This is a genomic window from Edwardsiella piscicida, assembly GCF_021733145.1.
Classification (GTDB): Bacteria; Pseudomonadota; Gammaproteobacteria; order Enterobacterales; family Enterobacteriaceae; genus Edwardsiella; species Edwardsiella piscicida.
Genome location: NZ_CP090968.1, coordinates 1948592 through 2006141 on the forward strand (window position 1 = coordinate 1948592; position 57550 = coordinate 2006141).

Annotated in this window: 51 protein-coding genes and 1 riboswitch (2 of these 52 cut by a window edge); of the genes, 27 read left to right on the forward strand and 24 right to left on the reverse strand. The window is 62.3% G+C overall.

Annotated elements, in window-relative coordinates:
- The 3 genes from pabB to L1P05_RS08890 form a co-directional block, all read left to right on the forward strand.
- Positions 1-1360 carry the 3' portion of an aminodeoxychorismate synthase component 1 gene (gene pabB / locus L1P05_RS08880; RefSeq protein WP_012848678.1) on the forward strand. It extends 29 nt beyond the left edge of the window, so the window shows 1360 of its 1389 coding nt (coding positions 30-1389); its start codon lies off the left edge, out of view; it ends in the stop codon at positions 1358-1360.
- Positions 1351-1923 (forward strand): CoA pyrophosphatase, encoded by a 573-nt coding sequence (locus L1P05_RS08885; RefSeq protein WP_012848679.1) that lies wholly within the window; start codon positions 1351-1353, stop codon positions 1921-1923. The genes pabB and L1P05_RS08885 overlap by 10 nt, the downstream gene beginning before the upstream one ends.
- A gap of 477 nt (positions 1924-2400) precedes the next feature.
- Positions 2401-3768, forward strand: a complete 1368-nt coding sequence (locus L1P05_RS08890; RefSeq protein WP_012848680.1) for an L-serine ammonia-lyase — start codon at positions 2401-2403, stop codon at positions 3766-3768.
- A gap of 70 nt (positions 3769-3838) precedes the next feature.
- Here the strand turns inward: L1P05_RS08890 and phsC are convergent, their stop codons facing one another.
- The 5 genes from phsC to L1P05_RS08915 form a co-directional block, all read right to left on the reverse strand.
- Positions 3839-4606, reverse strand: a complete 768-nt coding sequence (phsC, locus tag L1P05_RS08895; protein ID WP_012848681.1) for a thiosulfate reductase cytochrome B subunit — start codon at positions 4604-4606, stop codon at positions 3839-3841.
- Positions 4603-5175, reverse strand: coding sequence for a 4Fe-4S dicluster domain-containing protein (locus L1P05_RS08900; RefSeq protein ID WP_012848682.1), 573 nt, complete (start codon positions 5173-5175; stop codon positions 4603-4605). Before L1P05_RS08900 ends, phsC begins: the two co-directional genes overlap by 4 nt.
- A gap of 11 nt (positions 5176-5186) precedes the next feature.
- Positions 5187-7466 (reverse strand): thiosulfate reductase PhsA, encoded by a 2280-nt coding sequence (phsA, locus tag L1P05_RS08905; protein WP_012848683.1) that lies wholly within the window; start codon positions 7464-7466, stop codon positions 5187-5189.
- Between the two features lie 688 nt (positions 7467-8154).
- Positions 8155-9213 (reverse strand): nicotinate-nucleotide--dimethylbenzimidazole phosphoribosyltransferase, encoded by a 1059-nt coding sequence (gene cobT / locus L1P05_RS08910; protein ID WP_012848685.1) that lies wholly within the window; start codon positions 9211-9213, stop codon positions 8155-8157.
- A gap of 55 nt (positions 9214-9268) precedes the next feature.
- Positions 9269-10810 carry a cobyric acid synthase gene (locus tag L1P05_RS08915; protein ID WP_012848686.1) on the reverse strand — a complete coding sequence of 514 codons (1542 nt, stop codon included), beginning with the start codon at positions 10808-10810 and terminating at the stop codon, positions 9269-9271.
- 188 nt (positions 10811-10998) lie between these two features.
- A riboswitch (cobalamin riboswitch) is annotated at positions 10999-11178 on the reverse strand.
- Between the two features lie 203 nt (positions 11179-11381).
- Here L1P05_RS08915 and cobD point away from each other — a divergent pair.
- From cobD to L1P05_RS08930, 3 genes are all read left to right on the forward strand, one after another.
- Positions 11382-12458 carry a threonine-phosphate decarboxylase CobD gene (gene cobD, locus L1P05_RS08920; protein ID WP_012848687.1) on the forward strand — a complete coding sequence of 359 codons (1077 nt, stop codon included), beginning with the start codon at positions 11382-11384 and terminating at the stop codon, positions 12456-12458.
- A 464-nt stretch (positions 12459-12922) separates the two neighbouring features.
- Entirely contained in the window at positions 12923-14335 is a 1413-nt protein-coding gene (gene pykF, locus L1P05_RS08925; RefSeq protein WP_012848688.1) for a pyruvate kinase PykF, read from the forward strand.
- Between the two features lie 300 nt (positions 14336-14635).
- Positions 14636-14872: a major outer membrane lipoprotein gene (locus L1P05_RS08930; RefSeq protein ID WP_005285548.1), complete on the forward strand. Its 237-nt coding sequence runs from the start codon at positions 14636-14638 to the stop codon at positions 14870-14872.
- A gap of 203 nt (positions 14873-15075) precedes the next feature.
- Here L1P05_RS08930 and L1P05_RS08935 read toward each other — a convergent pair whose 3' ends face one another.
- Both L1P05_RS08935 and L1P05_RS08940 read right to left on the reverse strand, forming a co-directional pair.
- On the reverse strand, positions 15076-16200 hold the full coding sequence (locus L1P05_RS08935) for a L,D-transpeptidase family protein (protein ID WP_012848691.1): 1125 nt from the start codon (positions 16198-16200) through the stop codon (positions 15076-15078).
- 544 nt (positions 16201-16744) lie between these two features.
- A complete protein-coding gene (locus tag L1P05_RS08940; RefSeq protein WP_012848695.1) occupies positions 16745-18361 on the reverse strand; it encodes a peptide ABC transporter substrate-binding protein in 1617 nt (538 codons plus the stop codon).
- A gap of 217 nt (positions 18362-18578) precedes the next feature.
- On the opposite strand from L1P05_RS08940, the gene tpx reads away from it, so the two are divergent.
- A complete protein-coding gene (gene tpx, locus L1P05_RS08945) occupies positions 18579-19082 on the forward strand; it encodes a thiol peroxidase (protein ID WP_012848696.1) in 504 nt (167 codons plus the stop codon).
- 49 nt (positions 19083-19131) lie between these two features.
- Here the strand turns inward: tpx and tyrR are convergent, their stop codons facing one another.
- Positions 19132-20718 carry a transcriptional regulator TyrR gene (gene tyrR, locus L1P05_RS08950; protein ID WP_012848697.1) on the reverse strand — a complete coding sequence of 529 codons (1587 nt, stop codon included), beginning with the start codon at positions 20716-20718 and terminating at the stop codon, positions 19132-19134.
- A gap of 391 nt (positions 20719-21109) precedes the next feature.
- On the opposite strand from tyrR, the gene sseA reads away from it, so the two are divergent.
- Positions 21110-21949, forward strand: coding sequence for a 3-mercaptopyruvate sulfurtransferase (gene sseA, locus L1P05_RS08955; protein ID WP_012848698.1), 840 nt, complete (start codon positions 21110-21112; stop codon positions 21947-21949).
- A gap of 37 nt (positions 21950-21986) precedes the next feature.
- On the opposite strand, the gene L1P05_RS08960 is transcribed toward sseA, so the two are convergent.
- The 6 genes from L1P05_RS08960 to pspA are packed head-to-tail and all read right to left on the reverse strand — an operon-like array spanning position 21987 to position 26039.
- On the reverse strand, positions 21987-23054 hold the full coding sequence (locus tag L1P05_RS08960; RefSeq protein WP_012848699.1) for a TIGR01620 family protein: 1068 nt from the start codon (positions 23052-23054) through the stop codon (positions 21987-21989).
- On the reverse strand, positions 23051-24451 hold the full coding sequence (locus tag L1P05_RS08965) for a YcjX family GTP-binding protein (RefSeq protein ID WP_012848700.1): 1401 nt from the start codon (positions 24449-24451) through the stop codon (positions 23051-23053). The genes L1P05_RS08960 and L1P05_RS08965 overlap by 4 nt, the downstream gene beginning before the upstream one ends.
- Positions 24448-24711: a hypothetical protein gene (locus L1P05_RS08970; RefSeq protein WP_012848701.1), complete on the reverse strand. Its 264-nt coding sequence runs from the start codon at positions 24709-24711 to the stop codon at positions 24448-24450. The genes L1P05_RS08965 and L1P05_RS08970 overlap by 4 nt, the downstream gene beginning before the upstream one ends.
- 36 nt (positions 24712-24747) lie before the next feature.
- Positions 24748-25101 (reverse strand): envelope stress response membrane protein PspC, encoded by a 354-nt coding sequence (pspC, locus tag L1P05_RS08975; RefSeq protein ID WP_012848703.1) that lies wholly within the window; start codon positions 25099-25101, stop codon positions 24748-24750.
- A complete protein-coding gene (pspB, locus tag L1P05_RS08980) occupies positions 25101-25328 on the reverse strand; it encodes an envelope stress response membrane protein PspB (RefSeq protein ID WP_012848702.1) in 228 nt (75 codons plus the stop codon). Before pspB ends, pspC begins: the two co-directional genes overlap by 1 nt.
- Before the next feature lie 45 nt (positions 25329-25373).
- A complete protein-coding gene (gene pspA, locus L1P05_RS08985; protein WP_012848704.1) occupies positions 25374-26039 on the reverse strand; it encodes a phage shock protein PspA in 666 nt (221 codons plus the stop codon).
- 216 nt (positions 26040-26255) lie between these two features.
- Between pspA and pspF the strand changes: the two genes are divergently transcribed.
- The 7 genes from pspF (at position 26256) to L1P05_RS09020 (ending at position 34058) form a co-directional block, all read left to right on the forward strand.
- Entirely contained in the window at positions 26256-27281 is a 1026-nt protein-coding gene (gene pspF / locus L1P05_RS08990) for a phage shock protein operon transcriptional activator (RefSeq protein WP_012848705.1), read from the forward strand.
- A gap of 385 nt (positions 27282-27666) precedes the next feature.
- Positions 27667-29346 carry an ABC transporter substrate-binding protein SapA gene (gene sapA / locus L1P05_RS08995; protein WP_041692520.1) on the forward strand — a complete coding sequence of 560 codons (1680 nt, stop codon included), beginning with the start codon at positions 27667-27669 and terminating at the stop codon, positions 29344-29346.
- On the forward strand, positions 29343-30308 hold the full coding sequence (gene sapB, locus L1P05_RS09000; RefSeq protein WP_012848708.1) for a putrescine export ABC transporter permease SapB: 966 nt from the start codon (positions 29343-29345) through the stop codon (positions 30306-30308). The genes sapA and sapB overlap by 4 nt, the downstream gene beginning before the upstream one ends.
- Positions 30295-31185, forward strand: coding sequence for a putrescine export ABC transporter permease SapC (sapC, locus tag L1P05_RS09005; RefSeq protein WP_012848709.1), 891 nt, complete (start codon positions 30295-30297; stop codon positions 31183-31185). Before sapB ends, sapC begins: the two co-directional genes overlap by 14 nt.
- A complete protein-coding gene (sapD, locus tag L1P05_RS09010; protein ID WP_012848710.1) occupies positions 31185-32180 on the forward strand; it encodes a putrescine export ABC transporter ATP-binding protein SapD in 996 nt (331 codons plus the stop codon). Before sapC ends, sapD begins: the two co-directional genes overlap by 1 nt.
- On the forward strand, positions 32177-32992 hold the full coding sequence (sapF, locus tag L1P05_RS09015) for a putrescine export ABC transporter ATP-binding protein SapF (protein ID WP_109579648.1): 816 nt from the start codon (positions 32177-32179) through the stop codon (positions 32990-32992). Before sapD ends, sapF begins: the two co-directional genes overlap by 4 nt.
- Before the next feature lie 94 nt (positions 32993-33086).
- Positions 33087-34058 carry a mechanosensitive ion channel family protein gene (locus tag L1P05_RS09020; protein ID WP_012848712.1) on the forward strand — a complete coding sequence of 324 codons (972 nt, stop codon included), beginning with the start codon at positions 33087-33089 and terminating at the stop codon, positions 34056-34058.
- 78 nt (positions 34059-34136) lie between these two features.
- On the opposite strand, the gene fabV is transcribed toward L1P05_RS09020, so the two are convergent.
- Positions 34137-35330 carry an enoyl-ACP reductase FabV gene (gene fabV, locus L1P05_RS09025; RefSeq protein ID WP_012848713.1) on the reverse strand — a complete coding sequence of 398 codons (1194 nt, stop codon included), beginning with the start codon at positions 35328-35330 and terminating at the stop codon, positions 34137-34139.
- A 197-nt stretch (positions 35331-35527) separates the two neighbouring features.
- On the opposite strand from fabV, the gene L1P05_RS09030 reads away from it, so the two are divergent.
- From L1P05_RS09030 to L1P05_RS09040, 3 genes are all read left to right on the forward strand, one after another.
- On the forward strand, positions 35528-36988 hold the full coding sequence (locus L1P05_RS09030) for an AMP nucleosidase (RefSeq protein WP_012848714.1): 1461 nt from the start codon (positions 35528-35530) through the stop codon (positions 36986-36988).
- Positions 36989-37122: 134 nt separating this feature from the next.
- Entirely contained in the window at positions 37123-39066 is a 1944-nt protein-coding gene (locus L1P05_RS09035) for an exoribonuclease II (protein ID WP_041692521.1), read from the forward strand.
- 181 nt (positions 39067-39247) lie between these two features.
- A complete protein-coding gene (locus L1P05_RS09040) occupies positions 39248-39841 on the forward strand; it encodes an NAD(P)H-dependent oxidoreductase (protein ID WP_012848716.1) in 594 nt (197 codons plus the stop codon).
- 87 nt (positions 39842-39928) lie between these two features.
- Here L1P05_RS09040 and pepT read toward each other — a convergent pair whose 3' ends face one another.
- A complete protein-coding gene (gene pepT, locus L1P05_RS09045) occupies positions 39929-41167 on the reverse strand; it encodes a peptidase T (protein ID WP_012848717.1) in 1239 nt (412 codons plus the stop codon).
- Between the two features lie 363 nt (positions 41168-41530).
- Between pepT and potA the strand changes: the two genes are divergently transcribed.
- From potA to potD, 5 genes are all read left to right on the forward strand, one after another.
- Positions 41531-42664, forward strand: coding sequence for a spermidine/putrescine ABC transporter ATP-binding protein PotA (potA, locus tag L1P05_RS09050; RefSeq protein WP_012848718.1), 1134 nt, complete (start codon positions 41531-41533; stop codon positions 42662-42664).
- A complete protein-coding gene (potB, locus tag L1P05_RS09055; RefSeq protein ID WP_012848719.1) occupies positions 42648-43514 on the forward strand; it encodes a spermidine/putrescine ABC transporter permease PotB in 867 nt (288 codons plus the stop codon). Before potA ends, potB begins: the two co-directional genes overlap by 17 nt.
- Before the next feature lie 161 nt (positions 43515-43675).
- Positions 43676-44452, forward strand: a complete 777-nt coding sequence (potC, locus tag L1P05_RS09060) for a spermidine/putrescine ABC transporter permease PotC (protein ID WP_012848720.1) — start codon at positions 43676-43678, stop codon at positions 44450-44452.
- A 406-nt stretch (positions 44453-44858) separates the two neighbouring features.
- A complete protein-coding gene (gene cadB / locus L1P05_RS09065; protein WP_012848721.1) occupies positions 44859-46193 on the forward strand; it encodes a cadaverine/lysine antiporter in 1335 nt (444 codons plus the stop codon).
- A gap of 192 nt (positions 46194-46385) precedes the next feature.
- Positions 46386-47444 carry a spermidine/putrescine ABC transporter substrate-binding protein PotD gene (gene potD, locus L1P05_RS09070; RefSeq protein WP_012848723.1) on the forward strand — a complete coding sequence of 353 codons (1059 nt, stop codon included), beginning with the start codon at positions 46386-46388 and terminating at the stop codon, positions 47442-47444.
- A 42-nt stretch (positions 47445-47486) separates the two neighbouring features.
- On the opposite strand, the gene ycfP is transcribed toward potD, so the two are convergent.
- The 8 genes from ycfP to L1P05_RS09110 all read right to left on the reverse strand — a co-directional run bounded on the left by ycfP (position 47487) and on the right by L1P05_RS09110 (position 54102).
- Positions 47487-48029: an alpha/beta hydrolase YcfP gene (ycfP, locus tag L1P05_RS09075; RefSeq protein WP_012848724.1), complete on the reverse strand. Its 543-nt coding sequence runs from the start codon at positions 48027-48029 to the stop codon at positions 47487-47489.
- A 97-nt stretch (positions 48030-48126) separates the two neighbouring features.
- A complete protein-coding gene (gene nagZ, locus L1P05_RS09080) occupies positions 48127-49149 on the reverse strand; it encodes a beta-N-acetylhexosaminidase (protein WP_012848725.1) in 1023 nt (340 codons plus the stop codon).
- 39 nt (positions 49150-49188) lie between these two features.
- The gene (locus L1P05_RS09085) at positions 49189-50031 is read right to left on the reverse strand and encodes a phosphotransferase (protein WP_012848726.1); all 843 of its coding nucleotides are present in this window, start codon (positions 50029-50031) and stop codon (positions 49189-49191) included.
- Entirely contained in the window at positions 50021-50611 is a 591-nt protein-coding gene (lpoB, locus tag L1P05_RS09090) for a penicillin-binding protein activator LpoB (protein ID WP_034168332.1), read from the reverse strand. Before lpoB ends, L1P05_RS09085 begins: the two co-directional genes overlap by 11 nt.
- A 25-nt stretch (positions 50612-50636) precedes the next feature.
- The gene (locus L1P05_RS09095; protein WP_078057731.1) at positions 50637-51029 is read right to left on the reverse strand and encodes a YcfL family putative periplasmic lipoprotein; all 393 of its coding nucleotides are present in this window, start codon (positions 51027-51029) and stop codon (positions 50637-50639) included.
- A 30-nt stretch (positions 51030-51059) separates the two neighbouring features.
- Entirely contained in the window at positions 51060-51410 is a 351-nt protein-coding gene (gene hinT, locus L1P05_RS09100; protein ID WP_012848729.1) for a purine nucleoside phosphoramidase, read from the reverse strand.
- Positions 51411-52646: 1236 nt separating this feature from the next.
- Entirely contained in the window at positions 52647-53165 is a 519-nt protein-coding gene (locus L1P05_RS09105; protein WP_012848732.1) for a Spy/CpxP family protein refolding chaperone, read from the reverse strand.
- Between the two features lie 421 nt (positions 53166-53586).
- Complete coding sequence (locus tag L1P05_RS09110) at positions 53587-54102, reverse strand: Spy/CpxP family protein refolding chaperone (protein WP_012848734.1); 516 nt, start codon at positions 54100-54102, stop codon at positions 53587-53589.
- A gap of 416 nt (positions 54103-54518) precedes the next feature.
- Between L1P05_RS09110 and kduI the strand changes: the two genes are divergently transcribed.
- The 4 genes from kduI to L1P05_RS09130 all read left to right on the forward strand — a co-directional run.
- Positions 54519-55355: a 5-dehydro-4-deoxy-D-glucuronate isomerase gene (gene kduI / locus L1P05_RS09115; RefSeq protein WP_012848735.1), complete on the forward strand. Its 837-nt coding sequence runs from the start codon at positions 54519-54521 to the stop codon at positions 55353-55355.
- A 65-nt stretch (positions 55356-55420) separates the two neighbouring features.
- Positions 55421-56182, forward strand: coding sequence for a 2-dehydro-3-deoxy-D-gluconate 5-dehydrogenase KduD (kduD, locus tag L1P05_RS09120; protein ID WP_012848736.1), 762 nt, complete (start codon positions 55421-55423; stop codon positions 56180-56182).
- Between the two features lie 406 nt (positions 56183-56588).
- Positions 56589-56840 carry a hypothetical protein gene (locus tag L1P05_RS09125; protein WP_012848737.1) on the forward strand — a complete coding sequence of 84 codons (252 nt, stop codon included), beginning with the start codon at positions 56589-56591 and terminating at the stop codon, positions 56838-56840.
- A gap of 707 nt (positions 56841-57547) precedes the next feature.
- Positions 57548-57550 carry the 5' end (the start) of a YadA-like family protein gene (locus L1P05_RS09130; RefSeq protein ID WP_012848739.1) on the forward strand. 1203 nt of this gene lie beyond the right edge of the window, so 3 of the gene's 1206 nt are visible here — the first part of the coding sequence; its start codon is at positions 57548-57550; its stop codon lies off the right edge, out of view.

A 57550-nucleotide genomic window follows, 5' to 3' on the forward strand; every position in this document is an offset into this window, starting at 1 on the left:
TGACCTTCCCTACCAGCCCGATGCGGCGCTGCGCTACTTTGCCCCGCTGGCGCACCATCCCTGGGCCATGCTGCTCAGCTCCGCCGCCGCCGACCACGCCCACAACCGCTATGATATTGTCGTGGCCGACCCCTGCGCCACGCTGCAGACCCGCGGCGAGCGGACGCGGATCGCCACGCGGGACGGCGCCTGCCGGGAGGACGACGGCGATCCGCTGACCCTGCTGCGCGCGGAGATAGCGCGCTATCTTCCCCGCTGCTCGCCGCCGCCGGATCTGCCGTTTTGCGGCGGGGCGCTCGGGCTGTGGGGCTACGATCTTGGGCGACGATTCGAACGTCTGCCCAGCCTGGCCTGCGCCGATCTGCAGACCCCGGACATGGCGCAGGGGATCTACGACTGGGCGCTGATCGTCGATCATCATCGGCGCCGGGTGATGCTGCTCAGCTGGCGGGACGCCGGAGCGCGGCTGGCCTGGCTGCTGGCGCAGACGCCCGCCCCCGTCGCCCCCTTCAGCCTGACGTCTGGCTGGCAGGCTAACCTGAGCCGAGAGGCCTATCGCCAAGCCTTCCAGCGGATACAGGCGCACTTACAGGCCGGCGACTGCTACCAAATCAACCTGACCCAGCGCTTCAGCGCCGACTACCGCGGCGATGAGTGGCAGGCCTTCCTGCGCCTGACGCAGGCCAACCGGGCGCCGTTTTCCGCCTTCCTGCGTCTGCCGCGCAGCGCCGTGCTCAGCGTCTCGCCGGAGCGTTTCCTGCAGCTCACCCAGGGCGATATCGTTACCCGCCCGATCAAAGGTACTCTGCCCCGGTGTCCGGCGCCCCATGACGATGCCCAGCAGCGCCTGCGCCTGGCCGCCTCGGCCAAAGATCGCGCGGAGAACCTGATGATTGTCGATCTGATGCGTAACGACGTTGGCCGGATCGCCGCGCCGGGCAGCGTCAGCGTGCCCGAACTGTTCGCGGTGGAAACCTTCCCCGCCGTTCACCATCTGGTCAGCACCGTCTGCGCCCGTCTGGCCGAGGGGCTGGACGCCTGCGATCTGCTGCGCGCCTGCTTCCCGGGCGGCTCGATTACCGGTGCGCCCAAGATCCGCGCCATGGAGATCATCGATGCGCTAGAGCCGCAGCGGCGTAACCTCTACTGCGGCGCCATCGGCTATATCAGCGCCTGCGGCAACATGGATACCAGCATCACGATCCGTACCCTGCTGGCGGAGCATGGACGCCTGCACTGCTGGGCGGGCGGCGGTATCGTCGCCGACAGTGAGGCGGAGGCCGAGTACCAGGAGACGCTGGATAAAGTCAGTCGGATCCTGCCGCTGCTGGCGAACGGAGCGCCCCCGCGATGCGACTAAGCCCGGCGCTGGCCCGCTTTGTGGCCCATTTTCAGCTGAATCGCCCGCTGCCGGAGCGCCCGCCGCGCCACACGCGCCAGGCGGCGGTGCTGATCCCCATCGTCAACCGCCCACAGCCGACCCTGCTGCTGACCCGACGCGCGGCCGACCTGCGCAAGCACCCCGGCCAGGTCGCCTTTCCCGGCGGAGCGCACGATCAGCAGGATGCCTCTCTGTATGCCACCGCCCTGCGCGAAGCGCAGGAGGAGATCGGGCTGGATCCCACCCGGGTCAAGATCCTCGGCCATCTGCCGCCGCAGGACAGCAGCAGCGGCTTCTGCGTTACGCCGGTGGTCGCCATTCTTTCCACGCCGCTGCGCCTGCACCCCAACCGCGACGAGGTCGCGCAGATCTTTGAGCTGCCCCTGACGCAGGCGCTGGAGCCGGGCCGCTATCATCCGCTGGATGTGACCCGCGCCGGCGCGGCGCACCGCCTTTACCTGTCCCGCTACCGGGAGTTTCTGATCTGGGGACTGACGGCGGCGATGATCCGCCGCCTGGCCCTGCAGACCCGCGCGCCCTGAGTCGGCGCCGATCCCCTACCTCAGTTTATCCGAGCCGCGCGGCGCCACGGCGCGGCGGCCGCGCGCATTTTTGCTAGCCACCCGACAAAAACGGACCGTCGCCGTCCCCCAGCGGGCAACAATGTGAATATGTCTTGATTTTCACTCTTCACAGGGTCATATGATAGAAAAGTGGAAATTGGCAGCATATTCCCATGGTTATTTTGCGCAGTTCGCCGTACCGCCGATCGCCGCGTTCCCGCGCGAGAGAGCACGCCAGTGGCACAATTACGCGTGCGCCGACGCCGCAGTTCGGTTATTGTTGGCGCCCCATTAAAGGGGCCTGTGCAGCATTAAATTATTTAATGCGAATCGGCGATAACAACTCCACCCGCCGCCGCCGTGACGGCGACCCCGGGTGACACGTGACCCGCGATTGCGCCGGTCGACGACTTTACACCAGCAGCACAAGACATAGCCTCTTTAAGGAGCTTTAGCGTGATTAGCGTTTTCGACATGTTCAAGATCGGCATTGGCCCCTCCAGCTCCCATACGGTCGGCCCGATGAAAGCCGGGAAACAGTTTGTCGATGATCTGGCGGCGCAGGGTCTGTTGCCGTCGGTCACGCGCGTTGCCGTTGACGTTTACGGCTCGCTCTCACTGACCGGTAAAGGCCATCACACCGATATCGCCATCATTATGGGGCTGGCGGGAAACCTGCCGGACAGCGTCGACATCGACGCCATTCCCGAGTTTATCCGTACCGTGGAGAGCAGCGAACGGCTGCCCCTGGGCCGCGAAGGCCACCCGGTCATCTTCCCTCGCGACGGCAGTATGGTCTTCCGCAGCGATAACCTGCCGCTGCATGAAAACGGGATGACCATCCGCGCCTACGGCGCCGGCGACGCCCCACTGTACAGCAAAACCTACTACTCCATCGGCGGCGGCTTTATCGTTGATGAGGAGCACTTTGGCCAGGACAGCGGCGACGACGTCAAGGTTCCCTATCCGTTCCACTCCGCGCAGGCGCTGCTGGACTATTGTGAAGAAACCGGGCTCTCCATCAGCGGGCTGGTAATGAAAAATGAGCTGGCGCTGCACGGCAAAGAGGAGATTTACGCCTACTTCACCGCCATCTGGGACACCATGCAGGCCTGCATTGAGCGCGGACTGAACACCGAAGGCATTCTGCCGGGGCCGCTGCGGGTGCCGCGCCGCGCCGCCGCGCTGCGTCGGATGCTGGTCACCAGCGACAAATACTCACGCGATCCGATGAACGTGATCGACTGGGTCAACATGTTTGCCCTGGCGGTCAATGAAGAAAACGCCGCCGGCGGACGCGTCGTCACCGCGCCGACCAACGGCGCCTGCGGCATCGTACCGGCCGTGCTGGCCTACTACGACCACTTTATCGAACCCGTGACCCCGGATGTCTTCGTGCGCTACTTCTTGGCCAGCGGCGCTATCGGCGCCCTGTATAAGATGAACGCCTCGATCTCCGGCGCCGAAGTCGGCTGTCAGGGCGAGGTGGGCGTCGCCTGCTCCATGGCCGCCGCCGGGCTGGCGGAGCTGCTGGGCGGCAGCCCGGTGCAGGTGTGCATCGCCGCAGAGATCGGCATGGAGCACAACCTGGGGCTGACCTGCGATCCGGTCGCCGGTCAGGTACAGGTACCATGCATCGAGCGTAACGCCATCGCCTCGGTGAAAGCGATCAACGCGGCCCGCATGGCGCTGCAGCGCACCTCCGCGCCGCGCGTCTCCCTGGACAAGGTAATTGAGACCATGTACGAGACCGGCAAAGACATCAACGCCAAGTACCGAGAAACCTCGCGCGGCGGCCTGGCTATCAAGGTTCAGTGCGGCTGAGGCACAGCCGCTGCGATAGCACAGCGGGGGCTTTCGCCCCCGCTGTCTTACCCACTCCCCCGCCATGGTGCTACGGGCGCGCGTCCGGTGCGCTCTCGTGCGCGCGGTGGCGATGATAGCCATCCAGCATGCTACGGAAGATCTGCCCCGGCGTATCCCCCAGCGTACACAGATAGAGATGGGCGCACAGGAACATCAGTGCGACCACCGCCAGCACCATATGCAGCGTCAGCATCAGCGGCGCCTGTCCGGCGCTAAACTGCGGATAAAGGCACAGCAGACCGCTGACCATCAGCAGCGGCACCAGCGCATACATAATCGCCAGATAGGCCAGCTGCTGCAGCGGGTTAAATTTGCCCCGCGCATCCGCGACGAAGGGGTGCACCTCGCCCTTCATTATGCCGAACAGATAGAAGCGCGCCTGGCGCAGGCAGCGCGAGATCAGCCCCCGCCAGCGGACGCGGTAATGGCGTCCATTGCCGCTCAGCAGGTTGATCAGTACAAAGCCGACCCAGGCGACGATCAGCACATAGCCGCACAGCGTATGCAGAGCGACCCACTGCGCCACCGGCCCCAGCGAAAAGTGGCCGCACAGCCCGCTCAGCAGCAGCAGAACAAACAGCAGCGCGTTGCTCCAGTGCCAGCAGCGCACCGCCGCCGAGTAGAGATACAGCCTCACCGGTACCCCCGGGGCATTCTTCGGCGCCAGGGCGTAGCGCAGCGCCCCGTGCAGCGCCAGCCCGACCAGCAGCGCGACGACCAGCGCCGCCGCCAGCGCCAGCCACTGTGGCCAGTAGTCCGGCGTGTAGTGTAACTCCGCACCCCAAATGCTATTCATGCTTGCTCCTCCCGGTGGATCTCTTTACGACGATACAGGCTGACATCTCCGCTGCGCGCATCCCGCTGGCGATAGACCTCCTCTTGGCCAATCCAACTCTGCACCTCCGCCGACTCCAGACGACCAAAGTGCAGCGCATCGGTCGGGCAGACCGAGACACAGGCGGGCGCCAGCCCCTCCGACAGGCGACTATCGCTGCAGAAGTTGCACTTATCCGCGACGCCGCTGCGCGGATCCAGATAGCGCACGTGGAAAGGACAGGCGGCGACGCAGTAGTCGCAGCCGATGCAGCGGGACTTATCGACCTGCACGATCCCGTTATCATCCCGGAAAGAGGCGCCGGTAGGACACACGCTGACGCAGGGTGCATCGGCGCAGTGCTGGCACGAGACCCGAACAAAGCGGAAGCGGCCATCCGTCTCCTGCTCCGGCAGATGGATCTGCACCTGCAGCCGACTGTATGCCGCAGGCACATCGTTCAGCACCCGGCAGGCGACGGTACAGGCCTGGCAGCCGATGCAGCGTTTTTCGTCATGCAGCATGACATAGTGGTTATCGTTCTGATTCATCGACGGCTCCTTCAGGCGCGGCTCAGGGTAACGCCAGCGGTGTGTACCACGGTGCCGGACACCGGGCTGGTTTCATGGGGCAGCAGATTGCCGCAGTGGATCCCGTGGCGGGTGGCCTCCGTACGGGCACCGGCCTTCGCGCCAAAGCCCATATAGACAAACAGGGTATCGGGGCGGATCGCCGGGGTCACCAGCGCCCGGCCCTTTTCCCGGCCGATCGCGTTTTCCAGCCACACCATATCGCCGCTGCGAATACCGCGCGCCTGCGCCGTTTGGGGATGTACCCACACCGCGTTATCCCACATCAGCTCGCTCAATAGCGGCACATACTGCGTCGCACCGTTGGTGTGCACCGCTACCTTGCCCTGAATAAAATAGAGCTGATCCGGCTGCTTAAGGGCCAGATTCCGAAAGCGCGGGGCGCCATAGCCCGGCAGTAGCGCCTCCAGCGCCGCCGAATAGAGCTCGATACGTCCACTGGGCGACTTAAAGCGCAGAGCCCCGCCCAGCGTGCCGTCGCTATCGCACTGCGCCGCCGCCTGAGGATAGCGCTCGATAAACCGCGCAACCGAGGCCGGCTCGCGCAGCAGCAGCGGCACCCCCCAGCTGAGATATCCCTTTTCGCGCAGCGCACCGTACAGCGCCCGATCGCCCCCCAGCTGAAACAGCTGGCGCGTCGCCATCGTCTCCCAGGGGTAGTACTGGCCCAACCCCAGCGCCTCCCCCAGCTCCTTCCAGATCTGCCAGCTGGGCCGCGCGTCGCCGATGGTCTCCACCACCTGCTGACGCAGCGCATAGGCCGGGTTGAGGCCGGACACATCGCTGACCTCCTCATCGCGCTCCAGATAGGTACACTCCGGCAGCAGATAGTCGGCATAGGCGGCGCTTTCGCTCAGATACACATCGCAGCTCACCACCAGATCCAAGCTCTCGACGGTCTTCACCAGATCGGGGCGACAGGTGACGGTCTGAAACGGATTATGGCGCGACATAATCCACCCCTTCAGCGGATAAGGCGTCTGCTTCAGTGCGGCATCGATAATGCTTTGCACCACGCCGCCGCTGGCGGTGATATAGGTAAACTGCGGCGCCGTCGCGTCAATACGCGGCGCCTGGATGGATGGCATCCCCTTCACACCGGGTTTGGCCAGCGTCGGCGCCACCGTCTCGCCGGCCAGCTTGTTATACACGGAGGCCCCCTTCTTCTGATACAGGCCGCCCTGACGCTCCACGTTACCCAGCAGGGCATTCAGGGTGAAGATCATCCGCCGCATGTCGATCTCTTCCTGCGAATAGGTCGCGCGGTGGCCCGGGTTGACCATCGCGTGGGGCGCGCAGGCGGCCAGCTCACGGGTCACCCGTACGATGACCTGCGCCGGGATATCCGAATGCTGCTGCGCCCAGGCCGGCGTGGTCTCACTGACCGCCGCCGCCAGCCGATCGAATCCCAGAGTATAGCGATCGACAAAGGCCGCATCGTACAGACGCTCGGCGATCATCACGTGACACATGGCCATCAGCACCGGCAGATCGCCGCCGGGGCGGATCGCATGCCATTCATCGGCCTTGCTGGAGAAGACCGACAGCCGCGGATCGAAGCTGACCACCTTGGCGCCCCGCTCCTGCGCCATCATCATTTCATGCGTATCGGCGACCTCAATTCCCTCATACAGATTGTGACCGAAGGCCACCATATAGCGGGTGTTGACGATGTCCATCGCCAGATCGCCGCCCATCATCACCTTGGCGGCGATAGACTTACCCGCCGGACAGGTCGAGGCGTGGGTAAAGGTATTCGGGGAGCCATAGGCGGAGGCCAAATGGAACAGGTGCCCCGAGAGGGAGCCGGACTTGGAGGAGAACGCCAGGCTCTGCGCGCCGTGCTGCGCCTTGATGGCATTCATTTTTTCAGCGATCTCACGGTAGGCCTGCTGCCAACTGATCGTCTGCCACTCCCCGGCGCCGCGCGGGCCGCTGCGCTTCATCGGCCTGACGATACGCTGCGGATCGTTGACCAGACTCACCCCGCTGCCGCCGCGGGCGCAGATCCGCGTGCCCTGATGCGCCGCCTGCGGATTTCCTTGGATAAACACCGTTTTATTGTTCACCACCTGCGCCTGTATCGGGCAGCGGAAAGAGCACATCTCGCACAGACTGGGCGTCAGCCTAGCCTTACCTTTTATTTCATCGGGTCGATTCAACGCCAGCGCCCCGGGCGGAAAACTGCTTAGGGCACATCCACTACAGCCAATTCCAATGCCTTTAAGAAAAGAACGACGACTGATGCTCATATAGTCTCCTTTTTATTATATAAAATGATTATAGGGAGAAATGAGATTTATTATTTGAGCTCATCAGCAAATAAGCAGCCTATGGGAAATTATTTCCCCACCACTGACGCCGTCATGATAAATAAATGTGAACAGATGTTGCGTCAATATATACCGGGAAAACGGGTAAATTAAAAATAGCATAACCAGATAAAGCAATAATACCTCGTCAACGCCAATAATAGTATAGCGCATCATTGCTTTATTCCATTATTAGGGCGCCCCACCGCCCTGCGCGGCGCGCCACGCGCGCGATGCGCTGCAACATCCGCCCTCTGTCATCGGGCATATCTCCTCTCACCGCGCCAGCAACGGGGATCACTACAGATTAGCCCGGCTAACATGAACCGGTTTTTAATGGCATATTCAATGAATCACCACCATTAATCCAGAGCGAGAATAGCGCGGCGCAATATATTTATGGCATATCCAATAAACTTTTTCGCAACATTTCAGCAAGACACAGCACAAATAAGCGCGGGGCGTTTGTGGCATATTCAACAAATAATGATATGGAATCTCATCATCATATTCATGACAAGGTCATGACCGCCCGCCGATTATTCCCCACCCCGTACCGCGACGATCTCGATATCTACGCACCTCGATCGCCGCGGGTCAATACCGGGGACACTCCGTTCGCGCGCGGCTACGGCAGCACAATATTGCTCTGGCTCAGCAGCCCCATGCGCTGATGAACGGCGCAGGCCGCTTCCACGATCGGCATCATCAACGCCGCGCCGCTTCCCTCCCCGAGGCGCATCTCCATATGCAGGTACGGCGTCAGCCCCAGCGCCGCCAGCGCCAGCGCCGCCCCCTTCTCCGCCGAATGGTGCGACGGGATCAGATAGGGATGTACCCCCGGTGCGATCCGGCAGGCGGCCAACGCCGCGGCATAGGAGAGAAAGCCATCCAGCACCAGCGGAACCCGCGCCGCCGCGGCCCCGATCATCACGCCGGCCATGCCGACCAGATCGAACCCGCCCAGCGCCGCCAGCGTCGCCACGCCGTCTTGGGGGTCGGGCGCGTTGATACGGATAGCCTGCTCCACCACCGCCACCTTATGCCGTAGACGATCGGCCGGCAGGTTGGCGCCCAGCCCCACCGTCTGCGCCGGCGCGCTGCCGGTCAGCACGCTGACCAGCGCCGCCGCCGGCGTAGTATTGGCGATGCCCAGTTCGCCGATCCCCATCAGATCGACCCCCGCCTTGGCCTGCGCCATCGCCAGCCTGGCGCAGCGCACCAGCAGCTCTTCGGCCTGCGCTCGGCTCATCGCCGGGCCGTGCGCAATATTGCCACAGCCCCGCCCCATGCGCATATTGACCGCCTGCGGCAGGGGATCGGCGTCGATGCCGGCATCCACCAGCGTGACGGCGGCGCCGGCCTGCTGCGCCAGCACACACACGCCGGTGATCCCCAGCGCCATATTGTGCGCCTGGATGGCGGTCACCGCCTGCGGCGAAATGGCGACCCCTTCCTGGTATACTCCGTGATCGGCGGCGATAACGAAGATCTGTTTCTTCGTCACGGTCGGCGGCTGTGGCGCAGTGATCCCGGCCAGCTGAACGGCGAGCTGCTCCAGCCGTCCTAGACTGCCGGGGGGCTTCAGTAAACTGTCTTGGCGCTGGCGCGCCTGCGCCTGTGCCGCGTCGTCCAGCGGACGAATGGCGGCGACGATCTCCGCCAGCGCCTGTGCATAATGGGTCATCGTTGCGTATCTCTTAAGGTTAATGTCATGCGCTCCGCGGAGCGTGTTCGCGTCATCATGATGACGAGGCACCGCGCGCGTGGTCGCGCATCAGCTGATAGATGCGCGCGATATCCACATGCTCGCGCAGCGCCGCCGCCAGCCCGTCAAACTGTTGCTCACGCCAGGCAGCGTAGTTGAGGCGCGGACCACCGTCCGGCGCCAGCCCCTTACGCTCGCGCAGCGCATCGAGCAGCGCTCGCGTTAGCGCCGGAGTATCAAACAGCCCGTGCAGGTAGGTGCCCATCACCAGACCATCGGCGCTGATGGCGCCCTCCTCCCGATCGTCCGCCGCCCCGTTGACCGACAGCAGGCGGCAGAACGGGGAACATCCGGCGCCGCGCTGAGTCACCCCCATATGGATCTCATAGCCCGCCAGCGGAATCGCGCTGCACCCCGCCCACGGACCGGGCAACCCGCCCAGCGACGCGCCCCGCACCTGCGCGGTGGTTTTCTCCCGGGCAAAACGGGTTTCGCAGTCCAATAGCCCCAGACCGCTCATGGCCGCCTGCGTCGACTCAACCCCATCGACGATCCGCCGCCCCAGCATCTGGTAGCCGCCGCAGATGCCCAGAATCGGCGTACCGGCCTGGTGGGCGCAGAGGATCTGATGGGCCAGGCCGCTGTCGCGCAGATAGCGCAGATCGGCCAGCGTGCTTTTGCTACCCGGCAGGATCAACAGATCCGGCTGGCCAATCTCATCGTGCTCCGTGACATAGCGCAGGGTGACGTCCGGCTGGGCGTTCAGCGGCGAGAAATCGGTAAAATTGGCGATATAGGGGAGCTGCAGCACCGCGATCTCCAGCGCCCTCTCCCCCGCGTGCCGGTATTTGCCGCGCTGCAGCGCCACGCCGTCTTCGTCATCCAAATCGAGCGTCAGCCACGGTACGACGCCCAGCACCGGTACGCCGGTAAGGGACGCTATCTGGCGCAGGCCCGGGGTCAGCAGCGTCACGTCACCGCGGAACTTGTTGATGATGACCCCTTTGACCCGCGCGCGCTCCGGCGGCGTCAACAGCGCCAGGGTGCCATAGATGGAGGCGAATACGCCGCCGCGATCGATATCGGCCACCAGCAGCACCGGCGCGTCGATCGCCTCCGCCATTCCCATATTGACGATATCGCCATCGCGCAGATTGATCTCCGCCGGACTGCCTGCCCCCTCCAACACCATGATGTCGACCTGACGGGCCAACTCGCGGTACACCCGCGCCACCTGCGCGAGTAGCTGAGGCTTATGGCGGTGATAGTGGACGGCATCCATATCCTGCAGCACCCGTCCCATCAGCACCACCTGGGCGTGACAGTCGCTGGTAGGCTTAAGCAGGATCGGGTTCATCCGCACGTCCGGGGCTATCTTGGCGGCCTCGGCCTGCATCATCTGCGCGCGTCCCATCTCGCCGCCGTCGGCGGTGATCCCGGAGTTCAGCGCCATATTCTGTGACTTAAACGGCGCCACCCGGTAGCCATCCTGGGAGAACACCCGGCACAGCCCGGCGCACAGAACGCTTTTCCCCGCGTCCGAGGCGGTGCCCTGTATCATGATCGAGAGGGTCATGCTCCCTCCCCCAGGACGCGCGGCGGCCAACCGATAAAGGCGCGGTGACCGCTGGCGCCAAACCGTCGCATTCTCATCGTCATTTACCCCATAAAAAAAACCGCCGAAGCGGGTTGGTCATGCGCCAGCGCGAACGGCGCCCTGCGGCGACGTCCGACCCAGCCCATCCCCTCCCACCGAGGGCATTGCTACGTTATGGCATGACGGCCGGTATTCTGGCTTAGCCTCACTCTCGCCCGCGCCTTCCCAATCTTGGCGATCAGTGGCATTCTGCGGGGTCGTCGGCATCACAGCAGCGGGGGCTGCGGAGGAGTCACACCTCCTTCCCGAACGCATCGCGTCGGTAAACCGTCGTGCACCTGCGGGTGCTTGCAGAAAAGCGCCCATAGCGCATAAATTACAGCAAAATCATCAAAAGAGTAGCCTTACCCCTATCGACGGGGGCTGATGGACAGACTCAAGACGCCCCGTGCGCAGATTTCACCCGATCAGGGGCCACTCATTAATCGAGGGGGCAGACGCCCGCCGTGACGACGGTGCGCTGAGCCGGCCTCCCTTTTGGAGCACCGCAATGTTACACAGCCAGCACGGCGGCGACGTTCTCGGCGTCGCAGAGCGCCTGGGCGTCAGCGCACTTAGCCTCACCGACTTTAGCGCCAACATTAATCCCCTGGGCATGCCCGACAGCCTGCGCCAGGCCCTGCACGACCACCTGGCGTTGGCCCAGCCCTATCCCGACATTGAGTACCGCGCGCTGCACCGCGCCCTCGCCGCCCATCACGACGTCGACGCCGCCTGGATCGTCGCCGGCAACGGCGAGACAGAGCTGATTTTTGCCCTGGCCGATGCCCTGCGTCCGCGGCGCGCCCTGCTGCTGACGCCCGGCTTCGCCGAATACCGTCGGGCGCTGCAGCGGGTGGGCTGCGCCATTCAGACCCACGCGCTCAAGGCCGAGAACGGATTTCAGGTGGATGAGGATCTGCTGGCGGCGCTGACGGCCGATCTGGACTGCCTCTTCATCTGTACGCCCAATAACCCGACCGGACTCACCCCCGATCCCGCGCTGCTGCTGGCGCTGGCGGAGCGCTGCCAGCGCCTGGGCATCCGCCTGATCGTCGATGAGGCCTTTTGGGACTTTATCACCGAGCGGGTGGGGATGATCCCGCAGCTGGCGCGCTTCCCCTGCCTCTGCGTGCTGCGCTCCCTGACCAAGTTTTACGCCATCGCCGGACTGCGCCTGGGCTACCTGCTGAGCGCCGATGCGTCATTGACCGCGCGGCTGCGGGCGCGACAGATGCCCTGGAGCATCAATGCCTTTGCGGCGCTGGCCGGCGAGGTCGTGCTGCGCGACCGCGCCTATCAGCAGGCCACCCACCGCTGGCTGGCGCAGGAGCGCCCTTTTCTGCACTCGGCGCTGTCGGCGCTGCCGTCGCTTCAGGTGTGGCCGGGTCGCGCCAACTATCTGTTCCTGCGCTGCGACCGCCCGCAGATATGCCTGCAGCAGGCCCTGCTGCCCCACGGCCTGCTGATCCGCCGCTGCGCCGACTACCCGGGGCTGGACTCGCGCTATTACCGGGTTTGCGTGCGCCTGCGTCCAGACAACCTGCGGCTGATCGCCGCTATGCGCGCCTGCCTCAGCGAAGGCTAACGCACGCCGGCGCGCGGTGACCGGGGGGCTGAGCGGGGGCTGCCCACGCCCCGCACCCGGCGGCCTCATCCGGGGCGCGCCGATCGCGGCAGAGTGTGACCTTACGCACTTAACAGCGCGTGGTTGCGCAACGAAAGCAGCCTTTGCGCACGCTTTTTTCATCATTGCGCGCTCGCTATCCAAATTCGTTGTCTTTCTTGCGTTTAAATACGTATAATACCCGGCGTCAATTTTGTTGAATGGTTTCAGCCCTTGATTCGTCGCAGCGCCTACTACATAACAACGCGGCCTTTGCACTGGTCACCTCCCCACGGGCACGCATTTTTTGCCCCGGCACGTCGGCTGTCGCCTATTCTTCTTAGTAGTTCTATTTTCGCATCACCTGTTTTACCCCCTGTCCTCCCAGCCATTGGCGGTGGGAGTAAGCTTTTTCCAATCCATCACAACTTGCAGAAATGAATGTCATGAAAAAGACCAAAATCGTATGCACCATCGGTCCGAAGACCGAATCCGAAGAGATGCTGGGTAAACTGCTGAACGCAGGCATGAACGTAATGCGTCTGAACTTCTCCCACGGTGACTATGAAGAACACGGCCAGCGCATCAAAAACCTGCGCGCTGTCATGGAGAAGACCGGCCAGAAAGCCGCTATCCTGCTGGACACCAAGGGCCCGGAAATCCGCACCATGAAGCTGGAAGGCGGCAATGACGTCTCCCTGACCGCCGGCCAGACCTTCACCTTCACCACCGACCAGAGCGTCATCGGCAATAGCGACCGCGTCGCCGTCACCTACCCGGGCTTCGCCGCTGACCTGCGCATCGGCAACACCGTGCTGGTGGACGATGGCCTGATCGGCATGGAAGTGACCGATGTCACCGAAAGCACCGTGGTGTGCAAGGTTCTGAACAACGGCGACCTGGGCGAGAACAAAGGCGTTAACCTGCCGGGCGTGTCTATCCAGCTGCCGGCGCTGGCCGAAAAAGACAAGCGCGACCTGGTCTTTGGCTGCGAGCAGGGCGTTGACTTCGTCGCCGCCTCTTTCATCCGTAAGCGCGCCGACGTACTGGAAATCCGTGAGCACCTGAAGGCCCACGGCGGCGAGCAGATCCAGATCATCTCCAAGATCGAAAACCAGGAAGGCCTGAACAACTTCGACGAAATCCTGGAAGCCTCCGACGGCATCATGGTTGCCCGTGGCGATCTGGGCGTGGAAATCCCGGTAGAAGAAGTTATCTTCGCGCAGAAGATGATGATCGAAAAATGCAATCGCGCCCGCAAAGTGGTCATCACCGCGACCCAGATGCTGGACTCCATGATCAAAAACCCGCGTCCGACCCGTGCGGAAGCCGGTGACGTTGCCAACGCCATCCTCGACGGCACCGACGCCGTCATGCTGTCCGGCGAAAGCGCCAAGGGTAAATACCCGCTGGAAGCCGTCGGCATCATGGCGACCATCTGTGAGCGTACCGATCGCGTCATGCAGAGCCGTATCGACACCCTGCACGACTCACGTAAGCTGCGCATCACCGAAGCGGTATGCCGCGGCGCGGTAGAGACCGCCGAGAAGCTGGATGCCCCGCTGATCGTCGTTGCCACCGCCGGCGGCAAATCCGCCAAGGCCGTCCGTAAGTACTTCCCGGATGCGATGATCCTGGCCCTGACCACCAACCCGGTCACCGCCCGTCAGCTGATCCTGAGCAAAGGCGTCATCCCGATGATGGTCAAAGAGATCGCCTCTACCGACGATTTCTATCGCATCGGTAAAGACGCTGCCCTGGAAAGTGGTCTGGCGCAGAAAGGCGACGTTGTCGTCATGGTCTCCGGCGCACTGGTACCGAGCGGCACCACCAACACCGCCTCAGTACACGTGCTCTGATAGCACAAAAATAATTAAATTCAAGCGCCGCTCTGCGGCGCTTTTTTTATCCTGGTACAACATTTTTATCTCTTGAATTGATATTATTAATAGAATTAACTGAATAGCGAAATAAGAAGATTCCAATAGAAGCGACCTGTTTTGTCTCTCTTTTTTAACCTTCCCGCAAAACAAGGTGGTTCTTTGAGCGAACGATCAAAATAAACCGCTTTAGCATGAAAAATTTATTCTCTTTAGAAAATGGTTTGTGTAATACTTGTAACGCTACATGGAGATTAACTCAATCTAGAGGGTTTTATAATGAATCGTACTAAACTGGTACTGGGCGCTGTTATCCTGGGTTCTACTCTGCTGGCTGGCTGCTCTTCCAACGCTAAAATCGACCAGCTGTCTTCTGACGTTCAGACTCTGAACACCAAAGTTGACCAGCTGTCTTCTGACGTGAACGCAATGCGCGCTGACGTTCAGGCTGCTAAAGACGACGCAGCTCGCGCTAACCAGCGTCTGGACAACATGGCTCACGCTTACAAGAAATAAGATTTCTTGAGCTGAGCGAAAAAGGCGCACTTCGGTGCGCCTTTTTTATTTCTATCGCGCCCTCTCACCGCTCACCTCTAGCACGTCGCTACCGTTCAACGCCGCCCTCACCCACACAGCGCGCTCTGCGCCGCGCTATGATACGTAGAAAAAAAGGGAGGTAAAACCCTCCCCTTAGGATACGCCGAGTGCTCCTAGCCCCCTTAGCGGCCGTTTAATACCGCCTCGGGGATCGCGGCGTCGATCGGCGCCGGCGCGGTGGCGGAGGCTGCGTTGCTGGCCGGTGCATTAGCCGGGGTCGCGGCGCTGACCGGCGCGATGGCGGAGGCTGCGTTGCTGACCGGTGCATTAGCCGGGGTCGCGGCGCTGACCGGCGCGGTGGCGGAGGCTGCGCTGCTGGCCGGTGCAGCATGGCTCACCAGCACCGGCATACCGGAGCGTCGCGCCATCGCCTCGTCAAACGCCGCGCGATCCGTCAGCGGACTGGTGGCGAAGGCGGATACCCGACCGTTTAACGCGATCGGCATCGTCTGCGGATCGTCGCGCTCGGTGCGCGACAGCGGCTGGTGCACCTCGACATAGCGCTTACCGTCCGGCTCTACCGACGTCTTCACTGGCTGATTGACGATCTGCACCCGGGTGCCGCCCGGTACGCTGCGAAACAGCGCTTCGATATCCCCCGGACGCAGGCGGATACAGCCGGAGCTGACCCGCATGCCGATGCCAAAGTCAGCGTTGGTGCCGTGGATCAGGTAGACCCCGCCCTGGGCGGCCAGACGCAGCGCAAAGCGCCCCATCGGGTTATCCGGCCCGGCGGGCATCACCGCCGGCAGGCTGATCCCCTGCGCCTGATAGTGGCGGCGGATATTGGCGGTCGGCGTCCAGGTCGGGTCCTTGATATGCTGAGAGACCCGGGTCACCATCTCCGGCGTATTGCGCCCCAGCTGACCGATGCCGATCGGATACACCTCCACCCGATTCTCTCCCGGCGGATAGTAGAACAGGCGTAGCTCGGCAAGGTTGATAACGATCCCCTCACGCGGCGTGTCCGGCAGCAGCATCTGGGCGGGGATGATCAGCTCGCTGCCCGGTCGAGGCAGGAAGGGATCCACGCCGGGATTGGCCTCCAGCATCCCCAACAGCCCTATCTGAAAGCGTGCAGCGGTCGCCTCCAGCGGCTTGCCGTCGCGGGGAACGGTGTAGGTGAAGTTTTCGCCGATAAGGCGGCTGTCCGGCGCCGGCAATGGATAGTCCGCCGCGTGGGCGCCGCTCCCTGCCGCCATCCATAGCGACAGCACAAGGCTTACTGCAGTCAATGCACGTTTCATGCTGGGTTCCCGATCTGTTCTGTGTCCACCGACGCCGCCGCGCCGGATACCGGCCTGGGGCGACAGCCGCAGGCGCTCAACACAAATATTAATATTTACTTACGTAATGGCAATTTATTCTGCCAGCATTGCTCTAAATAATTCTGCAATTTACACTTGTTTTCAAATGATTACCAAAGTATAGCCGGCAACATCTTCGCGGACCTTCGCGCTGGGCGAACGACGGGAGAAAATGCGCCGGCGCATCGCCTGCCACCTGCGCGCCGAGGGCACGGCGCAGCCCAAAGCGTCAGTTTTGGCCATCTAAGATGAAATGATGCGTCAGAGGGGAAATGAGGCCTATTTTTATCGCCATTGCAGATACAGAATGAAATAAAACATTATTTTTTGCTTTATTCTGAGCGCCTATTTGCACGGCACCCTCCGGGAAAATACGTTAAATATGCTTTTTACTTAAATAAGCATAATAGAATGGCCATGGCGCGCTTATTTTAGCGCCACGGCCCGACGCGGAAAATATCACCCTCCCGCGGAATAATACCGGCTAGTGCTGTAGGATATACAGCTGGTGGCTGTAGGCGACATCCTCTGGATTATTGATGGGATACCCCTTTACCCAGGGCTTAATCAGACGGGCATTGGTGTATTGGTACAGCGGAGCGATCGGCGCCTCCTCCGCCAGCATGCGCTCTGCCTGCTGGTAGATGGCGCTACGCGTCTGCCCATTGCCCTCCCGCGCGGCCTGCTGCAGCAGCGCATCGTATGCCGGCTGGCTAAAGCCGCTCAGATTGCCGCTGTGGCGGCTCCCCAGCAGCCCCAGAAAGCTGGAGGACTCGTTATAGTCGGCAATCCACGACGCACGCACCACGTCAAACTGGCCGCTGTTACGGCTATCGACGTAGGTTTTCCACTCCTGATTGGTCAGCTTGACCTGAACCCCCAGGCTCTTTTTCCACATCGATGCCACGGCGATGGCAATTTTCTGGTGATTCTCCGCCGTGTTATACAGCAGCGTCAGCCGGAGCGGGCGCGATGGCCCGTAGCCCGCCTCGCGCAGCCAGGCCCGCGCCTGACGGTTACGCTCCGCCTGGCTCATCCGCTGCATCGGCAGCGGCTGCGGCACCACGCCATCGGTCACATCCGGCGTCAGCCGGTAGGCTGGCTTCTCCCCGCTGCCCACCACCTTGCCGGCGATGATCTCGCGATCGATGGCATAGGAGAGCGCGCGTCGCACCCGCGCATCGTTCAGCGGCGCCCGGCGGGTATTGAACGCATAGTAGTAGGTGCCCAGCTGAACCGGCGTAAACACCTCGTCGGGAATGCGCTTTTTCAGCGCCTGATACATGTTTTTTGGAAAAGACTCGGTAATATCCAGATCCCCGGCCAGATAGCGTTTGGTCGCCGCGCTCTCCTGGTTTATCGGAACAAAGGTCACCCTGGTCAGCCGGGTCTGGGCGTGATCCCAGTAATAGGGGTTCGGCGTCAGCACGATATGTTCGTTGACCACCCGCTGCGCCAGCTGGAACGCGCCGTTGCCCACCAGGTTACCCGGGCGCGTCCACGCCTGGCCGTAGCGCTCGACCACCTTCTGCGGCTGCGGGAACAGGCTGAAATGGGCGCACAGCTGTGGGAAATAGGGCAGCGGGCGATTCAACTGTACCACCAGCGTACGGGCATCCGGGGCCGTTACACCCAGCCGATCGGGGGGCAGCTGACCGCTGACGATCTCCGCGGCGTTGGCGATCCCCGCCGTCTCGGCAAACCAGGCAAAGGGGGAGTGGGTCTGCGGATCGACCAAACGTCGCCAGGCATAAACAAAGTCATAGGCGGTGACGGCATCGCCGTTAGACCAGCGCGCCGTATCGCGCAGCTGAAAGACATAGCGCTGCTGATCCTTACTTTGCCAGGCGGAGGCGACGCCGGGCTGGACGCTGCCGTCCGGCCCCTGATTAACCAGCCCCTCAAACAGATCGCGCAGCACCTGCGCCTCCGTCAATCCGACGGCGGCGACGGGATCCAGCGATACTGGCTCATCCTTCAGATGGCGTACCACGCTCTGCGTCTCCGCCAGAACGGTGCCCGGCGGCACCTGCGCCGCCAGGGCGCCGTTACTGACGACGACCCCAATGGCCGCCGCGGCGGCCAGACGAAAAAGCTGCATCGTTCACTATCCTGTGTTGGTCACTCAGCCCCAAGGGCGCCCGGTTGGCGCTATGCCCCTACTCTGCCTGAAGCGCGCATTCATCACCACTTTTAATTATTGCCGGGCGGGACCACCACGCCGAGAAACAAAAATTTAACACAAATCACCTATTCACGGCGCCGCAATTGGCATACACTGCCCCATTGTTAACAATCCAGAAACAAGAGGGAGCATTATGACGCAGACTGTTTTATTCCGTGGCACACCGGTCACGCTCGACGGTCACTTTCCACGCCCCGGCGAAGCGGCGCAGCCGTTCTCCCTGGTGTCGAAAGATCTGGCAGATCTGACCCTGGCCAGCTTCGGTCAGCAGCGTAAAATTCTCAATATTTTCCCCAGCATTGACACCGGGGTCTGCGCCACCTCGGTGCGGCGCTTCAACCAGCTGGCCGCCGAGGCCACTAACGCCGTGGTGCTGTGCATCTCCGCCGACCTGCCTTTCGCCCAGGCACGCTTCTGCGGCGCCGAAGGGTTGAATAACGTGATTACCCTCTCCACCCTGCGCGGCGGCGAGTTCAAGCAGGCGTATGGCGTGGCGATTGCGGAGGGACCGCTGGCCGGACTGACGGCGCGGGCGGTGGTGATATTGGATGGTGAGAATCGGGTGATTTACAGCCAGCTGGTGGCGGAGATCGCCGACGAGCCAGACTACGAGGCCGCCCTGGCCGCGCTGAAGTAACGTCTTAATCGGCGCCGTAGCGCGGGCTGCGCTACGGCGTCACACGCCTTTACTCCCCCTCGTGATGGGGATCGGCATCCTGATGACGGCGGCTACTCAGTCCGTATTCACGCAGCTTATTGGCGATGGCGGTATGGGAAACGCCCAGCCGTTTAGCCAGCTTACGGGTGCTCGGGTAGTTACGGTACAGGCGGGTCAGCACAGAACGCTCAAAGCGTTTGCAAATCTCATCCAGCGAACCGTCCAGCACCTCGTCACCCAGCGCCATCTCGGCCTCAAACTCCGGTAGCACGATATCCTGCGGGCGCAGCTCGTAGCCCTGCAGCTGCGTCAGGGCGCGGTACACGGCGTTCTTCAGCTGACGCACGTTGCCCGGCCAGCCATACTGGCTGAGAAACGCGCTCAGCTCCGGCGCCAGCTTAGGCCGCGCCATCCCCTGCTCGTCGGCAAAGCGCGCGACAAACAGCTCCGTCAGCGGCATGATATCCTGCGTGCGTTCGCGCAGCGGCGGCAGATTGAGGGTTAAGACGTTGAGACGATAGTAGAGATCCTCGCGGAACAGCCCCCGCTGCACCAGATCGATCAGGTTCTTCTGGGTCGCGCAGATCACCCGCACGTCGACGCGTACCTCGTGCTCCTCGCCGACGCGGCGGAAGGTTCCATCATTAAGAAAGCGCAGCAGCTTGGCCTGCATGCGCGGCGACATCTCGCCGATCTCATCCAGCAGCACGGTGCCGCCGTTAGCCTGTTCAAAGAAGCCCTTCTTGCCTTCCAGCGCATTGGGATAGGCGCCCGGTGCATGGCCGAACAGTTCGCTCTCCGCCACTTCGTCGGGCAGCGCGGCGCAGTTCAGGGCCAAGAACGGCTTTTTACCGCGCGGACTGCGCAGATGGCAGGCGCGGGCCAGCACATCTTTGCCGGTGCCGGTCTCGCCGACCAGCAGCAGCGGCGCATCCAGCATCGCCAGCTTACGCGCCTGCTCCAGCAGCTGACGCATCTTGGGGCTGACGCCGATGATATGGTCGAACTCGCTGTTGTCGTTCACCGCCAGATTCTGCAGCTGACGCCCCATGCGTACCGCCGACTTCAGCACCACCACCGCGCCAACCGGGGTGCGGTGCGTCTGTTTGCTGTCGTCCAGATAGATGGGCATGATATCCATCAGGTAATCCTGGCCGCGGATCACCACCTTCTCGCTGTGCGGCGCGACGTCATCGTCCTCCAGCCAGCGCATAAAGTTGTAGCCGCCGATCAGCGTCGCCGCGGTCTGGTGGCAGATTTTCTCCTCGCTGGTGGCAAACAGGGACAGCGCCGCCTGGTTGGCCAGCTCGACCTTGCCCTTCATGTCGATGGAGAAGACCGGCTCCGGCAGCGACTCCAGCAGCGCCCACATGGCCCGGTGCTCGCGCTCGGAGGGCATAAACGGCACGGTCCGGACATCGGTTACCCCGCTGATGCGGCGAATCTCCGCCATCAGCTGACGGAATACCTCAAAATCCAGCTCATTAAAGTTCAGATAAATTCGCCCGATGGTATCAATCTCAATGCCGCGCAGATCAATATTACGGGCGGCGAGAAGATCCAGCAGTTCACGCGTTAGACCGATACGATCTTCACAAAAAACTTCCAGACGCATTAGTTTTGACCTTACTCTGCTTATGCTGCGTGTGTACGCGAAAAACAGCCGTTGTTTGCCCAAACCACCAGCACAGCGGCTGAAGCTATTACCTGTCACCCAAAGTTGACAGATTTTTCTGTTATATGCCAGTCATCTTCCCCGATTTTCATCGGTTGATGAGCGCCGTTGACCTACGTCGAGCGCCCCATCGCCGGCGCGGGCGCCGCGGAGCTCGGGATGCCATGGGCGTAAGCCAACGCGTACAGTATCTTACCATACATTTATCATACATTTTAGCCGAAGATCGCGGAAGGCTGGCATAGCTCATGCATCCATGCGCGCGGCCATACCCTGCGCCAAGGTTGCGGTATACAATCGGAATCCCCTTTGCCTCGCACCCGGAGCTACCATGTCATCCTCTCTGTTTGTCACCCCGCAGTGGCTGGCCGCCCACCTGGCGGATCAGGATATCCAACTGCTTGACGCCCGCCTGGCCCCCCCGGGGTCGCGCGCCGATCCCGCCGTCCGTGCCGAGTCGGTGCGCCTCCCCGGCGCCCTGCGCTTTGATATCGATGCGCTGTCCGACCACGCTAGCCCGCTGCCCCACATGATGCCGTCCGCCGCCGATTTCGGCACCGCCATGCGGGCGCTGGGCGTCGACAGCCGGCGCCATCTGGTGATCTACGATGACGGTACGCTGTTCAGCGCTCCGCGCGCCTGGTGGATGCTGCGGACCTTTGGCGCGCCGCGCGTCTCGCTGCTCGCCGGGGGGCTCGCTGCCTGGCAACGCCTGGGACTTCCTCTGCATCAGGGGGCTCCGACGATCGCCTCGCCGGGACACTTCCCGGCTCAGCTGGATACGCGCCGCCTGCGCAGCGCCGCGCAGGTGCTGACGGCGCTGGAGGATAACCATACCCAAATCGTTGATGCCCGGGCGGCCGCCCGCTTCCGTGGAGAGGCGCCGGAGCCACGCCCCGGCCTGCGCAGCGGCCATATTCCCGGCAGCTATAACCTGCCGTGGGACAGCGTCGTGCGGGACGGCGTCCTCAAGACGCCGGAGGAGTTGCAGGCGCTGTTCACGCAGGCCGGTATTGATCTGCAGCGCCCGATTATCGCCAGCTGTGGCTCCGGCGTCACCGCCGCGGTGCTGCTGCTGGCGCTGGCGGCGCTGGGCGTTGAGGAGACGGCGCTGTACGACGGCGCCTGGAGCGAATGGGGGGCAGAGGATTCGCTGCCCATTGCGCGGTAAACCGGGGGCTCCGCCGAAGCGCAGCCCCGCGGCGGCGCTAGGTTCGGCGCTCTGCCTTTGCCGCAGGCAGCGTCCGCCGCAGCTGGGCTATCAGCTCACGGCGAAAATCCCCCAGACGCGGGCGATCGTCGCCGATCCACGGCAGCGGGCGGCACAGCTCCATCGCCTTGATCCCCAGCCGCGCGGTCAACAGCCCGGCGCCGATCCCCTGCGCCGCCCGCGCCGACAGGCGGGCCGCCAGATCCTGGGAGACCCAGTCCATACCCACCTCGCGCACCAGCTCCGAGGCGCCGGCAAAGGCGATGTTCAGCAGTACCAGGCGGAACAGACGCAGGCGGCTGTAGTAGCCCAGCTCAATGCCGTACAGCGCGGCGATACGATTGATCAGGCGCAGATTGCGCCAAGCGATAAAGGCCATATCCACCAGCGCCAGCGGGCTGACGGCGATCATCAGGGTCGACTCGGCGGCGTAGCGGCTGATCTCTCGCCGCGCCTGGCTGTCGAGCACCGGCTGTACCAGCGTGGCGTACAGGGAGACCACCTCGCGATCGCTGTGGGTCTCGTGCAGCGCCGCCTGCCAGCGCTGCACCGCCGGGTGGCTGCCATCCAGCCCGGCCTGGCGCAGCAGGCGTTCGCAGAATGCCCGCCCGCCGCCGACGGCGTGGCTGTGCAGCAGATCGGCGGCCAGCTCACGCTCTTCGGCGCGCTGGCGCAGCCGGTAGAGATGACGCCATTCGGTGGCCAGGGCGCCGACGCCGGCCAGGACGATCATGCCTCCGGCCACGCAGCCGCCCAGCGCGATCCAGTCCTGGCTGATCCAAGCCTGATGCAGCCAGGCCGCCCCCTGCGCCAGCACGCTGAGGCCAAACAATGCCACCCCGCCCAGCGCGATACGCCGCCACAGGCTGCGGCGCGGACGCAGGGCCAAGCTGACCATCCCTTCCAGCCGCCCCTCCTCCTGCTCCGCCTCGACCTCTGACGGCGCCGACGGCGTAAACGCCTCGGCCTGATGCGCGTCGAATGCCATGCTCGGCTGCAGCGGCGGCGTCGGCTCCGCGCTCAGCGACGCATCGAAATCGATGCGCGGTTTAATCGGATCGTTCACCGTAATTTATCTCCCAGCAAAAATTCCATCACGCTGTCCATACGGATATGCGGCAGCGGCGTGTCCACCGCCATGCGCTGCGGCCGGAACTGTTCAAAATGAAACCCCTGCTGCTGCCAGAATGCGGCCTGCGGCAGGCGCGCCGGCACCTCGCCCGGATACACCGTCAGCGCCGCGCCGTCGCTCATCCGCTCTCCGCGCAGGGCCGGGATCGCCTGCCCCTGGTGATCCACCACCCCGCTCTGGGTCGCCTGGATCGCCGCGATGCCGGCGCAGTCCATGCTGATCCCCTCAAAGGCGGCGTTTTGCCAGGCATCCTGCACCAGCTGCTGCAGCAGCGAGACCAGATTGGCATGCTGATCGGCGGTCACATGGTCGGCCTTGCTGGCGGCAAACATCAGCCGATCGATACAGGGGGAGAACAGGCGACGGTACAGCGTGCGCTTACCGTAGTTAAAGCTCTGCATCAGTTGGCTGAGGGCCAACCGCATATCATTAAACGTCTGCGGCCCGCTGTTGAGGGGCTGCAGGCAGTCCACCAGGACAATCTGACGGTCGAAGCGCGCGAAGTGTCGACGGTAAAACCCCTTCACCACTTCGCGGCAGTAATAGTCGTAGCGCTGACGCAGCATGCCGATATTGCTGTGCCGATCGGCGCTGGCCAAGCGGGCTTCACCCGCCTCATCCAGCCCCGGCCAGGGGAAAAACTGCAGCGCCGGCGCGCCGGCCATATCCCCCGGCAGCACAAAGCGGCCCGGCTGAATAAAGTGCAGGCCGCGCTGTTTGCACTGCAGCAGATAGTCGGTGTAGGCCTGCGCAATGGCCGCCAGCTGGCGCTCGTCCGCCGCCGCCAGCGGATCGCAGGCCGCGCACAGGCGCAGAAACGGCTCGGCCAGCGTCCGCCGCTCGCCCTGCAGCAGGCCATTCATCTGGCGCGACCACGCCAGATAGCGCTGATCGAGCATCGGCAGATCCAGCAGCCATTCGCCGGGGTAATCCACGATCTCCAGATACAGCGTCGAGGTCTCTTTGAAGTGGCGCAGCAGCGACTCCCTACTGCGGTAGCGCAGCGCCAAACGGATTTCGCTGACGCCGCGGGTCGGCGTGGGCCAGTCGGGCGGCTCGCCGTACAGCTGGGCCATGCCTTCGTCATAGGTGAAGCGGGCCACCCCCAGCTCACGCTGCGGCACCCGCTTTACCCCCAGGATCCGCTCCTCGCGCACCGCGGAAAACAGCGGCAGGCGCGCGCCGCTGTGGAGATGCAGCAGCTGATTGACCAGCGACGTAATGAACGCCGTCTTGCCGCTGCGGCTCAGGCCGGTGACCGCCAGACACAGATGGCGATCCAGACCGCGGTTAACCAACGCGTTGATATCGTGCTGTAGCCTCTTCTTCATATCTCTCCTTGCCGTTGTCCGGCCGACGCGTCACGCCGGACACCCTGCTGAAAATGGCGCGCCGTCGCATAGCGTACGCCGCGTCGCAGCGCGGGCGCCAGCGTCCAGCGCAGAATCACGCGCAGCGGACGCCAGGCGACATAGCGAGTGACGCCGGCGGCGATGCCCGCCGGTGCGGCGCACAGCAGCAACGGCACAGCGTGACGCAGCAGCGCGGCACACAGCGGCCCGGCGCAGCGCGCCTGACGAAAGGGGGTCATACGCCTCTCCTCGAGTATACGGCAGCGGTGATACCGCTATAGCTGACGGAAACGCCGGTTCAGGCTAAACGCCGGCGAGGTCACGTAGCGCTCCAAGCGGCGCAGCCGCTGTTCGCACGCCGCCAGCTCCCCGGCGGTGCGCGCCAGCTGCGCCCGCGCGCTCGGCGCCTCGGGCGGCCGTTCGCCCTGCGCCACCGGCAGCGTAAAGGCCAGGATCAGGTACGCCGCCAGCGTGATGACAAACAGGCCGCAGAAGATCGACAGTACCGCCATCGCCCGCACCAGGGCAACCGGGACATCAAAGTAGTCGGCGATCCCGGCGCAGACGCCCTTGATCACCCCGCGCTGAGGCAGGCGGTACAGACGACGCGAAGGCAACGACGGGCTCATCAGGCGTCCCTCCAGCTGGGATGCTCCGCATCCAGAATCGCCTCCAAGGCGCCGATACGCTGGCGCATCCGCTGCGCTTCCTCGCTCAGCTGAGTCAGGCGCTGCTGCTCCTGCGCCTGCAGTACGCTGTCGCTGCGCTGGCGGTTGCCGTAGTGCAGCCACAGCCAGATAGGCAGGACAAACAGCACGAACAGGGTCAATGGAATGGCGAGAAACAGATAGCCCATATACGCTCCTTGGATAGATGGTCAGTGCGCCGAACCGCGACGCGCTTATTCGCCGCGCTGCAGACGGGCCTTCATTTCATTCAGCTGACGACTGATTTCGTCATCAGCCTTTAATTCAGAAAACGCCTGATCCAGGCTCTTCTTTTTGCCCAGCCCCACGCTCTCAGCCTCGGCCTCCATCTGATCGATGCGACGCTCAAACTGCTCGAAGCGCGCCATCGCCTCATCCAGCTTGCCGCTGTCCAACTGACGGCGAACATCGCGCGAGGAGGCGGCGGCCTGCTGGCGCAGCGCCAGCGCCTGCTGGCGGGCGCGGGTTTCGCTCAGTTTACTCTCCAGCTCGCTGATTTCACGCTTCATTCGCTCAAGGGTCTCATCAACGCTCTCCACCTCGTGCCGCAGCGTCAGCAGCAGGTCGGCGACGCGCTGTTTTTCGATCAGCGCCGCCCGCGCCAGATCCTCTTTCTCTTTACGCAGGGCCAGCTCCGCCTTCTCCTGCCACTCGTGACACTGTAACGATGCCTGCTCGATGCGGCGCAGCAGCTGTTTCTTCTCCGCCAGTGCCCGGGCGGAGGTGGAGCGCACCTCGACCAGCGTATCCTCCATCTCCTGGATCATCAGGCGCACCAGCTTCTGCGGATCTTCGGCCTTGTCCAGCAGCGTATTGATATTGGCATTCACGATATCGGCAAAACGAGAAAAAATACCCATGATGTTATCCTCGGCTCAGTCAGTATTGCGGCCGCCTTGCTGTACCAGCGGGCGCCACGGTGTACGTTGATATATACAAGAGCCATGCCAAGTCTACGTTATGGCTAATAATCATTATAATTCAAAACGTTAATTATATTCCCGCGGGAGGATTGCAGAAACAGGAGTGATGAGTTTTACTAAAAGATAGTGAAAATAACCACATTAAGGTGAGAGATGGCCGATCGCGATACCCTGCTGGGCGAAGACAACGCGTTTCTGGAAGTGCTAGAGCAGACCTCACGCCTGGCTCAATTGAACAAGCCGCTGCTGATCCTCGGCGAACGCGGCACCGGTAAGGAGCTGATCGCCCAGCGCCTGCACTACCTTTCGCCGCGCTGGCAGGGGCCGTTTATCTCCCTTAACTGCGCCGCGCTCAGCGAGAGCCTGCTGGACTCCGAGCTGTTCGGCCATGAGGCCGGCGCCTTCACCGGCGCTCAGCGCCGTCATCTGGGGCGCTTTGAGCGCGCCGACGGCGGCACCCTGTTTCTCGACGAGCTGGCCACCGCGCCGATGCTGATCCAGGAGAAGCTGCTGCGGGTTATCGAGTATGGCCATCTGGAGCGCGTCGGCGGCAGCCAGTCGCTGCAGGTGGACGTACGTCTGGTCTGTGCGACCAACGCCGATCTGCCGGCGCTGGCCGCCGCGGGCCAGTTTCGCGCCGATCTGCTGGATCGTCTGGCGTTTGAGGTCATCGCCCTGCCGCCGCTGCGCCAGCGCCGGGCGGACATCCTGCCGCTGGCGGAGCACTTCGCTATGCAGATGTGTCGGGAGCTGGGGCGAGCGCTGTTCGGTGGCTTCAGCGCCCGCGCGCAGCGTACGCTGCTCGACTACCGCTGGCCCGGCAACATCCGCGAGCTGAAAAACGTGGTGGAGCGCTCCGTATTTCGCCACGGCGACGACGAGGGCGCGCTGGAGAACATCGTGCTTAATCCCTTCCCCATCCCCGACGCCGCCGCAAGCGAGGCGAGCCCCGTCGAGTGGCCGACGCTGCCGCTGGATCTGCGCGCCTGGCAGAGCGAGCAGGAGTGCCGCCTGCTGCGCCACGCGCTGCGGCAGGCGCACTATAACCAGCGTCGCGCCGCTGACCTGCTCGGCATTACCTACCATCAGCTGCGCGGCATTATGAAAAAGCAGGGGATCGCGGCAATATCGCCGCAGACGGTCGATGACGCCGCGCGAATGGGGCCGACGGCGGAATAAAAAAAAGCCAGCACCCGCGCTGGCATTAAAATGAAACTGTAAGCAATGTGAGCAATGTCGTGCTCCCCGCAGGCGCCTATCAGACAGACCATTGAGGTGCGATTTGAATGATAATGTTTATCAATATCGTTTGCAAAGCTTTTTTGTCTCCGCCGATAAAACCCGCGGCCAACCGACGTCGTACGGGACGAATTGTTTAATCACAGAGCAAATAAACCGCGTCGGCGGCGCCAGCGATTGGGCCGACCGGCAATGTACGTTACACTAGGCTATCGTTCAATGAACTGCCGCTGTTCCGTCGTGTCATGGATCCGACGCCGGCAGCGTGCCGGGCGGCGCTGCCGGCGTCGCTCAGCAGCACAGCCAACAACCTGTTGAAGCCTCTATGCGCGCTCTGAAAACACTGTTTATTCCGCTGCTGCTCCTGTCGGCAGCGGCCACGGCGGCCGAGAAACCGGCGCCACAGCCCGCCCCCGCTGTGCCGGATATCCGCCAGAGCGGGTTTATCTATTGCGTCAACGGGATCGTCAATACGTTCAACCCACAGATGGCCAGCAGCGGCGTGACGGTGGATACCCTGGCGGCCCAGCTCTACGACCGGCTGCTGGATGTCGACCCCTATACCTATCGGCTGATCCCCGAGCTGGCGCAAAGCTGGGAGGTGCTCGACGGCGGCGCGACCTATATTCTGCATCTGCGCCGCGATGTGCCGTTCCAGAAAACCGCCTGGTTTACCCCGACCCGCAACATGAACGCCGACGATGTGCTGTTCAGCTTCGAGCGCATGTTCGACCCCAAGCACCCCTATCACGACGTCAACGGCGGTCACTACCCCTACTTCGATAGTCTGCAGTTCAGCAATGCGGTGCAGAGCATCCGCCGGCTGGACGATTACAGCGTCGAGATCCGCTTGAAGCAGCCTGACGCCTCTTTCCTCTGGCACCTGGCGACCCACTATGCGCCGGTGCTCTCGGCCCAGTACGCCGATGCGCTGGCCAAGCGCGGCCACCAGGCGCAGATAGACCGGCTGCCGGTCGGCACCGGCCCCTTTATGCTGGATGAGTATCGCGCCGGGCAGTTTATCCGCCTGGCGCGTAACCCCCAGTACTGGAAAGGAACGCCGCGCATGGCGCAGGTGGTCATCGACCTGGGCGCCGGCGGCACCGGACGGATCTCCAAGCTGCTGACCGGCGAGTGCGATGTGCTGGCCTACCCCGCAGCCAGCCAGCTGGGCATCCTGCGCGACGATCCGCGCCTGCGCCTCACCCTGCGCCCGGGGATGAACGTCGCCTATCTGGCGTTTAACACCCGCAAGCCGCCGCTGGACAACGTCGACGTCCGCCGCGCCATCGCCTATTCGATCAATAACCAGCGTCTGATGCAGTCGATTTACTATGGCACGGCGGAGACGGCGGCCTCCCTGCTGCCGCGCGCCTCCTGGGCCTACGACAACGACGCGCGCGTTACCGACTACAACCCGGAGAAAGCGCGCGCCATGCTCAAGGCCGCCGGGATCAGCAACCTGCGCCTGCAGCTGTGGGTGCCGACCGCCTCCCAGGCCTATAACCCCAGTCCGCTGAAAACCGCCGAGCTGATCCAGGCCGATATGGCCCAGGTCGGGATCAAGGTCACCATTGTGCCGGTAGAGGGGCGCTTTCAGGAGGCCCGGCTGAACGATATGAGCCATGATATGACCCTGTCCGGCTGGGCGACCGACAGCAACGATCCGGACAGCTTCTTCCGTCCGCTGCTCAGCTGCGCCGCCATTCAGTCCCAGACCAACCTGGCCCACTGGTGCGATCCGGCGTTCGATACCCTCCTGCACCAGGCGCTGCAGTCCCAGCAGCTCTCCCAGCGGATTGACGACTATCAGGCGGCGCAAAAAATCTTGGAGCAGCAGCTGCCGATCCTGCCGCTGGCCTCCTCGCTGCGCCTGCAGGCCTATCGCCATGACATCAAAGGACTGGTGCTCAGCCCGTTCGGCAACGCCTCGTTCGCCGGGGTCTATCGCGAAATGTCGCCCCCGGCGCCCGCGCCTGCGCCGCCGGACAAGGAGAAACCATGATTATTTTTACCCTGCGGCGTCTGCTGCTGCTGCTGGTCACGCTGTTCTTCCTGACCCTCGTCAGCTTCAGCCTGCTCTACTTCACGCCCCATGCCCCGCTCTCCGGGGCGTCGCTCACCGACGCCTATCGCTTTTACCTGCACAGCCTGCTGCAGGGCGACTTCGGCGTCTCCAGCATCAACGGTCAGACCATCGTCGGACAGCTGCGTGAGGTGGTCCCCGCGACCCTGGAGCTGTGTATCCTGGGCTTTCTGCTGGCGCTGTTTTGCGGGATCCCCATGGGCATTGCCGCCGGGATGATGCGCGGGCGCTGGCCGGACGGCGCCATCAGCACCCTGGCCCTGCTCGGCTACTCCATGCCGGTATTCTGGCTGGCGCTGCTGCTGATGCTGTTTTTCGCCCTGCACCTGGGCTGGCTGCCGGTCTCCGGGCGCTATGACCTGCTCTACCCGGTGCCCAATATCAGCGGCTTTGCCCTGGTGGATGCCTGGCTCTCCGACTCCCCCTACCGCCGACAGATGCTGCTCAGCGTGCTGCGCCACCTGGTGCTGCCGGTCAGCGTGCTGGCGCTGGTGCCGATGACCGAAGTCATCCGCCTGATGCGCCTCAGCACCGACGGCGTGGTCGGCCAGAACTATATCAAGGCGGCGGCGACCCGCGGCCTGTCGCGGCTGACCATCATCCGCCGCCACGTACTGCACAACGCCCTGCCGCCGATCATTCCCCAGCTGGGCCTCCAGTTCTCCACCATGCTGACCCTGGCGATGATCACCGAGGTGGTGTTCAGCTGGCCGGGGCTGGGACGCTGGCTGATCACCGCCATCCGCCAGCAGGACTTCGCCGCCATCTCTGCCGGTGTCATGGTGGTCGGCACGCTGGTTCTGGTGGTCAACGTTCTGTGCGATATCATCGGCGCCGTCACCAGTCCGCTGAAACATAAGGAGTGGTATGCACTTCGATAACGTCTACCGCGAGAAAAAGGTCCCCAGCCCGCTGCGGCAGACCTGGTATCACTTTCACGCCGACTCGCTGGCCATGATCGGCCTGTACGGCGTCGCCGCGCTGCTGCTGCTGTGCCTGTTTGGCAGCCTGCTGGCGCCCTATGGGCTGGATCAGCAGTTTCTCGGCTACCAGCTGCTGCCCCCCTCCTGGTCGCGCTATGGCAACGTCTCCTTCTTCCTCGGCACCGACGATCTCGGGCGCGATCTGCTCAGCCGCCTGCTGTGCGGCGCGGCGCCGACCTTTGGCGCCGCGCTGACCGTCACCATCGCCGCCAGCCTGTGCGGCGTGCTGATCGGGGTGCTGGCCGGCATCACGCACGGGCTACGCTCGGCGATCCTGAACCATATTCTCGATACCCTGCTGGCGATTCCCTCGCTGCTGCTGGCGATCATCGTGGTGGCCTTTATCGGCCCGCGTCTGGAGCACGCCATGCTGGCGGTGTGGCTGGCGCTGCTGCCGCGCATCGTACGCGCGGTCTACAGCGCGGTGCATGAGGAGCTGGAGAAGGAGTACGTGGTCGCCGCGCGCCTGGACGGCGCCTCGACCTGGTTTATTCTGTGGGACGCCGTGATGCCCAATATCGCCGGAGTACTGGTGTCTGAATTCACCCGCGCACTCTCCATGGCGATCATCGATATTGCCGCGCTCGGCTTTCTCGATCTCGGCGCCCAGCTGCCGTCGCCGGAGTGGGGCGCCATGCTAGGCGACTCGCTGGAGCTGCTGTACGTGGCCCCCTGGAGCGTCATGCTGCCGGGCGGCGCCATTATGATCAGCGTGCTGTTGGTCAACCTGCTGGGCGACGGGCTGCGTCGCGCCGTCAACGCCGGGGTAAAATAATGCCGCTACTCGATATCCGCAACCTGACCATTGAGTTCATGACCCCGGAGGGCCCGGTCAAGGCCGTCGACCGCGTCAGCCTGACCCTCAGCGAAGGTGAAATCCGCGGCCTGGTCGGTGAGTCTGGCTCAGGTAAGAGCCTGATCGCCAAAGCCATCTGCGGGGTGACCAAGGACAACTGGCGGGTGACCGCCGACCGTATGCGCTTTGACGACATCGACCTGCTGCGCCTGTCGCCGCGTCAGCGACGCCGCCTGGTCGGCCATAACGTCTCGATGATCTTCCAGGAGCCGCAGTCCTGTCTCGACCCCTCCGAACGCATTGGCCGCCAGCTGACCCAGGCGATCCCCGGCTGGACCTATAAAGGCCGCTGGTGGCAGCGCTTTCGCTGGCGTCGCCGCCGCGCCATTGAGCTGCTGCACCGCGTCGGCATCAAAGATCACCGCGATGCCATGCGCAGCCTGCCCTACGAGCTGACCGAAGGCGAGTGTCAGAAGGTGATGATCGCCATCGCGCTGGCCAACCAGCCGCGTCTGCTGATCGCCGATGAGCCGACCAACGCCATGGAGCCGACCACCCAGGCGCAGATCTTCCGCCTGCTGGCGCGCATGAACCAGAACAACAACACCACCATTCTGCTGATCAGCCACGATCTGCAGATGATGAGTAAGTGGGCCGACCGCATTAACGTCATGTACTGCGGGCAGACGGTGGAGAGCGCCAGCTGTGAAGAGATCCTCAGCGCGCCGCACCATCCCTATACCCAGGCGTTGATCCGCGCGATGCCCGACTTTGGCCGGGCGCTGCCGCCCAAGAGCCGCCTGAACACCCTGCCCGGCGCCATACCGTCGCTGGAGCATCTGCCGATCGGCTGCCGCCTGGGGCCACGCTGCCCCTACGCCCAGAAAAAGTGTATTCAGACCCCTACCCTGCGCAGCGTGAAAAACCACAGTTTTGCCTGCCATTTCCCGCTGAACATGGAGGAGGCCCAGTGATGAAAACGCTGCTGGAGGTCCACGGCCTGGAAAAAACCTTTCGCTACCGCACCGGCTGGTTTCGCCGCCAGCGGGTCGATGCGGTCAAACCCCTCAGCTTTACCCTGCGAGAGGGGCAGACGCTGGCGATCATCGGTGAGAACGGCTCGGGGAAATCGACCCTGGCCAAGATGATCGCCGGCATGGTCGAACCGAGCGGCGGCGAGATCGTCATCGACGATCATCCGCTGCGCTACGGCGACTACCGCTACCGCAGTCAGTGTATCCGCATGATTTTTCAGGATCCCGCCACCTCGCTCAACCCGCGTCAGCGCATCGGCCAAATCCTGGACGTGCCGCTGCGGCTGAATACCGATCTGGACGCCCCGGCGCGCGAGGCGCGGATCAATCAGACGCTGCGTCAGGTCGGGCTGCGCAGCGATCACGCCTACTACTATCCGCATATGCTGGCCGCCGGCCAGCTGCAGCGCATCGCCCTGGCGCGCGCGCTGATCCTGCAGCCCAAGGTCATCGTCGCCGATGAGGCTCTGGCCGCTCTGGACATGTCCATGCGCTCGCAGATCATCAACCTGATGCTGGAGCTGCAGCAAACGCACGGCATCGCCTATATCTACGTCACTCAGCACCTCGGCATGATGAAGCACATCAGCGATCAGGTTCTGGTGATGCAGGCGGGCGAGGTCGTCGAGCGCGGTAGCACCGCCGAGGTGCTCGCCGCTCCGCTGCACGATCTAACCAAGCGTCTGATCACCAGCCACTTTGGTGAGGCTCTGACCGCCGACGCCTGGCGCCGCGACGGCGGCGGCTTTTAACGCGCGCCGGGCGCCGCCGCCCGGCCCCCCCTTAGCGATGGAGACGGACGCCCGCGACCCGGGGCGTTCATGAATGTGTTTGAGGTAAACTGCTGTGACGCTGATTGTCGAAAAACTGCATGCGCATCTGATACTGGCCGCCGTCCTGCTGCTGCTCAGCGCGATGGTATATGGCCTGCGCAAGTGCCGGGGAAACCGCGGCACCGCCCTGCTTCAGGTGGCGCAGACCCTGCTGTGGCTGCTGCTAGTGCTGCTGCTGTGCGAAGGGATCAAAAAATACCTGCTCATGGTCGGGCTGTGGCCGTGGATTAAATATATCTCCTTCTGCCAGACTATCCTGATCATCTTTGTCCTGTTTAAGGCCATCTCATCGGCCATCAATATCATCGCCGACCGACAGGTTAAAAACGGGATCAACCGCTCGAAGACCCTGGTGGTGATCCGCGCCATTAACATCGTCACCCTGTTCCTGCTGGCGACCCTGTTCGGCGAGCAGCTGGGGCTGAATATGTCCGGACTGCTGACCTTTGGCGGCGTCGGTGGCGTCGCTATCGGTATCGCCAGCCGCAATATCCTCGGCAACCTGCTGTCCGGCGTGATGCTTTACTTCGATCGCCCCTTCAACGTCGGTGACTGGATCCGGCTGCCGGAGAAGAATACCGAGGGCGTGGTGACCGAAATCAGCCTGCGCACCACCAAAATCGTCACCTTCGACCAGAAGCCGCTGTATATCCCCAACGCGGTCTTTTCATCGATCATGATCGAAAACCCCGGGCGCAGCGACTACCGCAAGGTCGAGCTGGCGGCGATCGTCAAAAGCTTTGATGCGCAGCAGGTCAGCGCCCTGCTGGGGCTGATCGGCGAGAAGGTGGCGCAGGACCCGCGGGTCAACGGGCAGCTGGATACCTTTATTCATATGCACAATATTACCAAGGATGGTATCCAGATCCTGATTAGCCTGTTCGCCAATACCCGCGACTACGATGTCTATCTGGCGCTGAAGCAGAGCCTGATCGTCTACACCGTCGACGCCGCCAGCGCGCAGGGGCTAGAGGTCACCTGCTGATCGACGCCGCGCGGGGCGATCAAAAAAAGGCCGCATTTGCGGCCTTTTTTAGCATGTGACGACGACGTTCGCGGTAAGTTACAGCGTAACCACGTCGAACTGCACGTCCGGATTCACATCGGCGTCATAGTCTACCCCGTCCAGACCGAAGCCGAACAGGCGCAGAAACTCCTGCTTGTAGCCGCTGTAGTCGGTCAGCTGGCTGAGGTTCTCGCTGGTGATGGACGGCCACAGATCGCGGCAGGCCTGCTGTACGTCGTCACGCAGCTCCCAGTCATCCATGCGGATGCGGGCGTGATCGTCCAGCGCCATGTCGCTACCGTACAGACGCGTGCGCATCATACGATCAACCTGCTCCATGCAGCCTTCGTGGATGCCCTTCTCCTTCATGATCTTGAAGGACATCGAGATGTACAGCGGCATCACCGGAATCGCGCTGGAGGCCTGCGTCACCACCGACTTCAGCACGGCGACGTGGGCCGTACCGCCGTTGGCGGCGAGATCGCCGCGAATGCCCGCCGCGGCGCGGTCCAGATCTTCCTTCGCGCGGCCCAGCGTACCGTGCCAGTAGATAGGCCAGGTCAGGTCGGTACCGATGTAGGAGTACGCCACGGACTTGGCGCCGTCGGCCAGGACTCCGGCGTCACGCAGCGCGGACATCCACAGCTCCCAGTCCTGCCCACCCATGACGGTGATGGTGTTCTGGATCTCCTCTTCCGTCGCCGGCTCGACGCTGGCGGAGATGATCTGATCCTTGTTGGTATCGATGGCGGTGGTGGTATACACCTCACCGATAGGCTTCAGCGCCGAGCGAACCACCTCGCCGGTATCCGGCAGCTTGCGCACCGGTGAGGCCAGCGAATAGACCACCAGATCCACCTGCCCCAGGTCCTGCTTAATCAGCTCGATCACCTTCTGGCGGCATTCGTTGGAAAACGCATCGCCGTTGACGCTCTTAGCGTAGAGGCCCGACGCTTTAGCCGCCTTGTCGAACGCGGCGGCGTTATACCAGCCGGCGCTCCCGGTCTTGGTTTCCGTACCCGGCTTCTCAAAGAACACGCCGATCGTGGCGGCGCCGGCGCCAAAGGCTGCGGCGATCCGCGACGCCAGGCCATAGCCGGTCGACGCACCGATCACCAGCACCTTTTTAGGGCCGTTCTCAATCGGTCCTTTAGCCTGGGTGTAGGCGATCTGACGACGGACGTTGGCTTCACAGCCAACCGGATGGGTAGTGGTGCAGATAAAACCGCGAACCTTGGGTTTGATAATCATAGTGTCTCTTATCCGTTTTATGGATGAAATCAGGGCATAAGATAGCGCATTGTACCCCAATTGGGTGCTCTGATGTGTTGTCCGCGGCGAAAAAGTCCCGCGCGGCCCCCTTTTCCCCGGCGCCGCTCTCGACTAGGCTTGCAGTACCGATCGCTGTGCGCGTCAGCAGCGTCACTTTTATCCATAAGGGAGAAGCCATGAGTCCAGCCAACAGTGCGACCCCTCTCACGCCGGAGCAGGCGATCAACCGCCTGAGCGCTTACTATGACGGCGCCGTGCGCGCCCTGCGTGACGCCATCGGCGCCTTTGTCGAGCGCGGCGAGGTGCCCGACCCCGCGTCGCGCGCCGCCGGGAGCTTTGTCTATCCGGCGCTGCACGTCGCCTGGGATGGCGAAGGTAAACCCGGCGAGCGCACCCGCGCCTACGGCCGCTTCAACCATCCCGGCCACTATGTCACCACCGTCACCCGGCCAGAGCTGTTCCGCGGCTATCTGCTGGAGCAGTTGACCCTGCTGGTGCGCGAATATGGCGCCCGCATCGAGGTTCGCCCCTCGGCTCAGGAGATCCCCTATCCCTATGTTATCGACGGCGCCGAGCTAGGGCTTGACCGTATGCTGAGCGCCGCGCTGGCCCGCCACTTTCCGACGCCGGATCTCGCCAGCATCGGCGATGAAACCGCCGACGGCGCGCTGCTGGGACGGCAGGATGCCCCGCTCTCCCACTTTGACGCCCTGCGCACCGACTTCTCTCTGGCCCGCCTGCGCCACTATACCGGCACCCCACCCGAACACGTGCAGCCCTATATTCTGTTCACCAACTACACCCGCTACGTCGACGAATTCGTGCGCTGGGCCCGCCGCCAGATAGGCAACCCCAACAGCGGCTATCGGGCGCTCTCCGGCGCCGGCGGCATTTACATCGATGCCGCCAACGCGGACGACGATCAGTTGGTCAGCGATCTGGCGTGGAAAAACCACCAGATGCCCGCCTACCACCTGATCGGCGACGATGGCACCGGCATCACCCTGGTCAATATCGGCGTCGGACCGTCCAACGCCAAAACCATCTGCGACCATCTGGCGGTGCTGCGCCCCCACGCCTGGCTGATGATCGGCCACTGCGGCGGCCTGCGCCAAAGCCAGACCATCGGCGACTATGTACTGGCCCACGCCTACCTGCGCGACGACCATGTGCTGGACGCCGTGCTGCCGCCGGACATCCCGATCCCCAGCATCGCCGAGGTGCAGCGGGCGCTGTACGACGCCACCAAGCAGATCAGCGGCATGCCCGGCGAGCAGGTCAAGCAGCGGCTGCGCACCGGCACGGTGGTGACCACCGACGACCGCAACTGGGAGCTGCGCTACAGCGCCTCAGCCCGCCGCTTTAACCTCAGCCGGGCGGTGGCGGTCGACATGGAGAGCGCCACTATCGCCGCCCAGGGCTACCGCTTTCGCGTGCCCTATGGCACCCTGCTGTGCGTCTCGGACAAACCGCTACACGGGGAGATCAAGCTGCCCGCCCAGGCCAACCGCTTCTATCAGGGCGCCATCTCCGAGCACCTGCAAATCGGCATCTATGCGCTGGATCTGCTGCGCGCCGAGGGCGACCGCATGCACTCCCGCAAGCTGCGCACCTTCAATGAGCCGCCGTTCCGCTAGCGTGGGCGTCCACGCAGCTGAATTCGTCTCTCTGGCCTGCCGCGCTTGCCCCGGCGGGCCACTTTGCGTAACAATGGCAGCCACTTTTTTTGGTCATCACGATCGCTCACCAGCCGGAATCACTATTTCACACTATGTTTCAGGACAACCCGCTGCTTGCCCAGCTAAAACAGCAACTTCACTCGCAGACTCCCCGCGTGGAAGGCGTGGTCAAGGGAACCGACAAAGGCTTTGGCTTTTTAGAGGTCGACGCGCAGAAGAGCTATTTCATTCCGCCGCCGCAGATGAAGAAAGTGATGCACGGCGACCGCGTCCGTGCCGCCGTTCAGGTTGATAAAGAGCGCGAAATCGCCGAGCCGGAAGAGCTGCTGGAGCCTTTCCTGACCCGTTTTGTCGGGCGTATCCAGAAAAAAGAGAACGACGAACGTCTGTCCATCATCCCGGATCACTCGCTGTTGAAAGACGCCATCGGCTGTCGTCCGGCGCGCGGGCTGGATCGCGCCTTCCGGCAGGGAGACTGGGTGCTGGCCGAAATGCGCCGCCATCCGCTGAAGGGCGACCGCAGCTTCTTTGCCGAGATCACCGCCTTCATTACCGACGGCAGCGACCACTTTGCCCCCTGGTGGGTCACCCTGACCCGCCACGATCTGGCGCGCAGCGCGCCGCAGTGGCAGGCGGGAACCCTGCTGGAAGAGGGGCTGGCGCGTGAAGATCTGTGCGCGCTGCCGTTTGTCACCATCGACAGCGCCAGCACCGAAGATATGGATGATGCGCTGCACGTGCGCGAGAACGCCGACGGCAGCCTGTGCCTGACCATCGCTATCGCCGATCCGACGGCCTACGTCAGCGCCGACAGTCCGCTGGACGCCGAGGCGCGCCATCGCGCCTTCACCACCTATCTCCCGGGCTTTAACATCCCGATGCTGCCGCGCGATCTCTCTGACGACCTGTGCTCGCTGCGCGAAGGGCAGCGCCGTCCGGTGCTGGCCTGCGAGGTCACCCTCGACGCCGACGGCAGCCTGCGCGACGACATCCGCTTCTTCAGCGGCTGGATCGAGTCCAAGGCAAAGCTGGTCTACGATCGGGTCTCCGACTGGCTGGAGGGCCGCGGCGACTGGCAGCCGCCGAGCGACGATATCGCCGCCCAGATCCGACTGCTGCACCGCGTGGCCAACGCCCGCACCCAGTGGCGTCAACAGCATGCCCTGGTGTTCCGCGATCGCCCGGACTACCGCTTTGTTCTCGACGATCACGGCGACGTTACCGATATCGTCGCGGAGCCGCGCCGGGTGGCCAACCGCATCGTAGAAGAGTGCATGATCACCGCCAACGTCTGCGCGGCGCTGGTGCTGCGCGAACGCCTCGGGTTTGGGATCTACAACGTCCATACCGGCTTTGATCCGGCGCTGGTGGAGCAGGCCGTCTCACTACTGAACGCCAACGACGTCGCCGCCAACGCCGAGGCGCTGCTGACGCTGGACGGCTTCTGCACCCTGCGCCGCCATCTCGACTCGCTGCCGAGCACCTTCTTAGATAGCCGTATCCGCCGCTTCCAGACCTTTGCCGAAATCAGCACCGAGCCGGGGCCGCACTTTGGCCTGGGGCTGGAGGCCTACGCCACCTGGACCTCACCGATCCGTAAGTATGGCGATATGGTCAACCACCGTCTGCTGAAGGCGCTGATCGCCGGAGCACCAGCGACGCGGCCGGACCCGGCGATGACGCTGCAGCTGGCCGAGCGCCGCCGTCAGAACCGGATGGCGGAGCGCGACGTCGGCGACTGGCTGTACGCCCGCTTCCTGAAGGACAAGGTCAACGCCCCGACCCCGTTCAACGCCGAGATCATCGATATCTCGCGCGGCGGCATGCGCGTCCGCCTGCTGGAGAACGGCGCGGTGGCCTTTATTCCGGCCTCCTTCATCCATGCCGTGCGCGACGAGATGGTATGCAGCCAGGAGAACGGCACCCTTCAGGTGAAAGGCAGCGTCGTCTACCGCCAGGGCGATACCGTTCCGGTGACCCTGAGCGAGGTGCGCCTCGATACCCGCAGCCTGATCGCTCGCCCCTTCAGCGCCTGACGCCGAATGCTCTGGCCCGCCCCGTGCGGGCCATTTTTTTACCCGATCCCCTGACGCCCAACGGCCCTTTTTGTGCCCTCTCCCGCCGCGACGCGTTCCAATATAGTAATCACAGTGATAGTTTTATACGCATTGATTTACGAATCCCTAACGTCGCCCATCGGGCGCACTGGAGCCAGTCATGAGTCATATTCTGTTGCTTAACGGCATGAAACCCTTCGGCCACTCTAACGGCCAGCTGAACACCACGCTGCACGATACCGCCCGGGAGCGCTTAGGCGAGCTGGGGCACCAGCTGCGCACGACGACGATCGACCAGGGATACCAGGTAGCGCAGGAGGTGGAGAATATCCTGTGGGCGGACTGCATCATCTATCAGATGCCGGGATGGTGGATGGGGGAGCCCTGGATCGTCAAAAAATACCTTGATGAGGTCTTTACCGCCGGCCATGGCCGTCTGTACACCAACGATGGGCGTACCCGCGCCGACGCCAGCAAAAAATATGGCTCCGGCGGACTGCTGCAGGGCAAAAAGTATATGCTCTCCCTGACCTGGAACGCGCCGCAGGAGGCCTTTGACGATCCGGCCCAGTTCTTCCACGGCCAGGGGATCGACGGCGTCTACCTGCACTTTCACAAGGCTAACCAGTTCCTCGGTATGGCGCCCCTGCCGACCTTCCTGTGCACCGACGTCATCAAGCGTCCAGACGTCGAGCACAACGTGGCGCGCTATCGTGAGCACCTGACGCGCCTGTTCGCCGACGGCGTCCGCTGAGGTCGACGCAAAAAAACGGGGTGCCCCGCCCGTCGCGTGACACCCCAGAGACGGCGACCGGCCCCGGCCGCCGTACGCCGCTCTAGATTATTCGGCGACGCGCGCGCGCTCGGCGGTCAGCTCGGCGATACGCATGATCACCGATACCGCCTTCTCCATCCCTTCCAGCGTAATAAACTCATGTTTGCCGTGGAAGTTATAGCCGCCGGTGAACAGGTTCGGACACGGCAGGCCGCGGAATGACAGCTGCGCCCCGTCGGTGCCGCCGCGGATCGGCCGCTCGATGGGCTCAATCGCCAGATCGCGCATCGCCTGACGCGCCAGGGCAACGATATGCGGGTGCTTCGCCACCTCGTCGCGCATATTGTAGTAGCTGTCGTCCAGCGTCACCTCAATGTAGCACTCCGGGTGCAGCCCCTGGCCCACCTGCTTGGCGATCTCCATCATGTGCTTCTTGCGCGCCTCAAACCCCTCGCGGCTAAAGTCGCGCACGATGTAGTGCATCTCGGCCTTCTCCACGCTGCCCTTCATCGACACCAGGTGGTAGAACCCCTCATAGCCGTCGGTCTGCTCCGGGACCTCCGCCGCCGGCAGCAGCGCGTGAATGCGGTTGGCCAGCCCCAGGGCGTTCACCATCACCCCCTTGGCGCTGCCCGGGTGTACGTTATTGCCGATGATCTTGATGTTGACGGAGGCCGCGTTAAAGTTTTCACACTCCAGCTCGCCCACGCCGCCGCCGTCCACGGTATAGGCCCACTCCGCGCCAAAGGCCGCGACGTCGAAATGCTGGGCGCCCTTGCCCACCTCTTCATCCGGGGTGAAGGCCACCCGGATCTCGCCGTGGGGGGTGTTCCCCTGCTTGAGACGCACCATCGCCGTCATGATTTCGGCGATCCCCGACTTATCGTCGGCCCCCAGCAGGGTTTTCCCGTCGGTGGTGATCAGGGTCTGCCCCAGCAGCTGGTGCAGCACCGGAAACATCACCGGGGAGAGAATTTCATCGCCGATCCCCAGGGCGATATCGCCGCCGCGGTAGTTTTCGACGATCTGCGGATTCACGTTTTTACCGCTGGCGTCCGGCGCCGTATCCATGTGGGCGATAAAACCGATGGTCGGTACCGACCAGGCCACGTTGGCCGGCAGCGTCGCCATCACGCAGCCGTGTTCGCTGAGCGTGACCTGCTCCAGCCCCAGCGCCAGCAGCTCACTCTGCAGCGCACGGGCCAGCTTGAACTGTCCCTCGGTACTCGGGACCTGACGTACCCCTGGCTTGGACTGTGTGTCAAAAGAAACATAGTTAAGAAAACGATCAAGTAAGTTATTCATTTGGTATTTTCTCCCTTCTTGTTGCCCCATTATGCGGAGCCACCTCCGGCGAAATATTGCGTCAGGTCATTTTTACCGGGGTTTGCCTTTTCTCCTGGCAGAAAAAATCTGACCGCCAACCCGATTCAGCGCAGGCGGTGGATGATTTGTAAACGAATCGGAGCAAATGCCGGGATTTACGCAGGAAATCCGTGAATTCTGCGCGCCTCAGCTTTCAATTATTGTCCGCAGGGTCTATCATGCGCGCTCTAAAAATTTGATCGACGTCGCTGGTTTCGAGCGCCGGAAATCCCGGTGTGCTCACGCAGTCTTTTTCAGCGGCGGTTCTATCTGCAACATCTCTCGGGATAGAGTAACCACTAAATGACTGAGACTTCCTCTGTAGACGCCCAGGCGCTGCCGGTCGTATGCCTGACCCACATCCGCAAATCCTTTGACGGCAAAGCGATCATTCCCGATCTCGACCTGAGCATTAATCACGGTGAATTTGTCACCATTCTTGGCCCCTCCGGCTGCGGTAAAACCACGGTGCTGCGTCTGATCGCCGGGCTGGAAGAGGTCGACAGCGGCCAGGTCGCGCTGGACGGAGAGGAGATAACCCACCAGCCCGCCGAACAGCGCCACGTCAACACCGTCTTCCAGAGCTACGCCCTGTTTCCGCACATGAGCGTCTTTGAAAACGTGGCCTTTGGCCTGCGCATGCAGAAAACCCCGCACCATGACATCGCGCCGCGCGTCATGGATGCCCTGCGCATGGTACAGCTGGACGAGCTGGCCCAGCGCCGCCCGCATCAGCTCTCCGGCGGCCAGCAGCAGCGGGTGGCCATCGCCCGCGCGGTGGTCAATAAGCCGCGGGTACTGCTGCTGGACGAGTCGCTGTCGGCGCTGGACTACAAGCTGCGCAAGCAGATGCAGAACGAGCTGAAGGCGCTGCAGCGCAAGCTGGGCATCACCTTTATCTTCGTCACCCACGATCAGGAAGAGGCGCTGACCATGTCCGACCGCATCATCGTGATGCGCGATGGACGTATCGAACAGGATGGCTCGCCGCGCGAGATCTACGAAGAACCGAAGAACCTGTTTGTGGCCAGCTTTATCGGCGAGATCAACATATTCGATGCCGAGGTGATGCAGCGTATCGATGAGCAGCGGGTACGCGCCAACGTCGAGGGGCGCGAGTGCGATATCTACGTCAACCCAGCGCTGCCGGTCAGCCAGGGCGACCGCCTCAAGGTGCTGCTGCGGCCGGAAGATCTGCGCGTGGAGGAGATCAGCGACAGCGAGCAGGTCGACGGCATCATCGGCTATGTGCGCGAGCGCAACTACAAAGGGATGACCCTGGAGTCCAGCGTAGAGCTGGAAAACGGCAAGATGGTGATGGTCAGCGAGTTTTTTAACGAGGACGATCCCGACGTAGACCATTCGCTCGATCAGAAGGTAGCGGTAACCTGGGTCGAAAGCTGGGAGGTGGTGCTGCCTGATGAAGAAATCGCGTAAACTGTTTCAAAATGTCGTGATCGCGCTGGTGGTGGGCTGGCTGTCGCTGTTCGTCTTCCTGCCGAACCTGATGATCATCGGCACCAGCTTTCTGACCCGCGATGACGCCAACCTGGTACAGATGGTGTTCACCGGGAGCAACTACGCCCGGCTGTTCGACCCGCTGTACGCCGAGGTGCTGCTGCACTCGCTCAACATGGCGCTGATCGCCACCCTGTGCTGCCTGGTCATCGGCTATCCCTTTGCCTTTATTCTGGCGCGCCTGCCCCACCGGGTGCGCCCGCTGCTGCTGTTTTTGCTGATCGTCCCGTTCTGGACCAACTCGCTGATCCGGATCTACGGGCTGAAGCTGTTCCTCAGCACCCGCGGCTACCTCAACGAATTCCTGCTCTGGATCGGCATCATCGATCAGCCGCTGCGGCTGATGTACACCTCCACGGCGGTGGTGCTGGGGCTGATTTACATTCTGCTGCCCTTTATGGTGATGCCGCTCTACTCCAGCATTGAAAAGCTGGATCGCTCGGTGCTGGAGGCAGCGCGCGACCTAGGCGCCAATCGGCTACAGACCTTCATGCGCATCATCGTACCGCTGACCATGCCGGGGATCGTCGCCGGCTGCCTGCTGGTGCTGCTGCCGTCGCTGGGCATGTTCTACATCGCCGACCTGCTGGGCGGCGCCAAAAACCTGCTGATCGGCAACGTCATCAAGAGCCAGTTCCTCAATATTCGCGACTGGCCGTTTGGCGCCGCCACCAGCATCTGCCTGACGCTGGTGATGGGGGTCATGCTGCTGATCTACTACCGGGTCGGTAAGCTACTCAACCGTAAGGCCAGCGACTTGGCAGACTGACGGACCGCCGCGGCGCCCGCGCCGTGCCGAGGCGTCAATATTTAATATCCATTTGTTTTGTTTGGCAAAATTTTGTCGAATGGTTTGGAGAAGATAACAAAATTGTCTAATCTGCATAAGTATAACGCGTGCGTATGCCGCGCCGCCCGGGAGGATCTGCCATGCTCGGACGCCTGATGCGCGGGGGCTTCATGTCCCTCATCTACGCTTACTTATATATCCCTATCATTATTTTGATCGCGAACTCGTTTAACAGCTCGCGCTTCGGCATCAACTGGAAAAGCTTTACCCTGAGCTGGTACAGCACGCTGATGAACAACGATAGCCTGCTGCAGGCGGCGGGCCACTCGATCACCATGGCCGTGCTCTCCGCCACCTTTGCCACCCTGATAGGCTCCTTGACCGCCGTGGCGCTGTTCCGCTACCACTTCCGCGGCAAACCCTTCGTCAGCGGCATGCTGTTTGTGGTCATGATGTCCCCGGATATCGTCATGGCCATCTCCCTGCTGGTGCTGTTTATGCTGTTGGGGGTCTCCCTGGGCTTCTGGTCCCTGCTGTTTTCGCACATTACCTTCTGCCTGCCCTTCGTGGTGGTCACCGTCTACTCCCGTCTACGGGGCTTTGACGTCCGCATGCTGGAGGCCGCCCGCGATCTCGGCGCCAGCGAGCTGGTTATCCTGCGCAAAATCCTGCTGCCGCTGGCCATGCCGGCTGTGGCCGCGGGCTGGCTGCTGAGCTTCACGCTGTCGATGGACGATGTCGTGGTCTCCTCCTTTGTCACCGGGCCGGGCTATGAGATCCTGCCGCTGAAAATCTACTCGATGGTCAAGGTGGGGGTCTCTCCGGAGGTCAACGCCCTGGCCACCATCCTGCTGGCGCTGTCGCTGCTGCTGGTGCTCGCCAGCCAGCTGATCCTGCGCGACCGCACCCGCAGCTAATCCCGCGACGGGCGGCTACTGCGCCGCCTGTCGCGCCGCGGACGCTCTCCCGACGTCGCCGATTATCTTTTTTTGCTACTGCATTAAAATATTCAGATACCCGCGCCTCAGATCGGACGATCTTCCCCCTGCTATGCGTACTGTGCCGCATTTTGGCGTGAAAATTTCCCCCCGCCCCCCCGCCGGGTACCCCCGATCTGCCGCCCCGCTCAAAATGACGCAGCGCTGCGGGAAATTACCGGACCAACTTTTCAGATTGAAATGCAAGAGGCCATTGGTCATACCTTGTACTGTGATCTGATTCGCAAATAGTCATATAATTACGACCAGGACTTGATTAATTAAGCGGCGCGCACCGTGAGGGAGTACGGTCACCACGTCTGACATAAGACAAAACGGGGCTAAAATGGCGTCTTCTACAAAAAAAATCGGGCTTTTTGCCTGCACGGGAATCGTTGCCGGCAATATGATGGGCAGCGGTATCGCCCTGCTGCCGGCAAACCTCGCCAAAATTGGTTCCATCTCTATTTTTGGTTGGTTAATTGCCTTGGTCGGTGCAATGTCGCTGGCCTTTGTCTTCGCTCGTTTGACTACACGCGATCCACAGGTAGGCGGCCCTATCGCCTACGCAGGCCGTCTGGGCCCAGCCTTTGGCTTCCAGACCGCCGTGCTCTACTATCATGCGAACTGGATCGGTAACCTGGCCGACTGCCTGGCCGGGGTCGCCTATCTGTCGGTCTTCTTCCCGATGCTCAACGACCCGATACCCGCGGGCATTGCCAGTATCGTCATCATCTGGATCATGGCCTTCATTAATATGATGGGCGGAACCTGGGTGAGCCGCCTGACGACCCTGGGGCTGATCCTGGTGCTGATCCCGGTGGTCGGTACCGCCATCGCCGGCTGGCACTGGTTTGATCCGGCGCTGTACCACGCCAACTGGAACACCACCCAGAGCAGCAGCGGCAGCGCCGTACTGCACAGCATTCTGATCTGCCTGTGGGCCTTTGTCGGCGTAGAGAGCGCCGCGGTCAGCTCCGGGCTGGTGAAGAACGCCAAGCGCACAGTGCCGCTGGCCACCATGCTGGGAACCGCACTGGCTGGCCTGATCTACATTCTGGCGACCCAGGTGATGAGCGGGATGTTCCCAGCGCAGACCATGGCCAACACCGGCGCCCCCTTCGCCGCCAGCGCCTCGATGATCCTCGGCCCCTGGGCCGCACCGGTGGTCTCGGCCTTCACCGCCTTCGCCTGTCTGGCCGCCCTGGGATCGTGGATGATGCTGGTGGGCCAGGCCGGGGTACGCGCCGCCCGCGACGGTAACTTCCCGCGGATCTACGGCGAGGTTGACGCCCACGGCGTGCCGCGTAAAGGGATCGTGCTGTCGGCGCTGAAGATGACCGCCCTGATGGCGCTGATGACCTTCTTGGCCGCCAGCGGCGCCAAAACCTCCGACATCTTCGGCGATTTGATCGGTATCGCGGTGCTGTTAACCATGCTGCCCTACTTCTACTCCTGCATTGCGCTGATCCGCCTGGAGGGCCCCTCCCTGCACCACGTGCTGAGCCTGACGGCCGCCACCCTGGGCTGCCTGTTCTGCTTTATCGCGTTAAGCGGCGCGGAGTCGGTCAAGCTGGCGCTGACCTTTATCATCAGCCTGAGCATCCTGATGTTCTACGCCCGCCGCCAGGGCTTTCATGAGAAGGCCTACGCCCGCCTCAACCGGCAGGCGCCGCGCTAAGCGCGCTCACGCTGCCGTCCGCGCCCCTTGCCGGACGGCACGCTAGCCCGTCGGCGTCCGGCGGCGGCCAAGGCTTTACCCCCGCCGCCGCCGCTCCTATAATAGCCCGCCTGTTTGTTGTGGTGCGCCAAGGCGTTACGGCGGCGGACAGTTCCATCTTCTGTTTCGACCTTCACTATAGGGATACGCTGAATGAAAAAGTGGTCACCTCTGGTAGCCGCAGGTTTGCTGGCAATGGGAGCTCATGCCGCACATGCTGCCGATGCGCCGAAAACCGACAATAATACGGTCTACTTCTACAACTGGACCGAATATGTCCCGCCGGGGCTGCTGGAGCAGTTCACTAAGGAAACCGGAATCAAAGTCATCTATTCGACTTATGAATCCAATGAAACCATGTACGCCAAGCTGAAGACGTACCGGGAAGGCGCCTACGACCTGGTGGTACCCTCCACCTACTACGTCGCCAAAATGCGTAACGAAGGGATGCTGCAAAAGATCGATCACGACAAGCTGAGCAACTTCCACAACCTGGATCCCAATCTGCTGCACAAGTCGTTTGACCCGAAGAATGACTATTCCATCCCCTACATCTGGGGCGCGACGGCGATCGGGGTCAACAGCGATGCCATCGATCCGGCCAGCGTGACCAGCTGGGCCGACCTGTGGAAACCGGAGTATAAGGGCAGCCTACTGCTGACGGACGACGCGCGCGAAGTGTTCCAGGTCGCCCTGCGCAAGCTGGGTTACTCGGGCAATACCACCGATCCCAAGCAGATCCAGGCAGCCTATCAGGCGCTGGTGAAGCTGATGCCCAACGTGCTGGCCTTCAACTCCGATAACCCGGCCAACCCGTTTATGGAGGGTGAAGTCAATCTGGGCATGATCTGGAACGGCTCCGCCTATGTGGCGCGCCAGGCCGGCACGCCGGTGCAGATCGTCTGGCCGAAAGAGGGCGCCATTTTCTGGATGGACAGCCTGTCCATTCCGACCAATGCCAAAAATCCCGAAGGCGCGATGAAGCTGATTAACTTCCTGCTGCGTCCGGACGTCGCCGCGCAGGTCGCGGAAACTATCGGCTACCCGACCCCGAACCTGGCGGCCCAAAAGCTGCTGCCGAAAGAGGTGGTCAGCGACAAGTCGCTCTACCCGGATGCGGAAACCATCGCCAAGGGCGAGTGGCAGAATGACGTCGGCAGCTCCAGCGAAATCTACGAAACCGATTTCCAGAAGCTGAAGGCCGGACGCTAACCGCCCTCAGCGCAGGGGGAGCCTCTCCCCCTGCCTCGCCCCTCAGGCCACGCTCTTGAACGCGCGAATCCGCTGCAGATGCGGCGACAGGCTGGGGAACTTGTGTCCCTGCCGCTCATCCCACACCACATCATAGTACGGCGCCAGCAGCCCGGCGCTGCGCTGGCTATCCAGCACCTCATCGTGACGCGACAGCAGCACCAGACTGCGGCCGCGGTTACGGCTGCGGAAATTATCCACGCACTTGGTGGCGATATCCGCATACTCTTCCGGCCGATCGATGAGCCCCGGCATCGTCTCCTGCGGGAACAGGTTCGGGTTCACCATCACCTGGCGGATACCGCAGAGAAAACCGATGCGCTCGGCCCAGTACCCCCCGAGCCCGACGCCGCAAATCAGCGCGCCCGGATCGTCGCCCTGGCGGACGACCCGGCTCACCTCGTTGAGCAGATACTGCATGTCGTGCCGCGGGTGACGCGTGCTGTAGCTGATCAGCCGCACGTCCGTATCGATAAACTGCAGCTGCAGTACCTTTTCATGATTGCCCGGACTGGTGGAGTCGAAGCCATGCAGATAAATAATCATACGTCTCCCTAAGCGGTCTCCCGCACGTGTCATCCACGCCGCAGGTCACCTTGACACGCGGCGGCCCTGCGCCTAAAAGGTTGTCCGGCGCCGGTTCTCAGGCCTGTTTGGCCTCCTCCCAGCGCTGGTGTAAGCGTTGCAAATCCTGATGCGCCTGCTTCCAGCGCGCGCTGCCCATCAGCCCCTCGCGATCGACCTGACCACGGTGACGCAGACGCTCGATGCGCGGCGACCCCGCGGCGGACAGGTGGTCCAGCACGCTGATCGCGCCCTGGCGGTTATTGCAGACCAGCACCATATCGCAGCCGGCGTCCAGAGACGCCTGCGCCCGCTGCGCGTAGCTGCCCATCACCGCCGCCCCGTTCATCGACAGGTCATCCGAGAAGATCACCCCATCGAAGCCCAGCGCCTGACGCAGCACCTGCTGCAGCCAGTAGGGTGAGCCGCTGGCCGGACGGGAGTCCGCCTGTGAGTAGATCACGTGGGCCGGCATGACCGCATCCAGCCTGGCGCGCGCATTCAGCGTCTTGAAAATAACCATATCATGCTCAACGATTTGCGCCAGCGGGCGCTCGTCGATCGGCGTCTCCTTATGGGAGTCCGCGCTCACCTTGCCGTGCCCCGGAAAATGCTTGCCGGTCGCCTTCATTCCCGCCTGGTGCATCCCGTCGATAAACGCCTGCGCCAGCGGAATGGCGCTCTCCGCCTCCCGATGGAACGCCCGCTCGCCGATGGCGGCGCTGCCGTGCCCCAAATCCAGCACCGGCGCAAAGCTCAGATCGATATCCATCGCGATCATCTCGCAGGCCATCAGCCAGCCGCCCTCCAGCGCCAGGCGCTGCGCCTCCTGCGGCGCATTGAGCGCGGCATAGGACTGCGCTGCCGGCAGGCGGGTAAACCCCTGATGGAAGCGCTGCACCCGTCCCCCCTCCTGATCGACGGTCACCAGTAAAGGGTGGCGCGCCGCCTGGCGAATTTGGCGCACCAGCTCGCGCAGCTGGCCCGGATCGTCAAAATTACGGCTAAACAGGATCACGCCACCGACCAACGGATGGTCCAGGATCTCTCGCTCCTCGGCATCCAGCGCATAGCCGGCGACATCCAGCATTACAGGGCCCACACGACGTCTCCTCTCTCGCGGCGCCGCGCGCCGCATGGATTATTGAGTTAAATTGCGCAGCAGGACATCGGCCTGCCGCCGGTAAATAGGTTGCTGCGTCTGCTGCCAGCGCAGTTCAAACCACAGCCAGGCCATATAGTCCACCCAGCCCAGCCAGCGATTCAGCTGCTGCAGCAGACGCGCGGCGTCACGGTAGCCCCCCTGACGACAGTAGGCCGCGACCAGCTCGGCCCGCCCGGCGCCGTCCAGGGCATAGTTTCGGCTCAGCGCCGCTAAATCCAGCGCGATATCGCCGCTGGCGGCGTACTCCCAGTCGATCAGCCCCACGGCGCCGTCCGCGCCGATCAGATTGCCATCGTGAATATCCATATGCAGCAGCGCCAGCTTAAGCGGACGCGGCTCACGGCGGCGCTGCCAGCGCTGGTGCACGCGCTGCGCCAGAAAGCCACGCCGCTCGGGCGCCAGCTGCGCCCAGTAGGCGGCGCAGTAGCGTCGCAGCGAGCGCGACGTCAGACGCGGCGGCAGGCGGTGCAGACGCACGACGAGCGCCGCCAGCTGCGCCATCGACAGCGCACCCGGCGCCAGGGTCTCGCCGGGCAGCCAGCCGGCCAGCAGCCAGCCATCAACGGTGCCATAGCAGGTTGGCCCCAGCCCCGCCGCCGCCCCCATCCGCAGCGCCCGCCCCTCGCGGCGCCGATCGATCCCCAGATGGCGCCGCGGCGGTGTGATCGGTCGCAGCAGAATGGTGACACTGTCACCATTCTGCGCGCGCCAGTTATCGCCGCTCAGCCCCTGCGTCAGGCTAAACTGCCAATCGGCGCCCGGCAGCGAGGGAAAGCGGCGACGCAGCACCGCCCGCATGGCCTGCGGATCAGAGCGCAACCGGGCCTTTACCCGACCAGATGATCTCCCCGCTCTGCACCAGCATCAGCTGCATCGCCAGACGCGGCGCCTGCACATTGCCGCTGACGGTGGTATACAGCACATACTGGGCGCTCACCTGCCGCGCCAAGCCGATCGCCTTGCTGCGCGATCCGAGGCTGTCATTGGCCGCCAGCCCCAGGCTCTGCTTCGCCTGCGCCAGCTGCGCCGTCGACACCATCTGGAACCGGGGGTTACCGGCCAGCGCGCTGCGCAGCACCTCGCTGGCGTTGGCCATACTCAGCTGGCCGTTGGTTTTATTTTGCACCCCGTCCACCAGCAGAATCGAGCCGGCCTCGACCCCCGGCGCGCTCAGCAGCTGATCGATCAGCGGCGCAAAGCTGCCCTGCCAGTCCACGCTGGTCATCTTGGGCGGCTGGGGGACCGGGGTGACGACCGGCGGCGTCGGCGTCGGCACCACGCTGGGCTTCGCCGGCGTCGTTGGCGCCGGCGGCTGAGAGGGCGTCTCACCGCGCGGCAGCAGTCCCTGACAGCCGCTCAGCAGCAGCGCGGCCAGCGCGATCCCCGACATTCTCTTTATCATTATGCTCAATCCTAGTTACCCATCAGTAATAAAGGTATAGCCGCACCTGGCGCGCCTGCGGATCCCGGCTGAACGACGTCAGCCTGACCCGCTCCCCGCTCTGCAGCGTTAGACGGGCGGGCGCCGGCGCCGGCGCGATCTCCAGTCCCCGGGCGTCATACCAATAGAAGCGGTAGTGCAGCGGCAGCGTCGCGCCGCCCTCGCCGTCACCGTAGCTGACCTGTGCCTGCGCGGTGCGTCCGCTCCCCTGCGCCGTTATCTGCGGCGCGGTGGCCGTGACGCCCGCCGCCAGCAGCCCCGGCTCCATCACCAGACGCTGCTCCGCGTTGATCGGGATCCGCGACGGCGCCGCGCATCCGACCAGCCACAGCGGCGTCAACAGCGCCAGCATAGCCCAACTGCGATTCCCTGCCATACCCCCTCCTTACCCGGCGTCGGGCCGCGGTTAGCGCGCGAGCAGCGGCCCCAGCGGACGCCCGCCGAGCAGATGCATATGGATATGGAACACCTCTTGCCCCGCGTCGCGGTTGCAGTTGATCACCAGGCGATAGCCGTTCTCATCAATCCCCTCCTGGCGCGCGATCTTTGCCGCCGCGCTGATCATCCGCCCCAGCGCCGCCTCATCCTGCGGCTGCACATCGTTCACCGTTGGGATCAGCCTATTCGGCACGATAAGCACATGGCTCGGCGCCTGCGGCGAAATATCGCGAAACGCCGTGACCAGTTCGTCCTGGTACACCACATCGGCGGGAATTTCACCGCGGATAATTTTGCTAAAAATGGTCTCTTCAGCCATGACAGATATCCTTAAACAGAGAGAGGGAGAATGATGATAAGGGCCGGCTCCGGCGCCCGGAACACGCTTTACGCGCCACCGCGCTCAGCGTCTTTAGCCATCGCACTGGCGAAGCGAGGCCCAACCCCGCGTCGAGTCCCTTAATTCCCCCCTCGGCCGCAGGCGACGGAGAATTGACGGAGAATTAAGGAACCCAGTCAGCAGTATGAGTAGAGCGCGTCCGGCTTTCAAGCCTTAGACGAGCGGAACGGCGTAACTGGCGCCTTTTCCGCCGCCGCCGCGGGCCGGGCGTGTCAGCGGTGGCGATCCCCGCCATCGCATATCCGCCGCAGGCTGAATCGCCCAAGCGCTCACCCGGCACCGGGCGGGTTTTACGGGAGAAGAGATACCGGTGCGCCGCCGATACCAGACAGACTCCGCGCGGCAAGCAGCCTAGCCCAGTGGGCGCGCAGCGGCAAAAGGCGGCATCTGGTTTTTTTAAACCGGAGCGGAGGAAAAGCCACGCCGCCGCGAAAAGGGGGTCATCGCGAGTCTCCATCGATGATTCAGGGCATTGGGTGTGCTCACGGGATCAGAGGTTAAATGACAAGGTCGAGGGGCGTTTACCTGCTGACGAGCGCGCCCTGCTAGCAGAAACGGTCGATACAGGGTGTTTAGGATTGGCTATTCAACGGAAACGCCGGCAAGTGCATGGCCATTATCCTGAATAAATAAACGGTGTCTGCTCAGGTTTTGCCCGCGGCGAAGAGCGTGAGTCACCGTATCACCTTTAGCAAGGGTGGCAAAATCCGTATCGCTCCGGTTTCTGATAAAGCTATCCGGGAGATCAATACCAAAAATTCCGGCATATTATTTATTGTTTGATGTCGATGACGCGGCATAGCGGCCAATATTCCACAATGTAAAATCCCATCCCCCTAAAGGTCAGGCAGTACACGTGCGACGGCATACATTGACGGCACATTTTATGATCGACGGCGGAAATCGGCTCACCCGGCAACGCATAATCGGATATGCCCCCTTCAGCAAACGCTGGCATACGCCCATCTCCCCCGCGGATGTTTTATCGGACGCAAGCTCACCCAATCCACGCGAAAGGAGGTATCCACATCGCCTCCACAAGGGTGAACTCGGGTGGGACGCTAGTGCCCCCTGCAATGAAAAAGCCCACTGAAAAACGCATTTCAGTGGGCCTATGACGCTCGGGACGGGGCGTTGTTCGACGCGACGTCAGGGTTACTGCTGGGACTGATTCATTTTCCCCTGGCGATCCAGCATCAGCTGCACGCGTTTTTCAAAATTCTGGTTAACCTGCTTCTTCTGCTCCGGGGTCAGCAGATTGTAGATCTGGTTTTCCATCTTCATTCTGGCCAGCGCCGCGTCATTGCGCGTCTTGTTGTTGGCCTCTATCTGCGCGCGCGCGGCCGCTTCGTCAAACTTATCGCTGGCAACGAGCTGATGCATCTGCTTAAAGTGGTCCACGTTATGGGGCATCGGGTGCGTATTGCGGAACTGCAGACGAATGTCGCGGATCTGCTGGCGCTGCTCCGGCGTCAGCTGGATCCCGGCCAGCATGCCGCCGTCGTGCCGGGCGCCTTTTTTCTGCATCATCTGATTTTGATGGTGCATCATCCCCATACCATCACCATTGCCCATGCCATTCTGCGCCTGTGCGGCGGTGCTATCGGCCGCATTCGCCGCGCCAACGCCCAGAGCCAGAGTAGAAGCAAGAAGGAGTGCCGTCATTTTACGCATTAAGAATTCCTCTGTATCAATTTATGTTCGGTGATTTCGCCGTGTGCCTGGAAATAAATTTAGCTGAAAAGAGTTCAAGTAATTATATCCAGTGTAAATAACTGAAAGCAGAATTACGCGGAATAGCTTAATTATGGATTAATTATGAAGAGTTGGGATGAAAATCGACTATTGATGCGCCGCGATCCCCCTGCCGCCGTGCGCGCCGCCGTTTTTCAGCGCTGCTGAGGTATCCGCGTGGGCTAGACGACGCCGGCGGGAATCGCGGGCGCGCCATAAATAAAATAACCAGCGCGACGCGGAGTAATAGAATTAAATAGGAAAAGGATTAATTAATCCAGTCAAAAATGCAGCGTTGCCCCGATAATTCGACGGAACGGATCGGAGCCCCGCCGCGGCGAGGCTCCTCCATTCGCTGACTTTATTGCTGCATCCAGCGATCGTGATGCTGCTGCATTCGCTGCAGGCCGCGCTCGGCGTTATCGTTAAAGGCCTTTTTTTGCTCCGGCGTCAGCACGCTGTACATCTGGTGCTCCATCTTCAAACGCTGCACCAGCTGCTGATTGCGCTTGGCGCCCGAGGCATCCAGCTGCGCCCGCACGGCATTCTCGTCGAATTTGTCGCCGGTAATGATCTGCTGGCGCTGTTTAAAGGCGTCGTGCCAGGCGGCGCTATCGCTCTGTGCGGCATACTGGCGCGCGATATCCCGCATCTGCTGACGCTGCGCGTCGCTGAGATTCAGCCCGTCAAACATGCCGCCGCGGTAGCGTCCATGGTGACCGTCGCGCCACATCATAGGGTGATAGCCAGAGCCCATCATCATACCGCCGTCCTGCCAGCAGGGCGGCGTATCGTCATTCTGCTGCGGCTGTGCCCAGGCCGACCCTACGCCCAGCGCCAGCGACGCCGCCAGCGCCATCACCGTCAATTTTCTCATTTTTTGCTCCTTGTCGATTCCAGCGTCTTACTGCGCAGAGTGTCCCCCCGTGGCGGCCCTCATGCGCACGGAAACTGCCTATCGAATGAGCTTACCCCCTCCGCGGGCTAATGACAGCGCATTCACGTAAATTATTGTAACCCGCCAAGCTATTCCGCTATCTAAAAAGCAATAGACAGCACAACCCCTAAAAATACCCCGCCCTCTCCGCGCGATTCACTGCCTAGCGCCCTCGGGTTCTGGAGCCCTCGCGGAGATCTCACAAAAATGCAATCGCGATTCTAAAAAATCAAAACAGCATTTCATTTTCTATTGAAGCCCCGCACGGATTGCGTTAGGATCCTCATCAGCACACGGGAGCGGCCCAATGCCTGAGCCTGAGCCCGTCGGGCGTTACTGAGCATAACGAGGTAAAAATGGAAGTCCGTCAAAGCATCCACAGCGATCACGCGAAGCAGCTCGACACCGCCGGTCTGCGCCGTGAGTTTCTCATCGACACCGTCTTCGACGCCGATCGCTATACCATGGTGTACAGCCATATCGACCGCATAATCGTCGGCGGCATCATGCCCGTGACGCAAAGCGTCGCTATCGGCAACGAGGTAGGAAAGCAGCTGGGCGTCGGCTATTTTCTTGAGCGCCGCGAACTGGGCGTTATCAATATCGGCGGCCCCGGCGCCATTGACGTCGACGGCGAGCGCTATGAGATCGGCCCGCGTGAGGCGCTGTATGTCGGTCAGGGCGCGCGCGCGCTGCGTTTCACCAGCCTGGATAGCACCTGTCCGGCCAAGTTCTACTACAACTGCGCGCCGGCCCATACCCACTACCCAAACCGCAAGATCACCCCGGCCGATGTCTCTCCGCAGACCCTGGGCGATGCCAAGACCAGCAATCGCCGCACCATCAATAAGTACATGGTGCCGGAGGTGCTGCCGACCTGTCAGCTGTCGATGGGGCTGACGGAGCTTGAAGAGGGCAACCTGTGGAATACCATGCCGTGCCACACCCATGAGCGCCGCATGGAGGTTTACTTCTATTTCAATATGGCGCCGGACAGCTGCGTATTCCACATGATGGGACAGCCGCAGGAGACGCGACATATCGTGATGCGCAATGAACAGGCCGTAATCTCCCCCAGCTGGTCTATCCACTCGGGCGTCGGCACCCAGGCCTACACCTTTATCTGGGGCATGGTGGGTGAAAACCAGGTCTTTGACGATATGGACCACCTCGCCATTACCGATTTGCGCTAACCGCTATTTTTCATTCATCCGCACGCCGGCGGGAATGCCGGCGCGCTAGTAAAAGGATAAGACGCATGATTCTGGATACATTCTCTCTGCAGGGTAAAGTTGCGATGGTGACCGGGTGCGATACCGGTCTGGGTCAGGGTATGGCGCTGGGTCTGGCGCAGGCCGGCTGCGATATCGTCGGCGTTAACGTGGTTGAACCGACGGAAACCGCAGAAAAAGTGCGCGCGCTGGGGCGTCAGTTTCTCAGCCTGACCGCCGACCTGCGCGATCAGGCGGTGATCCCGGATCTGGTGGCCCAGGCCGTCGCCGCCTACGGCCATATCGATATTCTGGTGAATAACGCCGGGATCATTCGCCGTCAAGACGCCATCGACTTCAGCGAAAAGGACTGGGACGACGTGATGAACCTGAACATTAAGAGCGTCTTCTTCCTGTCGCAGGCCGTAGCGCGTCAGTTTATCGAGCAGGGACAGGGCGGCAAGATCATCAACATCGCCTCCATGCTCTCCTTCCAGGGGGGGATCCGGGTGCCCTCTTACACCGCATCCAAGAGCGCGGTGATGGGCGTGACCCGTCTGCTGGCCAACGAGTGGGCCAAGCACGGCATCAACGTCAACGCCATTGCACCGGGCTATATGGCCACCAATAACACTCAGCAGCTGCGCAGCGACGAATCCCGCAACAAGGAGATCCTGGAGCGCATTCCGGCGGCGCGCTGGGGCCTGCCGCAGGATCTGATGGGCCCGGTTGTCTTCCTCTCCTCTCCGGCATCCGACTATGTCAACGGCTATACCCTGGCCGTCGACGGGGGCTGGCTGGCCCGCTAACCGTCAGCAGGGCTCCGCGCAAGCGCGGGTCCCTCTTTTGACTGTCGGGGTGCGCGTCGCGTCTGATGGGCTCCCGGCGCAAGCGCAGGGCCCCTCCGCACGCCCGCTCCCCCTGCCCAGGTTGATGACGAAACGCGAGCAGCACAGCCGTCCCCTCTCCGTAGACTACCGAACCGTTTCCAGACCACCGCACCGAACCGTTCCCAAACCGGCGCGACGCTGGCCGATAAGCCTTTCTTATCGTTTACGCCATCGGCGTAACGTCGATGATACCTGCACAAAGATTGATTTTGGTCATTATTTAATCGCCAAACTTTTGCTTCTATGAAAACTCACTTATGTGAGTGCTATCACAATAAATTACTCATCTCTTATTTATTCGATTCCTTAGTGCAGGAGGTTCGTCATGTCGGTCGTTCACACCCGTCTTAACCTGTTCGGCGGCGATACGCTGATCGTACGCTGCGCCCATCGCTTCTCCGTTCATCTGGCCAGCGATGAAAATCCACACCTTCAGCAGGCCGCGGCGACGTCCTCAGCCAGCCCGTCGCCCCAGGGGGAGCTCTATCTCAGTATCCCCTTCAGCGGCCTGTGGAACCTGATTATTGACGCGCAGGGCGATGCGATAGAGCACTCCGTTCGCTATTTGCCGGCGTAGCGTCAGACGCGCTCGGCGTGCATCGCGCGCCCGATGCCGCGTTCCCCCCAACATCGAGTGAGCCTGGGCAGCACATACCCGCGTAGCGTATCCATGATGCGCAACGCCTTTTCCCTGCCCTGAGTCGCCCCATCGCGCACCGGCGCATATTAAAATCAGGCCGCAATTTTTAATTAGCGCAGAGATAAGCAGCGCCAACAAATAACTTAAGACATTTCTATTAACGAAGAAAATTCTTATTTTGGCTCGTGCGATATTTTATCTACCAAATATGTAGAAGTGTTATCAATTATTAATGAAAAAATATTAGCATGGCAGATAACGGTAACGCCGCGGACGCATTTTTATTTTCAACGGAATCAGCAGTACGTCAATATTAGATTGTTATCTCAAATAATACAAAATAAAAAGAATATTAATCTAAAAATAACGCTTATGTTAAAATTCAACGCTAATGGTGCGGCGCTAGCAAAACCCGTAAAAAATGGACAGCAGAATAGTCTGATATAGCCAATCCCCCTGTGCGACCGTATATTCCCCCGCAGCGAAAGCATTTGCGCTAATAACGTTAGAAAATAAGCCATCGCTTTCTTTAGCTGCCTCATCCAATTACATCAACAGACAACTTTAGCGAAGGGTCTGTTCATCGGGCCGGAATAACCCCGTTATTTGCGGCAAGCGTCTCACGTAGAAAATTGGCCATATAAATG

Excerpts from the sequence above, each read along its gene's own strand:
- sseA (WP_012848698.1), top strand. The coding sequence starts at position 21,110 with ATGTCATCCTCTCTGTTTGTCACCCCGCAGTGGCTGGCCGCCCACCTG.
- L1P05_RS08965 (WP_012848700.1), bottom strand. The coding sequence starts at position 24,451 with ATGAAGAAGAGGCTACAGCACGATATCAACGCGTTGGTTAACCGCGGT.
- L1P05_RS09105 (WP_012848732.1), bottom strand. The coding sequence starts at position 53,165 with ATGCGTAAAATGACGGCACTCCTTCTTGCTTCTACTCTGGCTCTGGGC.
- L1P05_RS08885 (WP_012848679.1), top strand. The coding sequence starts at position 1,351 with ATGCGACTAAGCCCGGCGCTGGCCCGCTTTGTGGCCCATTTTCAGCTG.
- sapB (WP_012848708.1), top strand. The coding sequence starts at position 29,343 with ATGATTATTTTTACCCTGCGGCGTCTGCTGCTGCTGCTGGTCACGCTG.
- cadB (WP_012848721.1), top strand. The coding sequence starts at position 44,859 with ATGGCGTCTTCTACAAAAAAAATCGGGCTTTTTGCCTGCACGGGAATC.
- L1P05_RS09030 (WP_012848714.1), top strand. The coding sequence starts at position 35,528 with ATGAGTCCAGCCAACAGTGCGACCCCTCTCACGCCGGAGCAGGCGATC.
- L1P05_RS08940 (WP_012848695.1), bottom strand. The coding sequence starts at position 18,361 with ATGCAGCTTTTTCGTCTGGCCGCCGCGGCGGCCATTGGGGTCGTCGTC.
- pepT (WP_012848717.1), bottom strand. The coding sequence starts at position 41,167 with ATGAATAACTTACTTGATCGTTTTCTTAACTATGTTTCTTTTGACACA.
- L1P05_RS08970 (WP_012848701.1), bottom strand. The coding sequence starts at position 24,711 with ATGACCCCCTTTCGTCAGGCGCGCTGCGCCGGGCCGCTGTGTGCCGCG.
- sapD (WP_012848710.1), top strand. The coding sequence starts at position 31,185 with ATGCCGCTACTCGATATCCGCAACCTGACCATTGAGTTCATGACCCCG.
- L1P05_RS08930 (WP_005285548.1), top strand. The coding sequence starts at position 14,636 with ATGAATCGTACTAAACTGGTACTGGGCGCTGTTATCCTGGGTTCTACT.
- tpx (WP_012848696.1), top strand. The coding sequence starts at position 18,579 with ATGACGCAGACTGTTTTATTCCGTGGCACACCGGTCACGCTCGACGGT.
- L1P05_RS09040 (WP_012848716.1), top strand. The coding sequence starts at position 39,248 with ATGAGTCATATTCTGTTGCTTAACGGCATGAAACCCTTCGGCCACTCT.
- pspA (WP_012848704.1), bottom strand. The coding sequence starts at position 26,039 with ATGGGTATTTTTTCTCGTTTTGCCGATATCGTGAATGCCAATATCAAT.
- cobD (WP_012848687.1), top strand. The coding sequence starts at position 11,382 with ATGTTACACAGCCAGCACGGCGGCGACGTTCTCGGCGTCGCAGAGCGC.
- potC (WP_012848720.1), top strand. The coding sequence starts at position 43,676 with ATGCTCGGACGCCTGATGCGCGGGGGCTTCATGTCCCTCATCTACGCT.
- phsA (WP_012848683.1), bottom strand. The coding sequence starts at position 7,466 with ATGAGCATCAGTCGTCGTTCTTTTCTTAAAGGCATTGGAATTGGCTGT.
- L1P05_RS09110 (WP_012848734.1), bottom strand. The coding sequence starts at position 54,102 with ATGAGAAAATTGACGGTGATGGCGCTGGCGGCGTCGCTGGCGCTGGGC.
- L1P05_RS08915 (WP_012848686.1), bottom strand. The coding sequence starts at position 10,810 with ATGACCCTCTCGATCATGATACAGGGCACCGCCTCGGACGCGGGGAAA.
- potD (WP_012848723.1), top strand. The coding sequence starts at position 46,386 with ATGAAAAAGTGGTCACCTCTGGTAGCCGCAGGTTTGCTGGCAATGGGA.
- hinT (WP_012848729.1), bottom strand. The coding sequence starts at position 51,410 with ATGGCTGAAGAGACCATTTTTAGCAAAATTATCCGCGGTGAAATTCCC.
- phsC (WP_012848681.1), bottom strand. The coding sequence starts at position 4,606 with ATGAATAGCATTTGGGGTGCGGAGTTACACTACACGCCGGACTACTGG.
- L1P05_RS08900 (WP_012848682.1), bottom strand. The coding sequence starts at position 5,175 with ATGAATCAGAACGATAACCACTATGTCATGCTGCATGACGAAAAACGC.
- kduD (WP_012848736.1), top strand. The coding sequence starts at position 55,421 with ATGATTCTGGATACATTCTCTCTGCAGGGTAAAGTTGCGATGGTGACC.
- pspF (WP_012848705.1), top strand. The coding sequence starts at position 26,256 with ATGGCCGATCGCGATACCCTGCTGGGCGAAGACAACGCGTTTCTGGAA.
- potB (WP_012848719.1), top strand. The coding sequence starts at position 42,648 with ATGAAGAAATCGCGTAAACTGTTTCAAAATGTCGTGATCGCGCTGGTG.
- L1P05_RS09035 (WP_041692521.1), top strand. The coding sequence starts at position 37,123 with ATGTTTCAGGACAACCCGCTGCTTGCCCAGCTAAAACAGCAACTTCAC.
- potA (WP_012848718.1), top strand. The coding sequence starts at position 41,531 with ATGACTGAGACTTCCTCTGTAGACGCCCAGGCGCTGCCGGTCGTATGC.
- kduI (WP_012848735.1), top strand. The coding sequence starts at position 54,519 with ATGGAAGTCCGTCAAAGCATCCACAGCGATCACGCGAAGCAGCTCGAC.
- ycfP (WP_012848724.1), bottom strand. The coding sequence starts at position 48,029 with ATGATTATTTATCTGCATGGCTTCGACTCCACCAGTCCGGGCAATCAT.
- pspC (WP_012848703.1), bottom strand. The coding sequence starts at position 25,101 with ATGAGCCCGTCGTTGCCTTCGCGTCGTCTGTACCGCCTGCCTCAGCGC.
- fabV (WP_012848713.1), bottom strand. The coding sequence starts at position 35,330 with ATGATTATCAAACCCAAGGTTCGCGGTTTTATCTGCACCACTACCCAT.
- sapA (WP_041692520.1), top strand. The coding sequence starts at position 27,667 with ATGCGCGCTCTGAAAACACTGTTTATTCCGCTGCTGCTCCTGTCGGCA.
- pspB (WP_012848702.1), bottom strand. The coding sequence starts at position 25,328 with ATGGGCTATCTGTTTCTCGCCATTCCATTGACCCTGTTCGTGCTGTTT.
- L1P05_RS09125 (WP_012848737.1), top strand. The coding sequence starts at position 56,589 with ATGTCGGTCGTTCACACCCGTCTTAACCTGTTCGGCGGCGATACGCTG.
- cobT (WP_012848685.1), bottom strand. The coding sequence starts at position 9,213 with ATGACCCATTATGCACAGGCGCTGGCGGAGATCGTCGCCGCCATTCGT.
- tyrR (WP_012848697.1), bottom strand. The coding sequence starts at position 20,718 with ATGCGTCTGGAAGTTTTTTGTGAAGATCGTATCGGTCTAACGCGTGAA.
- pykF (WP_012848688.1), top strand. The coding sequence starts at position 12,923 with ATGAAAAAGACCAAAATCGTATGCACCATCGGTCCGAAGACCGAATCC.
- L1P05_RS09095 (WP_078057731.1), bottom strand. The coding sequence starts at position 51,029 with ATGGCAGGGAATCGCAGTTGGGCTATGCTGGCGCTGTTGACGCCGCTG.
- L1P05_RS08935 (WP_012848691.1), bottom strand. The coding sequence starts at position 16,200 with ATGAAACGTGCATTGACTGCAGTAAGCCTTGTGCTGTCGCTATGGATG.
- sapC (WP_012848709.1), top strand. The coding sequence starts at position 30,295 with ATGCACTTCGATAACGTCTACCGCGAGAAAAAGGTCCCCAGCCCGCTG.